The following is a 56,211-nucleotide window of genomic DNA, read 5'->3' as shown; positions in this document are numbered from 1 at the left end:
ACCACCCATGCCCAGGAGCAGAATATCCTTGAAGCCGCGACTGCGGACATCGCGGGCCAGGACTTCCAGCTCCTCGATATGCCACAGGCGGTCCTGCACGACCGTCAGCCAGTTCAGCCATCCGGCTTCCGGACCGTTCGTCCAGACGGACGGGTCCTTCTTCCAGATGCGGCGCAGACCGCCACTGTGGCTCCAGTCCTTTTCAGCCGCGGCAACATCATCTCGCAGATCAGGCGGCAGATCCGCGCTGACCCGCAGCAGACGATCGCCCAGCACGGCCTCGCGCTTGGTGGCAACGGCCGTCAGCAGCGTATCGAACGAGACGCTGAACGCTGCACAGCCATCCTTGACCAGCTTGGCCGTAATCGCGTCCAGACCCAGACCCAGGCGCTCGGCCTCTGCCATGACGTGCCGCGCCTGATCGACGTTTTCCGTCAGACTCGCACGGGATTTGCCGTGATCGCGGAAAGCATCGAATGTTGCGGGCGGGATGGTGTTGACCGTCTCGGGGCCGATCAGCTCCTCGACATACAGGACGTCGGAATAGGCCTTGTCCTTGGTCCCGGTGCTGGCCCAGAGCAGACGCTGCGGGTTCGCACCCTTTTCCGCCAGAGCCTTCCAGCGCGGGCTGTTGCGGACTTCCAGATAGTACTGGTACGCCATCTTGGCATTGGCGATCGCAACCTTGCCGCGAATGGCCTTCAGCGCTTCAGCTTCCGGGTCCCCTGCGGCAACGCGACGGTCGATTTCCGCGTCGATCTTCCCGTCAATACGGCTGACGAAGAACGATGCCACGCTGGAGATGCGCGAGATTTCTTCGCCACGGGCCACACGCGCTTCAAGACCGGAAATATAGGCTTCCAGGACCGCCTTGTACGCATCCAGCGAGAACAGCAGCGTCACGTTAACATTGATGCCGTCCGCGATGGCTTCGCGGATCGCACCCGTGCCTTCAACCGTACCCGGGATCTTGATCATCAGGTTCGGGCGTCCGACTGCCTTCCACAGGCGGCGCGCTTCCGTGATGGTACCGTGCGCATCGAAGGCCAGATAGGGCGAAACCTCGAGGCTGACATAGCCGTCCAGCCCCTTGGTCTTTTCGAACACCGGATCCAGCACCGCACAGGCCGAGCGGATATCGTCAATGGCGAGATGCTCGTACAGCTCGCCGGGGGACAGACCCTCCCCTTCGAGCAGCTTGCGGATCTGCGGATCGTATTCGGTGCCGTGCCCGATGGCCTTCTCGAAGATGGCCGGGTTGGACGTCACACCCCGCAGGCCGTCCTCGTCCACCAGCTTGCGGAGGCTGCCATCCTCCGTGAAGCTGCGCTGGATGAAGTCCAGCCAGGGAGACTGACCGTATTTCTCAAGGTCGCGCAGCACACTGCCGACTTCGTTCAGACCGGTATTGGAGATTGTGTCTGCCACAGGATCTCTCCCTTACTTGCCGCGCAGGGCCTGACGCTTTGCCGCGTCATAGACCGCCTCAGGCGTGAAACCGAATTTCGTAAGCAGTGCGGAAGCCGGAGCCGACGCACCGAACGTGTTCATGGCGATGATCGCACCACCGATGCCGACATAGCGGTCCCAGCCGAAGGCTGCGGCCTGCTCGACCGCAACGCGACCGATGACATCCGGCGGCAGCACGGAATCACGGTATTCCTGGCTCTGCTCTTCGAACAGGTCGAAGCTCGGCATGGACACCACGCGGGCCTTGATGCCCTCTTCCGTCAGCTTCTCGTAAGCCGAGACCACGAGACTGACTTCTGAACCCGAAGCAATCAGGATCACGTCCGGCTTGCCCTCACAGCTCGCCAGCACATAGCCACCCTTCGCCAGACCGGCGGCGGAAGCATATTTCGTACGGTCGATCGTCGGCAGGTTCTGACGGCTCAGTGCGAGCACCGCCGGCTTGTGCGTCATCGGGATCAGCGTGCGCCAGGCTTCCGCCACTTCGTTGGCATCGGACGGACGGATCGTCATGATCCCCGGCGTGGCGCGCAACTGGGCAAACTGTTCGATCGGCTGATGCGTCGGACCGTCCTCACCCACACCGATGGAGTCATGCGTGAAAATGTACAGAACCGGCAGTTCCATGATGGCCGACAGACGGATCGGGGCCTTCATGTAATCGGAGAAGATCAGGAAGCCCGAACCGTAAGCGCGGATCCCCGACAACGCGATGCCGTTGCAGATGGAGCCCATCGCATGTTCGCGCACACCGAAATGGATGTTCCGGCCGCCATAGCTGCCGTTCCATTTTTCCGGCTGGAAGGAGCCACCGCCCTTGATGTCCGTCTTGGTGGAGGGCGTCAGGTCCGCAGAGCCACCGATCATCCAGGGCAGGTTCTTCGCAACCGCGTTCAGCACCTGGCCCGAGCTTGCACGCGAAGCAATGCCCTTCGCATCCGCGTCGAAGGTCGGGATATCCTTGTCCCAGCCTTCCGGCAGACGATGCTCGATGATGCAGTCGATTTCAGCAGCAAGGTCCGGATGTGCCTCGCGATAGGCCGAGAACAGCTCGCGCCATTCCGCATGCGCTTCCGCGCCACGCTTGCCAAGGCCGTCGGCAAAATGCTCCTTCACGCCATCCGGCACGTAGAAGTCCGGAGCGTCTTCCGGCCAGCCATAGGCCTTCTTTGCACCCTTGATTTCATCCGCACCCAGCGGCTCACCATGGGCCGAGGCCGTGCCAGCCTTCTTGGGCGCGCCGTAACCGATGATCGTCTTGAGAACGATAAGGCTCGGACGGTCCGTCACCGCGCGCGCAGCCTTCAGCGCGGCAAGGATGGCATCGACGTCATTGCCGTCCGTCAGCGTCTGGACGTGCCAGCCATAGGCCTCGAAGCGCTTGCCGACATTTTCCGTGAAAGCCAGATCCGTCGAGCCTTCAATGGAAATCTGGTTTGAATCATAGATCCAGGTCAGGTTCCCCAGAGCCAGATGACCGGCGGTAGACGCAGCTTCAGACGCCACGCCCTCCATCATGTCACCGTCTCCACAGAACACCGTCACGTGGTAGTCGAACAGCTTGAAGCCCGGACGGTCGTAACGTGCGGACATCCATTTCTGCGCAATCGCCATACCGACGGAATTGCCGCAACCCTGCCCAAGCGGGCCAGTCGTGGTCTCGACACCAGCGGTAAAGCGGTATTCCGGATGGCCCGGCGTCTTGGAGTTCAGCTGACGGAACTGGGAGAGGTCTTCCACCGTCAGCGACGGGGCATCGACGACCTTGCCGTCCCGGATATCCTTCACACCCGTCAGGAAGAGGGTGGAATACAGGAGCATCGACGCATGGCCGACCGAGAGGACAAAGCGGTCACGCGCCGGCCAGCACGGGTCGGCCGGATCGTATTTCAGATCATGCTGCCACACCGCGTACATCGCGGGAGCAAGGGCCATGGCCGTGCCAGGATGGCCGGAATTGGCGCGTTCAACACCTTCCATCGAAAGGGTACGGATCGTATTGATGGCGAGTTGGGGAAGCGTACTCATCGGAACGGGGTCTCCGGCTTGTGACTGACGGGAAGAAACGCAACGATATCCCCCGCGCATTCTGCTGCCACGGCATGACGCGAAGTCACGCCGGACGCAATGGCTGATTGGTAAACCATATTGTGAAACACGCTCTTGTGCTTGATGACAACCCGTCTCATTTCGACGGTGATCATTACCTTAATCCCGAGGTTTGGCGGCCTGATGAAACACGCACAACCCGCAGGACTTCCCAGCGGATCGGGAACATTTTCCGCTGGCAGATAGGACTGCGCCCCCGCTGGCCGAACGCCCTTCCGCCACAGAAATCCTGGCCACAGGTCATGCCCGCTCCGGGAGAATGCTGCGTTACGTTTATCGGCCATGCGACCGTTCTGCTCCAGTTTGGTCGCGCGGGACGCGCACCTCTGCGGATCATCACTGATCCGGTTTTCTCCGAACGCTGCTCCCCCTTCCGCAGTTTCGGTCCCCGTCGCGTTCGTCCGCCCGGCATCACGCTCGATGTCCTGCCCCACATCGACGTCATCCTCGTCTCGCACTGCCATTACGACCATCTGGACCTGCCCAGCCTGCGCGCGCTGGCCGAACGTGACGATCCGCTGTGCATCTCCCTGCCCGGCAACCGCCGGCATCTGGAAAAGGCCGATCTGCCCCGCATCGCCGAGCTTGACTGGTGGGAAAGCACGACCGATGACGGCGCCCGCATCACGGCCACCCCGGCCCTGCATGGCAGCGCTCGCACACCGTTCGATTCCAACCGTGCGCTGTGGGGCGGGTTCACGATCGAAGCGGATGGCTACACGGTCTTTTTCGCGGGCGACACGGCCTGGGGCAAGCATTTCGACGCGATTCACCGCCGCTGGCCGGACATCGACCTCGCCATCCTGCCCATCGGCGCCTACGACCCGCGCGACCTGATGCGGCGCGTCCATATGTCGCCCGAAGAAGCCCTTATGGCGTTCGATACACTCAGGGCAAAACAGGGGCTGCCCATCCATTTCGGGACCTTCCAGCTCACCGACGAAGCCATTCTGGAGCCCCCCACCCGCCTGGAATTCGCCAGCCGTCCCGGAAGCCGCCCCTTCGCAGCACTGGAGAACGGTGAGAGCCTTACCCTTCCGCCGGCTGACACAAAAAGCTAACCTCTCCTCCGACAACACCCCGCGAGGGGACACCGCCATGTGGAAACCGTCATGAACGCCCAGAACGTCACTTTCACGTCAGACCAGATCACCGCCCTGTTCATCGACGCGGCCCGTGAAGGCGATACCGACCTCCTGACCCAGTTTCTGGACGCCGGCATGGCCATCGATACGCCCGACAGCCGCGGATACACCGCGCTGATCGTCGCCACCTATAACGGCCACGCCGACGCCACGCGCCTGCTGCTGGACCGCGGCGCCGATACGGAAGCAACCGATCTCAAGGGCGCCACGGCGCTCTCCGGCGTCGCCTTCAAGGGCCTGACCGACATCGCAAAGCTTCTGCTCGATCACGGTGCTCAGGTGGATCATGCCAATCATGCCGGTCGCACGCCGCTGATGTTCTCCATCATGTTCAACCGCGAAGAGATGGCCAGAACCCTTCTGGCAGCCGGAGCGAACCCTGACCTGAAAGACGCGGACGGCGTCTCCGCCCGCGTCCTTGCCGAACGCCAGCTCATGAGCAGCCTGTTCACCGGAATACCCGCATGAGCCGTTTCTGGAACCGCCGGGTGCGTGACCTGCACCCTTACGTCCCGGGCGAGCAGCCCAAGGTCGCGGACCTGCTGAAGCTCAATACGAACGAGTCTCCCTACGGCCCGAGCCCGAAGGCGCTGGCAGCCATCCGGGACGCCGCATCGGATGACCTGCGCCTGTATCCGGACCCGACGGCGGCAGTTCTGCGCGACACCATTGCCGCCCGCTTCGGCACAACGGCAGACCGCGTTTTCGTCGGCAATGGCTCGGACGAAGTGCTGGCCCATGCCTTCCGCGCCCTGTTCCACGATGATGCGCCGGTCCTGTTCTCGGATGTGACCTACGGCTTCTATCCGGTCTATTGCGGCCTGTTCGAACAGCCGTTCCGCCACATCCCGCTCAATGACGATTTTGCGATCGACATCGACGCCTATACCGGCGACTGCGGTGGCATCATCGTCGCCAATCCCAATGCGAATACGGGCATCGCCCTGCCGCTGGAGCAGATCGAGATGCTCCTGAAGCGTCATCCGGACCGGACCGTCATCATCGACGAGGCCTATGTCGATTTCGGGGCGCAGTCCGCCATTGAACTGACACACCGGTATGACAATCTTCTGGTGGTCCAGACGCTGTCCAAGTCCTATGCCCTGGCAGGGCTGCGTGTGGGTTTTGCGATCGGCTCCCCGGAGCTGATCGAAGGTCTCATCCGGGTCAAGGACAGCTTCAATTCCTATCCCCTCTCCCGTCCGGCACAGGCCGGGGCCATCGCCGCGATCCAGGATACCGACTGGCTTGCGGATATCACGGCGCGCGTCATCGCCAGCCGTGACAGGCTGGTCCCGGATCTGCAAAATCTTGGCTTCCAAGTCCTGCCATCCTGTGCCAACTTCGTTCTCGTGCACCACCCGGCGCACAAAGCCGGAGCCATCGCCGCCGCCCTGCGCGAGCGGGCGATCCTTGTCCGGCATCTCTCAACCCCGCGCATCCAGGACTGGCTGCGCATCTCGATCGGAACGGACGAAGCCTGCATACGCCTGACAGACGCTTTGCGGGACATCCTTTCTCCCCGATCCTGAATTAACCGGACGGTAATACTCCGTCCCCCATAATCATGAGCCAGACAGGGCCAGCCGGGCACGCTTTTGCGTGTTCCATCCCGCCATCCCCGGATGAGCGGGAGGCCCGTGAATGCTTCATGCGGAAAGACGAACACATGCGTGCATTTCAGGGACAGATGTCCGACAACCAGCCTATTCGCCGTAATCAGGCCGAAAAGGAAAAACAGCTCCGGGACCTCAAGGAAACGATCGCGTCCATGAAGTCCCACACCTCTCCGACGCTGAAGGAGAGCATCCAGCGCCGCATCCGCGAACTGGAAGTCGAACTGCGCACCATCGCGCGTGAAAAGGCTGCCAAGGCCGCCAATCCGGACGCCCAGTCCGACCGCCAGCGCCGCCCGCCGCGTCGCAACACGATCCGCTCCATGTAATTGGCGGCCGAGACGGCCGGTGCAGAGACTTCCTCTGCACCGGCCGTTTTGCATCAGGCGTCCTGAGCGACCGTTTTCCCGGACGCCGCATCCCAGGCCGCCGGCCCTATCAGCCGCAGTCGGGTCGGGTGAAGCCCGTCGGTCTCGGTCAGGACATAATACGCCGTATATTCGCCGGTCGGCCTGCCTGGCCTGTCCTTCAGCAATCTGAAAACATTCCGGTCCGCCGTCATCTGCGTCCTGTCTCCGGCCAGAGGCTGGTTCCACATGTCCAGAGCTTCCGGCACCCGCGTCCGGTCGATCATCAGACAGTTCGGATCGACAAACCCGCCATAGCTTTCCCGGAAAATTCCGCCCCCGATCCCGACGGACTCCCACTGATCTTCGCAGATGGATGTCAGCGTCCTCGGATGCACGAACCAGCGCCCGGCCCAGGCCCAGTCCTGCCCCTCGATCGCCGTCAGCAGGGAAGACAGGTGATCCGGCGCCCACCAGTTGTCGTCGTCGAGGTAAGCAATCCGCGGCGCATTCGAAAGCTGGCTGAGCACACTGCGCAACACGCCCCCATCCTTTGCACGGCCAAACCCGCCATGCCTCTGGGACGTGGAATAGCCGGGCCACAGAACTTCAACAGCCCAGCCCGGCGGCCGTCCCTCGACTGCACGCTGCAGCAGTTCGTCCGCACCTTCTCCTGGCGCCCTATCCAGCCCGATCATGATCTGAACCCGCAATCCACTCTGCTGCGCGAAGATGGACTGGAGTGCCCGGACGATACTCGGTCGCAGCAGGCTCGGCATGACGACCGCAACATCAAACGGCCGCTGGTCTGGCTCGCCGGCATCGGCGAAAATGTGAAGTCCGGGTTCCATGCCGGCGACGATACTGCGCGTCCGCAGACCTGTCACGTCACAGCCTAAGCCCGCGCTGCTCTCTTGCACTTCGGCGCCACAGGGCACACCATGACGGACAGAATGATCACTGCGAAAGAGTCCAACGTGTCCGCTCCTTCCACCTTTTCGCACGAACAACTGCTTGATCGCCTGGGCGAGGTTGCCGTCCGCGTTGGCCTGAACATCGCGCCGGGCCAGCAGCTTCTCATCACAGCACCTTTGGCCGCCGTCCCGCTTGTCCGTCGCGTAACGGAACACGCCTACAAGGCCGGCGCCTCCCTGGTGACGACGCTGTATGCGGATGACGAGACCACGCTGGCCCGCTTCATCCACGCCCCGGACGAAGCCTTCGACGTCGCACCCACATGGTTGGCTGACGGCATGGCCCGCGCTTTCCGTGAAGGCGCAGCCCGCATGGCCATCACGGGCGCCAATCCGACCCTTCTGAAGGGCCAGGACCCCGAGCGCATTTCCCGGGCCAACCGCGCCAATTCCAAGGCCAATCGCCCGGCGATGGAAATCATTACGCAGTTCGCCGTGAACTGGAACATCATCGCCTGCGCCACCCCGGCCTGGGCCGCACAGGTCTTCCCGGAGCTTCCGGCCGATAAGGCACTCACCGCCCTGTGGGACGGAATTTTCAAAGCTTCCCGCGTCGACGTGGCCGACCCCATCGCCGAATGGAAAGCTCATAACGCCGCCCTGCATGTCCGGGCGAAGTTCATGAATGACAGCCGCTTCGAGGCCCTGCATTTCAGCGGCCCCGGCACCGATCTGACAGTCGGCCTTGCTGACGGTCATCTCTGGGCGGGTGGATCGGAAAAATCGGGCAATGGCATTGTCTGCAACCCGAACATTCCCACGGAAGAAATCTTCACGACCCCCCATCGCAGCAAGGTCGATGGCCGGGTCAGCAGCACCAAGCCGCTGTTCCATCAGGGCACGCTGATCGACAACATCTCGGTCCGCTTTGAAAACGGACGGATCGTCGAAGCATCCGCAAGCCATGGCGAAGACGTGCTCAAGCGCATCCTCAGCACCGATGAAGGCGCAGCCCGGATCGGTGAAGTGGCCCTCGTGCCGCACTCCTCGCCCATCTCGGCCAGCAAGATCCTGTATCGCAACACGCTATTCGACGAAAATGCGTCCAGCCACATTGCTCTCGGTCAGGCCTATACGAAGTGCATGGTCGATATCGAAGGCCTGACGCCGGAAGAACTGCTGGAGCGAGGCGTCAACGACTCCCTCATCCACATTGACTGGATGATCGGTTCGGACAAGATCGACCTTGATGGTCTCAAGAATGGCAACCGCGTGCCACTGATGCGCGCTGGCGAATGGGTGCAGGCATGACATTTCCCCGCATGACAGGGCTCTCCGCCCTCCTCGTTTCCGCTGCAATGCTGCCACTGGCAGCCCAGGCACAGTCCTATCCGCCCTCCGCTTATCAGGGTGGCGCCCAAAGCCAGACCCAGGTTGACGGAAGCACGCCCCTTCAGGGCGCGCCGCAGCAAACCCAGCAGATCTCCCCCCAGGTCCGCGCGGATACGGAGCGGGCCATGCATTACCCGCTACCGCCTGACTTCATGACCCGTGCCGCAGCGACGATCGCCGAACTCCAGGCCCGCAATATCCAGCCCCCCAATTCCCATGGCACGAGCCTCTCAGACACGATCCGGCAGATCAGTCAGGTGCCGGGACTGGCCCCCGTCCTGCAAAGCCACGGTTTCACACCCGAGAGCTTTGTCATGGGCATGACCACATTCGGCATGACCCTGGCCGCCAGCAACGGACAGCTCCCGACGGGAATGCCCAGCCCCAACCCGTCCAATGTCGCCCTCTTCAAGGCCCAACCCGAGCAGGTCACGGCCCTGATGCAGGCCATGGGCAACCCGCCGCACTGAAAACGGCACAGAGGCCGCGCCTTCCGTGGAAATAAGCCGGCCTCTCCCACCCGCGAACCAAAGACCCAAATGTCCATCAAACTCGACCCCGCGATTCTCCCTGCCCTGGATATCCTCGGCATGGCCCAGTCCGGCGCCCTCCTGCGCGCCGAGCGCGACACGCCCCCTGACGGCATCCCCGCTTTCGTAACCCGTGCCGGCTGGGATGAACTGATCGCAACCCATGCCGCACAGCATGACGCCCCCCACACAGTGATTCTTCCCGCACTTGAAAAAGCCGTTGCCCACCTTCTCTCCCATGCGGCCGAAGGGGCATCCCGCAACGGCGAAATGACGCCCGTCATCACGCTGCAAAGCGATCTTTTCCCAAGCGATCCCGACCTTGTCCTGGCTTTCGTCCGTGACAGCACCCACCCGGTCGCCTGCGCCCTGATCGGAACCGCAACCCAGATCGAGACGGCCTTACGCGGGTATGGATCGTCTCACGACCTGCCGAACTGACGGACCGCGAGTTCATCGAGGACGTTCTGCTCCTTTCTGAGGTCAGCCTGCCGCTCTTCCTCTTTCTGCTCTTCACGCAATGTCCTGACGGCCTCCATGGCCGCCCGGGCAGCGATCAGGGCTGAACGCACCGCCTCGCGATCCATCGCCGCTTCCCGACAGCGCTCGCGCGCTTCCAGAACCGCCTGCCGCCCGGCAGGCAGCCACCGGCTGAATGCTTCCACAGCCCCGTCATCCGCCGTAGGACTGGATGCGATCCGCTGTTCGCTCAGGATCTCCGCCTGGGCCGTAGCCAGTTTTTCTTCCGCAGCCGTTTCCCGCGCCACGGCCTCTGCGAAGCTGCGTTCCACAAGATCCAGTTCCTGCTCCCGCAGAGTAATCAGTGTTTCGAGAGGTGAGCGTTCCATTATGTGAGCTCCTTTACGATTTATTCGGGGGGACGTTCTGCGGCGGCTGCATGATCTGTGCCAGCTGTTCAAAGGCCTCCGCGCGCGTGGAGCGTTCATTTCGTCCCTGAGACAGGAATGCATTCAGCTTCGGCATCAGGGCAATGGCCTCGTCCACCTCGCGATCCGTTCCGGGCTTGTAGGCCCCCAGCCGGATCATGTCCGCCATCCGCTGATAGGTCGCCATCGCGGCACGCGCACGCTGCGTGAGGGCGTTTTCTTCGGGTGAATTACATCCCGGAACCGCGCGCGACAGAGAGCGCAGAACATCAATGGCAGGATACCGCCCCTGCTCACCAATCTTGCGATCCAAGATAATATGCCCGTCCAGAATACCACGCACGGCATCCGCAACCGGCTCATTCTGGTCGTCCCCTTCCACGAGAACCGTGAAAAGCGCCGTGATCATCCCCTGATCGGCATAGCCAGGGCCTGCCCGCTCCAGAAGACGCGGCAGTTCGGCAAACACCGAAGGCGGATATCCCCGTGTCGCAGGCGGCTCTCCGGCTGACAGACCGATTTCACGCAGCGCCATGCAGAACCGCGTCACGCTGTCCATCAGCAGCAGGACCGATTTGCCCTGGTTCCGGAAATATTCCGCGATGGCCATGGCGGACAGGGCGGCTTCGCGACGCATCAGCGGGGGGGAATCCGAAGTCGCAATCACCAGCACACTCCGCGCCAGCCCTTCCGGTCCGAGATCATCCTCGATGAACTCCCGCACCTCGCGTCCACGCTCACCCACAAGCGAGATCACGGCGACATCACAGTCCGCGCCCCGGGCGAGCATGGACAGCAATGTCGATTTCCCGACACCCGACCCCGCGAAAAGCCCCAGCCTTTGTCCGTGCCGGCACGTCGTGAAAGTATCAAGCGCTCGGACCCCGAGGTCGATACGCTCGCCAAGCCGCGCCCGGCTTGCGGCATTGGGCGGAGGACACTGGACCGGCTGCCGCTCAAACGACGGAAACAGAGGCCCCTTCCCGTCGATCGGCTGTCCCAGCGGATCCAGCACGCGGCCCAGCCAGCTTTCATTGACGCCAAGGCCACCATCATGACGGTTCAGCGGAATCTTGGCCTCACAGCCCGGACCAATTCCGTCCAGAGGCCCGAAGGACATGAGCCGCGCGACATCGCCCTGAAAGCCCACAACCTCGGATTGCACAACTCTTCCGTCACGTGCCTTCACCGCGACTCGGTCCCCAATCGTAATGAAACCTTCGAGTCCGATAACGGTCAGGCAGAGACCGATAACGTCTTTAACGCTTCCTACAACCCAGTCGCAGGTGAGGTTCGAAAGCCTTTCAAGCAGTGCGTCGTAGTCGTCCATAATGGCAGTTTCTGACCGTTTCCTGCGGATTATTCCGATCTTTCAACCCTACAGCCATACCCTTAAGAGAACGCTAACGTTCCCCTCTGACGAGAAAAATAATGACAATTTTACGATTTTTGATCCATATCTATCGACAGTCACAACCTTGAGTAGTAACCATTGCTTCACCAAGCCGGGAGTTGAAAAAATGCGTATCCTTCTTGTCGACAGCGATCAGTCAGCCGCCGCCACACTGTCCCAGATCCTGCGGACCGCGTCTTTCACCGTGGATCACACGCCGTCTGGCGAAGAGGCCATCGAGATGCTTCGCCACTACGACTACGATGTGGTGGTGCTCGAACTGATGCTGAACGATCTTGAAGGCTACGAAGTCATTCGCCGCGCCCGGGCCGCGCGTATCACGACGCCCATTCTTGTCCTGTCCGCCCTGCTGCGGCCCCAGGCAAAAATCCGGGCCTTCTCCATGGGCGCGGACGACTACATGACCAAGCCTTACGACGCCGGCGAACTGGTCGCCCGTCTGCAGGCCGTCATGCGGCGCTCCCGTGGCTTTGCCGAGCCCAAGCTTCGCGTCGGCAATCTGGAACTGGATCTGAACGGCAAGAACGTCACCGTTGACGGCGCTCCGCTGCACCTGACGGGCAAGGAATATGCTATTCTGGAACTGCTGGTGATCCGCAAGGGATCCGTCCTGACCAAGGACGCGTTTCTCAACCACCTTTATGGCGGCATTGACGAGCCGGAAATGAAGATCATCGACGTCTTCATCTGCAAGCTGCGTCGCAAACTCCAGAATGTCGGCGCGGGAAACCTGATCGCGACCGTCTGGGGACGCGGCTACATCCTGCGCGAAGACGACACCGCGGAAATTCCTGCCGCAACTGATGCTATTTCCAGAAACAGCGTTCCCGCAACCGTCGCGGCCATCTGAACCACCCTCCGGGGATCAGACAGCTCCCCGTTCACGATCCGACGGTGTCAAGCGTGCGCGATCGCGCGGATGACATCACAGACATGGTCCACGACTTCATGCACCAGCGCTTCATCCTGCGCTTCGGCCATGACACGGATCAGCGGTTCAGTCCCGCTCGCCCGCAGGACAAGACGACCACTTCCGGCCAGCCGCTCATCCGCCCAGGCCTTGGCCGCAGCGAGATCGGGGCTACTCATCGGGCTGGTCCCTGAATAACGGACATTTTTCAGAAGCTGCGGATAGGGCGTGAAGAAACGGCAGATCTCGCTGGCAGGCCGCTTGGTCTCGACGGACACTGCCAGGACCTGCAATGCCGCAATCAGACCATCGCCCGTGGTGGCATAGTCCGACAGGACCATGTGACCGGACTGCTCGCCGCCCAGATTGGCCCCGATTTCCCGCATCCGTTCCACGACATAGCGATCACCAACCGCCGTGCGCTGAAGTTCGAGACCATTCTCCGCCAGGGCCTTTTCCAGCCCCATATTGGACATGACGGTCGTCACCACCGTATTGCCCCGCAACCGGTCATGCTGCTTCCAGAAGGCTGCAATCAGACCGATGATCTGGTCCCCGTCGACAAGATTGCCGTTCTCATCTGCAATCAGGACACGGTCCGCATCACCATCCAGCGCAATACCGAAATCCGCCCCATGCTCCCTGACGGCTGCACACAGCGTTTCAGGATGCGTTGACCCCACGCCGTCATTGATGTTCAGCCCATCAGGCGAACAGCCGATCTTGATGACTTCCGCACCAAGCTCCCACAGGGCCGTGGGCGCCACGCGATAGGCCGAGCCGTTGGCACAGTCGATGACAATCTTCAAGCCATCCAGCCGCAGACCCCGCGGAAAAGAGGCCTTCGCATTCTCGATATACCGTCCGGCCGCATCCGTCAGACGTGACGCCCGGCCAATCTGCGCCGGTGACGCCAAGCGTGCGGAGAGGTCCTGCGACATCAGGTCCTCGATCTCGCCTTCCACCTCGTCAGAAAGCTTGAAACCGTCCGGTCCGAACAGTTTGATGCCGTTGTCGGTAAAGGGGTTGTGCGATGCCGAGACCATCACCCCCAGATCCGCCCGGAGAGAGCGCGTCAGCATGGCAATGGCAGGCGTGGGTAGCGGTCCGACCAGAATGACGTCCATCCCGGCCGACAGGAAGCCCGCAACCAGGGCACATTCCAGCATATAGCCCGAAAGACGCGTATCCTTGCCGAGCACGACGCTATGCCGGCGGTTCTGGCTGCGCATGAAATACAGGCCGGCCGCCTGCCCCAGTCTCTGTGCGATCTCGACCGTCATGGGCGCGGTATTGGCCGTTCCCCGGATGCCATCAGTACCGAACAGAGACCTTTTGGTGGCCATAATGAAGAATCCTGCCTGTCTGCCAGAAATGAAAAAGGCGCGGCACCGGGAAATATCCCGATGACGCGCCCGTTGGTGCGATTGGCTGCCTGATTACCCCGCCTGAGGCGCCGGATCAAACGCGCCGGGACGCGTGGTCGGAACAGATGCACGACGGTTATCGGGAACCTGTTCATCGTCCGATGTACGCTCGATGGCCTCACCGCGCATGATGCGACCAACATCCTCACCCGTCAGCGTTTCATATTCCAGAAGCGCTGCAGTCAGGCGATGCAGGTCATCGATACGGGTCGTCAGCAGATCGTGGGCCTGCTTGTAAGCCGTATCGATCAGGACCTTGACCTCCTTGTCGATTTCCCGGGCCGTCTCTTCCGAAATGTTCTTGCTCTGGGTCACGGAATGACCAAGGAACACTTCCTGCCCGTTATCGCCATAAGCAATCATGCCAAGCGTGTCGCTCATGCCCCATTCGGTGACCATGCGCCGTGCAAGATCGGTCGCGCTCTTGATGTCGCCCGAAGCACCGGCGCTGACTTCCTCGCGTCCAAAGATGATTTCCTCGGCCACGCGGCCACCCATGGCAATGACCAGACGAGCCAAGCACCATTTGCGGCTGTAGGAAATATTGTCCTTCTCCGGCAGGGTCATAACCAGACCCAGCGCCCGGCCACGCGGCACGATGGTCGCCTTGTGGATCGGATCACTTCCCGGCGTGAAGATCGCGCAGATGGCATGTCCGGATTCGTGATAGGCCGTCGAGCGCTTCTCGTCCTCGGTCATGACCATGGAACGGCGCTCCGCCCCCATCATGACCTTGTCCTTGGCCTCTTCGAACTGCGCCATACCAACAGTCCGCCGTCCCTGACGGGCCGCCATCAGCGCAGCTTCGTTCACGAGATTGGACAGATCCGCACCGGAGAAACCCGGCGTACCCCGTGCAATGACCTTCGGATCAACATCCGACGAGAGCGGCACCTTGCGCATGTGAACGCGCAGGATCTTCTCACGACCGGCCACATCCGGGTTTGGCACGACAACCTGACGGTCGAAACGGCCCGGACGCAGAAGAGCCGGGTCCAGAACATCCGGACGGTTGGTCGCGGCAATCAGGATCACACCCTCATTGCTCTCGAAACCATCCATCTCGACCAGCATCTGGTTGAGGGTCTGCTCGCGCTCGTCGTTACCTCCGCCCAGACCGGCGCCACGATGACGACCAACCGCATCGATTTCGTCGATGAAGATGATGCAGGGCGCGGACTTCTTGCCCTGCTCAAACATGTCACGCACACGGGATGCACCAACACCGACGAACATTTCCACGAAGTCCGAACCGGAAATCGTGAAGAACGGCACATTTGCCTCGCCCGCAATGGCGCGTGCCAGCAGCGTCTTACCGGTCCCAGGAGGTCCGACCAGCAGCGCACCCTTGGGGATCTTGCCGCCCAGACGGGTGAATTTCTGCGGGTCACGCAGGAACTCGACGATTTCCTGAAGCTCGGACTTCGCCTCGTCGATCCCGGCGACGTCTTCAAACGTCACGCGACCGGTCTTCTCTGTCAGCAGCTTGGCGCGAGACTTGCCGAAGCCCATCGCCCGGCCGCCACCGCCCTGCATCTGGCGGAAAACCATGAAGCACAGCCCGAGCAGAAGCAGAACCGGCAGATAGGCGCTCGCATAACGCAGGATCGGGCTTTCGCCGCTTTCCATCGGCTTTGCCGTCACTTCGACATTCGCGGCTGTCAGACGGGCCGGAAGACTCGGATCAAGCGGAGCATAGGTCTCGAAAGACGTTCCGTTCGTCAGTGTCCCGGAGACATTCTGCTCCTGGATCACAACCGAACGGACCTGATGCTGGTCCACATCATGGATGAAATCGGAATAGGCGATCTGCTGGGCTGCATGCTGGCCGCCACCGGGCTGGAAGGCTGTCAGCACTGCCATTCCGACCACGATGATGACCACCCAGATCGCGACGTTACGGCCTAAATTGTTCATCTCGCTCTCTGTCGTCCTTCAGACTGTTCCGTCAGATGCGGTCCGGGAACCCCCGTCACAACTGGCCGACCGGTCACATTCTGCGTTGACTTCATAACATAAGCCTCCGCGTCCACGATCCTACCCCATCGGGGGCAGGAAAACGCATTTCTTGCGTTTTTGAAGCGCTTTTTACGTCCTGAAATGATTTTCCCCCGTCGCAGGAACGCCGGACGACCAGACAAAATCCGCCTCACCGGCAATTTCGCCCTTGGCCCTCTCCCCCAGACGCGGCCCCAAAACCAGTCGCCCCTCATGCCACACGCCCGGAAGACAGCGGGCAGCCGCATAAGGCATGCCCAGCCTGCGCAGATCCAGCGCGTGAACGGCATCCCCCAGCGGCCCGATCAGACTCCCCTGCGGAAGATCGGCGGTCAGAAGACGCCAGCGTCCATCCCAGAGCACTGCGGCCTTCGCAGGAACGGCCGGACCAAGCGCCCTTTCCTCCCGCACCAGAATGATCCCGTCCCCGAAGCGCCCCGCCGGCCGGACCTGAACCCCTGACAGCGTTCCATATCCCTGTGTCATCAGGGTCCGCACAGCCTCACGCGCCGGACGATAGGGATTTCCCGAAACCAGCCGGATCAGAACTGACAGGGCTTCTTCGTCCACTCCCTCCTGCCCGAGAAAAACCCAGCCCTGCGGATACCAGACGGCATGGCGCCCAAGCTGTCCCGCCAGTTCCGCCTCAAGGCGCTGACGTTCCTGTAGGGCATCCTGGTGCAGAGCACGGGCTTCCTGTCTCTGCTCCGGCGTCAGATCCTGCCGCAGACGAACCCGCTCGAAACGCCGGTTGGCGTTCGACGGGTCCTCGATCCAGGGCAGGTTTTCCGCTTGCAGAGTCAGGCGCAGACGCGCTGTGGGAAACGCAAGAAGCGGCCGGATCAGTCGGATACGTCCGCGAACGGAAACAGGCTGGATGCCGCTCAGCCCCAGAGGGCCGCTCGCCCGCAGATGCCGCATCCACACCGTCTCGTCCTGATCGCCGGCATGATGTGCAACCAGCAGATCCAGACAGCCTTCCGAAACACAGGCCGCCTCAAGAGCCTCGAACCGGGCCTGACGCGCGCGCTCCTGCATCCGGCCTTTCGGAAACGGCACAAGCGTCAGAAGCCGGGCCTTCACACTCATCGCGGCAAGACGACAAACCGTCAGCTGCGCTTCGGCAGCAGACTCAGGACGTAAGGCATGATCCACGACGAACGCCACAACATTCCGCCGCCAGCGACGGGCCAGAAACGCGAGCGCCACGGAATCGGCGCCCCCCGAGACAGCCAGCCCGACCGGTGCGTCATCGATATCGGGTGGCCACGGACCAAACCCGGCCATCCGGTCGGCAAACTCCTGCTCCCCGACTGGATGCGCCATCCCCGAACTCAGCAAGACATCGCTCAGTGACAGGCGGCACGGCTCCGGAATGTCGTCTCGGCCGTCTTCACACGCGGCGCGGGCGCAGGGAACTCGGTCTTGAGCTTGTCCAGCGCCTGACAGGCCGATCCTTTATCCCCGAGCGCCAGCATCGATGCCGCTACGCCAAGCAGAGAGTCCTGAGCCTTCAGGGATTTGGGCGCCTTGGTATAGGCATCGTAATAGGCAACGGCGGACTGACGGTACTGCTTCTGCCCTGCCAGGGACTGGGCCAGCAGGAACTGCGCATCCATCTTGCCCGACACGCTATGCGCCGTCTTGATAGCGAAGCGGGCATTGCTTTCCGCATCCGTGTAATTGCCGGAATGCAGGGAGGCGTTACCGGCCTTCAGGGCATCCAGAGCCGTCTTCGGCTGCTCGGCAGCCTCGGCAGCAGGGGCAGAGGCCTTTTCCTCGGTGGCGGCCTTGGCAGGAGCTGGGGCCGGTGATCCGCCCCCGTTCTGGGACGCGAACTGCATGTCCGAAATCTGCTTGGACACGCTGGCCTGATTATCCCGGACGGAATTGCTGAGCTGATCCAACTCCCCCCGCATCTGGCGGTTCTGTTCTTCCAGAGCCGAAACACGCTCCAGAAGCTGCGCCGTCAGATTGCCGTCTGCGGCCGAAACCTGCGGAGCCGCCGTCGCACTTGGCGCAGCGAGACCGCCACCATTCTGAACCTGAGAAAGCTGCTGGCGCAGGGATGCGATCTGGTCCTGCAGGGCAATGGCTTCGCGTGAAGAAATTTCCCCGCTGTCAGGGGCATCCTGAGCCAGCACCGGAACGACGGGCGACAGAACGGAAAGAGCCGTGCCCAGAAAGACGGCACGCAGGGAACGGGACAGCACCATAACGGATCTCCTGAGACAAACTCACGGTCACGGGCACGCAGGCAGGTCTCGCGTGCGACATGGCCCAGTCATAAAACAGAAACGGCCGGGGGATAATCCCCCGGCCGCTCATCATCCCAGTTCGTCAGGCCTGAAACGTCGGTTCAGCGAACAGACGTGATGGCGTTACGGTTCTGGGCCCAGGACTGCTCGTCATCGCCATCGGCGGTCGGACGGTCCTTGCCGTAGGAGATCGTGGTGATGCGCGAAGCGCTCACACCCTTGGCGACCAGGTAGTCGCGGGCTGCGTTTGCACGACGCTGGCCGAGAGCAATGTTGTACTCTTCCGTGCCGCGGTCATCGCAGTTGCCAGCAACCTGGATGCTGACCTGCGGGTACTTGGCAAGCCAGGCAACCTGCTTGTCCAGCGTTGCGCGGGCTTCTTCAGAAAGCTGGGACTGGTTCAGCTCGTAGAAGACGCGATCGCCGACATTGGCGACCAGATCGGCTTCGCTGCCGGGCGTCGGGCCGGCTTCCTGAGCGACGGCGCCAGCGCCATTGCTGTCACCCTTGTTGGTGTTGCCGTTGGAACAGGCTGCGAGAACAAGCGCCAGACCAAGCGCGCCAAATACCTTGAACTTCATGTGTCTCAATCCTGAGAACGGCCCCACATCTGGAACCGAATGCGGAAAATGCCGCGTTATCCCGGACCACTTCTTCCCAGACCGGAACAAGCAGGAGTCGGTTTCGATCCCTGTCTGCCGTGCCTGAAAACCAGTGGCCATAAGCGCCCATACTCATGACTCAAATCATGGGTCAAGTGTCGTCTTAACGCGGGTTAAGGCCGAAAAGTTCGATTCAGTTTCGGAACCACAAAACTCGGCAGAAATGTCACACTAACTCTGACGAATGTGGCAGAATTCCGCCATATTTGTCTCAGCATTGAAGTTTTGCAGTTTGGATACATGCGCTGCCCGCGTGGCAGCCAAGCGCTGCAGGCGTAGCATCGGAAGCTGGTCCACGAGGCCCTGACGGCCACAGACCGAATCAGCACGGCAACGGGACTCTGGGATATGGGGGTTTTCACCCCTGAAAATCCGCGCTTTCCAATCGAAAGCGCGGAGCCTGACCTCAGCCGTTCCGCGGAGACCAGGCCGGGTCGGACGCACCCGTCGAGATCCGGATCGGACGCTCGTTGAAGCCCGTAATATCGATCGTGCCGATGCCAGAGGCAAAACCCGCACCACCCGCACCGGACGCGCTCTGGCGGCAGAACGCCAGCACACGACCATTCGGGCAGAACGTGGCCCCATCCACCGTAAAGCCCTGCGTCAGGATACGCTCACCCGTACCGTCCGGGTTCATGACACCGAGCGAAAACCCTCCGCTGCCGATCCGGGTAAAGGCGATCAGATCCCCACGCGGCGACCAGACTGGCGAACCGTACTGCCCGCTGCCGTAGGAGATCCGCTTTGCTCCACCGCCGGACGCGCTCATGATGTAGAGTTGCGGGCTGCCGCCACGGTCGGAGTTGAACACAATCTGACTGCCATCCGGGCTGAAGCACGGGCTGGTGTCGATCGCACCGTTGGAATTGGTGATCTGCCGTTTCACACGGGACGCCAGATCGACAACGAAGATGTCAGACCCACCCCCACGCGTGGCGGACAGCACGACCGATCCACCCGTCGGCGAGAAGCGCGGCGCAAAGGAAATGCCCGCGAACTCGCCCAGGATCTGCTGCCGACCTGACGCCAGATCGAACAGATACACGCGCGGACGGTTATTGGCGTAAGACATGAACGCAATCTGGTCGCGCACCGGGTTGAAGCGCGGCGTCAGTGTCAGCCACTCGCCACCCGTCAGCATACGCTCGTTCGCGCCATCCTGATCCATCAGGGCCAGACGGGTGATCTGGTGATGGCGCGGACCGGTCCGGGCGATATAGGCGATGCGGGTATCAAAATAGCCCTTCTCGCCCAGCATCCGCTCATAGATCACGTCAGCAATGATATGCGCGATCCGGCGCCAGTTGCTGTTGGACGCCGTATAGGCCGTGCCCTGAAGCTGCTGTCCGGAGAGCACGTCCCACAGACGCATCTCGACGCGCACGCTCCCCGCACCAACGGCCTGACCGGCCACGGCCGCACGGGCGCCCTGGGCCTTGAGAGCACTGAAATCCGGCGTGGAGCCCGGCGGCACACTGCCGCTCATGACCTTGAACAGACCGGTTCCGTTCAGGTCGGACGTAATCACGCCAGAAATCTGCTCACCCAGCCCTGCCCCGAAATTCGGAACAACGATGGGGATCGGCTCCTGACGGGCCTGATCGACGGTGATTTCGGCTTCACCGGGGCCGGAAGCGGCGCCCGACTGGGCAAAGGCCACCAGAGGCGTCGCCAGGAGACCGCCCGCGGCGGTCGCTCCCAGAACGGAGCGGCGCGAGAACAGCGCGCTCAGGGCCTCGGCTTCGGTATCGGGAATGAAGGACATGAGACTTCCTCGTGGATTACGGCCTGAAGACAAAACGCAGTTCATGCGTCTGACCAAGCATCTTGGAGGGAATGGGCAAATGGGCACAGGTGGGGCTCAGCACCGCATCCCGCGCCCGCTCCGCCAGAACGCGATAGGACGGGTCAGACGCCATCTTCGCAGCCGTATCAGGCGCAAATTTGACAATGCGGGCCTCGCCGGTCGCATCAACGGTCACAACCATATGCGCGACAAAGCTCGCATAGTTCCGCGCTTCGGTGTCCTCGGTATAACAGCGGCGCACGGACCCACCGATGGCCTTCTGATCCGCCATGGACAGGGACTTGGTGATGTCACCATTCGGCACCCCGCCCCCGTTCGGCGCACCACCCTGCGGCGGATTGGCTTTCGCGGTCGGCGCGTGGGTCTGCTTCTGGTCTGCCCGGAAATTATCCAGCGTCGCCAGAAGCGAATGACTGTCCGCCTCCGTCTTCTTGGCCGCGTTCGGCTGCGTCATATGCGAGAATTTCGGCATATCCGGCAGCTTGTCGGCCTTCTGCGTCTGCGGGCTCGGTGGTGCAACCATCGTCGATTTCGACGGCGGTGACGGTTTAGGCGGCGACGCTGGCACAGGCTCGGGCGACTCGTCCGTCATCTTCGGCGGCAGCTTGATGTCCGGCAGCTTCTGCGGCGGCGTCTCCGGCGGAGGCGGCACGGGCTGAGGCGGTGGTGGTGGCGGAGGCGGCTCTTCCGTCGGCGCCTTCAACGGCGGCGTCGGTGCAGGAGGCGCCTCGTTCTTTACAGGTGCGGGGGCCGGAGCGGGCGCAGGCGCCGGATGATCGCCCTTGACCGGATGGGTCGGCGGTCCTGCCTGCTCGAACTCCATCTGAACCGTGGGGGGCTCAGGCGGCTCGGGTGGTTTTTCAGGGGGGATCTGCACAAGCAGATACGCGATCAGCCCCAGGTGAACGGCGGCTGATCCGTAAAGCGCATGACGAAAGCGCCTGTTGTCAGAGCGGCGTGGACGCACCACGGCAGCGGCCTCTTACTGGCCGCTCTGGGGCTGCTGCGCGAGAAGCGCAACATGCGTGAAGCCACCCGACGTGATCTGCCCCATGACCTGCATCACCTGTCCGTAGTCGATATGCGCATCGGCACGGACAAAAATGCGATGGGTCGGATCATTCTGCGACTGTGCCTTGAGCTGGTCGATCAGTTGGTCCGACGTCACCTGCTGGTCCCCCAGATAGAGCGACCCATCCGTCTTCAGGGACACGGTAATCGGCTTGGTATCCGAATTGACCGGGCTGGCATCCGTCTTCGGCAGATCCACATTGACGCCACTGGTCAGCATCGGCGCCGTCACCATGAAGATGATGAGCAGCACCAGCATGACGTCCACCAGCGGCGTGACGTTGATTTCCGACGCGGGGCGACGCTTACGGCGTCCGCCACCTCCAGCCCGTCCTCCCGCAGACATTCCCATGGTTCAGGCCTTCCCGCCGGTCGTATCGTCCGCACGTTCCTCGGACTGACGCGACAGGATGGCCGCGAACTCGGTGCCGAAAGCTTCCATGCGATCCGCGAACTTCTCGAAGGAATTGCTCAGACCGTTATAGGAGATATAGGCCGGAATGGCCGTCACGAGGCCGATCGCCGTAGCGAACAGGGCTTCGGAAATACCAGGCGCCACGACCGAAAGGTTCGTGTTGTGCATCTGCGCGATGGACGCGAAGGAATGCATGATGCCCCAGACCGTTCCGAACAGACCGACGAACGGTGCCACCGGGCCGATCGTCGCAAGGAAGATCAGACGGCGCGTCAGACGGTCGTTCTCACGCATGATGGTGATGTCGATCGCGCGGTCCACGCGCTCACGCACGCCACCCCGCGACAGGTCGATCCCGCCAATCCGTGCAGAACGGCGCCACTCACCCATGGCAGCACCGAATACGGCCGCCATCGGATGCGTCGGACGCGCTCCATCGGATTCGTAAAGATCGTCGAGCGATCCGCCCGACCAGAAACGGTCCTCGAACTCGGTCGCCTCACGGTTGACGCGACGGATGAGAATGATTTTTTCCGCAATGATCGCCCATACGCCGGCGCTGCACAGCAGCAGACCCAGCATCACCAGCTTTACAACGATGGAGGCGTGCAGGAACAGGTCCAGAGGCGAAAGACCGGCCGCACCGACCGCCCCAAGCGCACTCGAACTTACCTCATGATCCACTGTTCTCTCCTGTACAGATCCTGTCCCTTGCGGGTCAGGACTCTCCATTGCACTTCATGACGAAACAGGAAAGTGGGTCAGACCTCTCCTGCCTCCAGTTTTCTTACTGCATCACGCCACCGAGGCGGAATTTTGGCAGGTTTCATGTCAGCAGCATTCAGACAGGCCAGTTCAACGTCGATAACCGTAGCCGTTTCGCCACCCCCGGAATAATTCCGGACCGTCTGACAAAGTTTCAGCCGCGTCGGAGTCATGGCCTCCAGCGCCGTCTCGATTTCCATCTCGTCATCGAGTCGGAGCGGCGAGCGGTAGCGGAGTGCGGCCTGACGCACGACGAAGACCAGTCCGAAATCGTTTAGAAGCTCGGTCACGGACGCATCCGCATCCCGCATCGCCTCGCTCCGCGCACGCTCGGCAAAGCCCAGATAGCGCGCGTGATAGACGATACCGCCCGCATCCGTGTCTTCGTAATAAACCCGGAACCTGATCTTGTGCGTGGCCATACTGTTTCTCCAGTCATGGTGCGCCCATACCCCGAACCGTGTTCAGGGCCTTTCAGGGCGCGGAATCGTCCTGCTCCAGCGAGGAGAGCAGATCCACCTGGCTCGCCGGCGGCGTCAGGCCGAGATGACGCCATCCCGCCTCACCCAGCATCCGCCCGCGGGCCGTTCTTAAAACCAGCCCTTCCTGGATCAGGTAGGGCTCGATCACGTCTTCCAGCGTATCGCGCGCTTCGGCAAGCCCCGCCGCCAGCGTTTCCACACCGACCGGCCCGCCATGATGATGCTCGGCAATCCGCTTGAGATAGCGCCGGTCCATCGCATCCAGCCCGCGCTCGTCAACCTCAAGCCGCCCCAGAGCCGCATCTGCCAGCGCCCGGTCCACGACCGCATGCTTCGACACCAGCGCGAAATCCCGCACCCGGCGCAGCAGACGCCCTGCAATACGCGGCGTCCCACGGGACCGGCGGGCAATTTCTTCCGCCCCGTCATCCGTCAGCCGCATCCCGAGCTTCAGAGCCCCGCGCGAGACAATCGCCCGCAGTTCTTCCGGCGTATAGAACACCAGCCGCAGCGGAATCCCGAACCGGTCCCGCAGAGGCGTCGCCAGCAGACCGGCCCGCGTGGTCGCAGCCACAAGCGTAAACGGCGCCAGATCGATCCGCACAGACCGCGCAGCCGGCCCCTCGCCGATGATCAGATCAAGCTGGAAGTCCTCCATCGCCGGATAGAGCACTTCCTCGATCGCCGGCTGGAGACGGTGGATTTCGTCAATGAACAGCACGTCACGCGGCTGGAGATTTGTCAGGATCGCCGCCAGATCGCCTGCACGCTGGATCACCGGCCCGGACGTCGCCCGAAACCCCACACCCAGTTCACGCGCCACGATCTGCGCCAGCGTCGTCTTGCCCAGACCCGGCGGTCCATGCAGCAGAACATGGTCCAGCGCCTCATTCCGAGCCCGGGCGGCTTCAATGAAAATCGCCAGATTTTCACGGCTGGCCTTCTGGCCCGTAAAGTCCGCAAGCGTTTCAGGCCGCAGGCTGCCCTCGCCCGTATCCTCGGGCTGACGGGCCGGATCGGTTTCGCGGTAGTCGTCGCTCATCGCGCGAGATCCTTCAGGCTCAGCCGGATCGCCAGATCAAGCGTCGCATTCTCGTTCTCGGCCAGCACCCTGCTCAGAACAGGCCAGGCCTCGGCCCGACGGAACCCAAGCCCCGCCAGCGCCAGCAGCGCATCATTCTCGACACTCGGCCCCGAGACGATCCCCGGCGCGGACACGGTCCCGCCCCCGCCCGGCATTTTCGCAACCTTGTTGCGCAGCTCGCTCAGGATCCGGTCCGCCAGACGCGGCCCGACACCGGCCGCACGGGTCAGCGAGCCCTTGTCCCCGGCATTGATCGCCAGCAGGATCTCGCCCGGACTGTTCGCCGACAGGATCGCCAGCGCCACTTTCGCACCCACCCCCTGCACGGTCGTCAGCAGCCGGAACCAGTCCCGCTCATCCGTCGTCGCAAAACCGAAAAGCTGGATCGCATCCTCGCGCACGATCGTCTCGATCAGGACGCGCGCCACAGACGGCGGCTGCGGCAGTGCCCCGAGCGTGCGGGTCGAGGCCGAGACCACATACCCCACACCATTGACGTCCACGATGCAGCGTTCGCCTTCGATCTGCCCGACAAGTCCGGTGAGCTGCCCGATCATGCCATGCGCTTTCCAGCCACGACATGCGCGGCACTTGCACGGTGATGGGCATGACAGATCGCAACGGCCAGCGCATCGGACGCGTCAGCCTTGCGGATCTCCGCCCCCGGCAGAAGGCGCTTCACCATCATCGTCACCTGTTCCTTGCTCGCAGACCCGGTCCCGACCACGGATTTCTTGACCGTCATCGCCCCATATTCCGCAACCGGCAGCCCTTCATAGGCGGGCGTCAGCAGAGCCACCCCACGCGCATAGCCGAGCTTGAGCGTCGAGGAGCCGTTGCGGTTGACATAAGTCTCCTCAACAGCCGCCTCGGCCGGCGCATATTCACGGATCAGCTTTTTCAGCGCGCCGTGAAGTTCACACAGACGCAGCGGCACGGATTCGGACCCATCGGTCCCGATCACACCCGAAGCCACATGCTTGAGATGATTGCCGTCCACGTCGATGATGCCCCAGCCCATGAAACGCAGGCCGGGGTCAATGCCCATCAGACGGATCAAGCAGCCAGCGCCTCAGCCACGTCGTCGGGAATATCGAAGTTCGCATAGACAGCCTGGATATCGTCGCTGTCTTCCAGCACGTCGATCAGCTTCATGACCGAACGCGCCTTGTCCTCGTCCAGCGTCACGCTGTTTTCCGGACGCCAGTCGAGCTTGGCCGACTGCGGCTCACCGAAACGGCTCTCAAGCGCATCACGCACGGCGAAGAAATTCTCCATCGCGCAGGTCACTTCATGGCCTTCTTCGGTCGTCTCGGCATTGTCTGCACCGGCCTCGATGGCGGCTTCCAGCATTTCGTCTTCGGAGGCCACATCCAGCGGGTAGCTGATCACGCCCAGGCGCTGGAACATGAACGACACCGAGTTCGTCTCGCCCAGCGATCCGCCATGCTTGGAGAACGCCGCGCGGACTTCACCCGCCGTCCGGTTGCGGTTGTCCGTCAGACCTTCGACGATCAGCGCAACACCGGCCGGGCCATAGCCCTCGTAACGCACTTCCACATAGTCGTCGCCACCCGCAGCACCGGACGCCTTCTTGATGGCGCGCTCGACATTGTCCTTGGGCATGTTGACTTCACGCGCCATGGAAATCGCCGCACGCAGACGCGGGTTGGACGCCGGATCCGGAAGACCCGACCGTGTCGCAACCGTGATCTCCCGCAGGACCTTGGCGAACTGCTTGGCGCGCTTGGCATCCTGCGCACCCTTGCGGTGCATGATGTTCTTGAACTGTGAATGACCGGCCATCGGTCGCTCCTTCCTCTATCTGCGTGTCAGAGGCTCAGGCGAGCCTGCCATGACAGTGTTTGAACTTCAGACCCGATCCGCACGGGCAAAGGGCGTTGCGCGGCGTCTCCGCATACCAGCGCTGAAGCGTGGCCGCATCAGGCTCCGCACCCGTTGGAACGGGCTGCGGACGCGGCGGCATCGGAGCAGCGGACGGGAAACCCGCCATCGGCTGCGGCGCCGGAATGTCGCCCCCCGTCGTTCCCTGCGCGAACAGCCCCGCAGGTTCCTCGGACGGACCGGACGTCTCGGTGTTGATGACCGGGAACGGCGGCGGCTCGGACACGGCCTGGATGCGGCACATCGTTTCCGTCACACGGATACGCATGTCATCCAGCATGGCCGTGAACATCTGGAAGGCTTCCTGCTTGTATTCGTTCAGCGGATCACGCTGCCCGTAAGCCCGCAGACCAATGCCCTGACGGAGCTGATCCAGCCCGTGCAGATGCTCTTTCCACACGGCATCGAACGTCGTCAGCACGACCTGCTTCTCGATCAAACGCATCAGTTCGGGGCCCATATTGGCCGTCCGTGCTGCCTGCGCTTTCGCGGCTTCCCCCTCGATCCGCTCGATGACGCCCTCGGCATCCATCCCGTCTTCCTTCGCCCAGTCCGCAATCGGCAGATCCAGGTTCAGGATGCGAGAGACTTCCTTCGTCAGCCCTTCCGTATCCCAGGCCTCGGCAAAGGATTTTTCGGGAATATGCGCATGCACCAGATCCTCGATCGTGTGCTCGCGCAGTTCGGCGATCACGCCCGACAGGTCATCCGTCGCCATGTATTCCCGGCGCTGGGCGTAAACCTCCTTGCGCTGGTCATTCATGACATCATCATACTTGAGCGTGTTCTTGCGCATGTCGAAGTTGCGCGCCTCGACCCGCTTCTGCGCCTTTTCCAGGGCCTTGTTCAGCCAGGGATGAACGATCGCCTCGCCTTCCTTGAGCCCCATCTTCTGCATCATCGCGCCCATGCGGTCGCTGGCGAAAATGCGGATCAGATCGTCTTCAAGCGACAGGAAGAAGCGCGAATTGCCCGGATCGCCCTGACGCCCCGAACGCCCACGCAGCTGGTTGTCCACACGGCGGCTTTCATGACGTTCCGTGCCGATCACATACAGACCGCCCGCCTTGTGAACTTCCTCGTGATGCTCCTCGACGATCGCGCGAATGTTCTGCTCGACGGACTCACGCTGCGCCTCGTCCTCGACGCCTTCGGTGCTGGCCTTGACCAGCATCTCGATATTGCCGCCGAGTTTGATGTCGGTACCGCGGCCCGCCATGTTCGTGGCGATCGTAATAGCGCCCGGCGCACCCGCCTGCGCCACGATGATCGCTTCTTTCTCATGCTGGCGCGCATTGAGGACGTTATGCGGAATGCCGCGCTGCGTCAGAATATGCGAGAGATACTCGCTCTTCTCGATCGACGTCGTGCCCACGAGAATGGGCTGGCCAGTCTCGTGGATTTCCTTGATCAGATCGGCCACGGCGCTGAACTTCTCGGCCGCCGTCAGATAGACCTCATCATCCGTGTCGATCCGCTGCACCGGCAGGTTCGTCGGGATTTCCACCACATCGAGGTGATAGATTTCCGCGAACTCGTCAGCCTCGGTCATGGCCGTACCAGTCATGCCGGACAGCTTCGGATAGAGACGGAAATAGTTCTGGAACGTGATGGAAGCGAGCGTCTGGTTCTCCTGCTGGATCTCCACATGCTCCTTGGCTTCCAGCGCCTGGTGCAGCCCATCCGAATACCGGCGACCGTCCATCATGCGCCCCGTGAACTCGTCGATGATGACGACCTTGCCGTCACGCACGATATAATCCACGTCCCGGGTGAACAGCGTATGTGCCCGCAGGGACTGCTGGACGTGATGAACGACAGCGACGTTATGGATGTCGTACAACCCGCCTTCCTGAAGCACGCCGGCTTCCGCCAGCAGTTCCTCAACACGGTGCGAACCGTGCTCGGTCAGCGTGACAGACCGCAGCTTCTCGTCCTTGTCGTAGACGTCAGGCTCCTCAACGAGCTTCACGACCACATCATCGACAGAGCGATACAGGTCGGAGCTGTCATCCGCAGGACCGGAGATAATAAGCGGGGTCCGCGCCTCATCGATCAGGATGCTGTCCACCTCATCCACGATCGCGTGATTGAACGGACGCTGCACCATGTCGCCAAGCGAATATTTCATATTGTCGCGCAGGTAGTCGAAGCCGAACTCGTTGTTCGTGCCGTAGGTAATATCTGCGGCATAAGCCTCGCGACGCTCCCCGTCCGACAGGTTCGGCACGATCACACCCGTCGTCAGCCCAAGAAAGCTGTAGAGGATGGACATCTCTTCGGCGTCACGCCGCGCGAGATAATCGTTCACCGTGACGACATGCACGCCCTTGCCACTCAGCGCGTTCAGATAGACCGCAAGAGTCGCCACAAGGGTCTTGCCCTCACCCGTCCGCATCTCGGCAATGCGGCCCGCATGCAGGACCATACCGCCGATCAGCTGCACATCAAAGTGACGCTTGCCCAGAACACGGCGCGACGCCTCGCGGCAGACCGCAAAGGCTTCCGGCAGCAGACCATCAAGGGTTTCGCCCTTTTCCAGCCGTTCCTTGAACTCGGTCGTCCTGTGCCGGAGCTGCACGTCAGACAGGGCCTGGACCGCAGGCTCCAGTGCATTGATCTCGGGCACACGGCGCTGATACGCCTTGAGCGTGCGATCGTTGGCAGAACCGAAAAGGGCGCGGGCGAGGCGTGCGAACATGCTGAACCTTGAGATGCCGAAGGCCCGAAGCGCCAGCTCTTTCCACTACCGGAAAGACCCGCCACACCGTGCCGTCAGGATTTTCACGTCTGCTGGAGATAGGACCCGGGCCGCAAAGGGTCAATGGAGAGCCCGTCCAGAACCCCGATGAAATGTTCCCATTGTCATCACAGGGTCACATCCCCGACCGACCACACGCCTCGCGCGACACCCGCCTGCAGGGTGCGTGAAGGAATGGTAACGGACCGCACCCTTGCAGGGCGGACCAGCCTTTGTCATGGTGCAGGCCATCCTTTTTCCAGGTTACATCCGAGGTAGTCCCCACATGCGGCTTTCCCGCTCCACTTTCGCTCTCGCCGCCCTTCTGGCCGGCACGTCGGTCGCAGCATCGACGGCTTTCGCCGCTCCTGCGGCAGCCCCTGCCGCCGCAGCGCCCGCAGCTGCCCCGACCGGTGCTCCGGCCGCTGCCCCCAACCCCGACATGCTAATCGCCACCGTCAACGGTGCGAAGATCACGCTGGGCGACGTGCAGCGCGCAGCGGGCAACCTCCCGCCGCAGGCCCGCCAGATCCAGCCGTCCGTCCTGGTTCCCCTGATCGTCAACCAGCTCGTTGACCAGAAGGCCGTCCAGATCGCTGCTGACAAGGAAGGCCTGAGCCGTAAGCCGGACGTGAAGGCCGCCATGGACGCTGCCGCCGCGAACGCCCTGCAGAACGCCTATCTCGAAGAGAAAGTCGGCCCGCTGGTCACCGATTCCGCAATGCGTGACTTCTACCAGTCGCATTACGCGAACAAGAAGCCGGAAGAAGAGATCCACGCCCGCCACATCCTCGTGGACAGCGAAGCACAGGCCAAGGACATCATTGCCCAGCTCGGCAAGGGCGCTGATTTCGGCAAGCTTGCTGCCCAGCTTTCCAAGGACAAGGGTTCCGCTGGTGCGAACGGTGGCGATCTCGGCTGGTTCAAGAAGGACGACATGCTGCCGGCCTTCTCCGCAGCCGCTTTCGCCATGAAGCCGAACACGATCTCCCAGACCCCGGTTCACACCCAGTACGGCTGGCACGTGATCCAGGTCCTCGCGACCCGTACGGCCCCGATCCCGACCTTCGACCAGGTCCACGACCAGGTCCGTCAGGAGCTGATCCGCGACAAGGTGCGTGACATCGTTCAGGCCGCTGAATCCCAGGTGAAGGTCGTTCACTACGACGCACAGGGCAAGGCGATCCCGAATGCAGCTCCGGCTGCCGCACCTGCAAAGAAGTAAGTCCATGGCAAAGCCGCTCCCCGTCTCTCCGCTCGCGCGTCCTCTTCCGGACCTTGCAACGATTGCGGGCGTGCGGCTTTCCGCCGTCGCCGCGGGCATCCGCTATCAGGGCCGCACGGACCTGATGCTCGCGGAATTCGTCCCCGGCACGGTCGCCGCGGGCGTCTATACGAAGAACGCCTGCCCCGGCGCCCCGGTCCTATGGTGCCGTGAGGCCCTGACGACCCCCTATGCCCGCGCCCTGCTCGTCAATGCAGGCAACGCGAACGTCTTTACCGGCCGCGCCGGAATCCAGGCCTGCGAAGACTGCGCGGACGCCACCGCACAGCTTCTCGACTGCCCTCCGCAGGACGTCTTTCTCGCTTCCACGGGCGTGATCGGCGAAAAACTGCCTCAGGACCGCATCATCGCCGCCCTTCCCGCCGCTAGGGCCGGACTGGAAGAGAACGGCTGGGCCGATGCCGCCCGCGCCATCATGACGACGGACACCTTCCCCAAGGCCGCCCGTCGCGATGTGAAAATCAACGGTACCCCTGTCCGCATCCAGGGCATCGCCAAGGGATCGGGCATGGTTGCCCCCGACATGGCCACGATGCTGGCCTATGTCGCAACCGACGCCAGACTGCCGCAGAACGTGCTGCAGTCCCTGCTGGCCTCCGGCTGCGCCCAGAGCTTCAATTCCATTACCGTCGATTCGGACACGTCCACTTCGGACATGCTGATGATTTTCGCGACCGGACTGGCCGACAATCCGGAAGTCGACGACGTCAACGACCCCGCTCTCGCCGAGTTTACCCTTGCGCTGAACGATCTCCTGCTGGAGCTCGCGCTGATGGTGGTCCGCGATGGCGAAGGTGCGACAAAGCTTGTCCGTATCGCCGTCACCGGAGCGGATTCCAACCTCTCCGCCCACCGCATCGCGCTGTGCATCGCCAACTCCCCGCTCGTCAAAACCGCCATTGCGGGCGAGGACGCCAACTGGGGCCGCGTGGTCATGGCGGTGGGAAAAAGCGGTGAACCCGCAGACCGCGACCGCCTCTCCGTCGCCATCGGCGGCACGTGGATCGCGAAAGACGGCGGTGTCGTCGAGAATTACGATGAAGCCCCGGTCGTCGCCCACATGAAGGGTCAGGAGATCGAAATTGCCGTTGATCTCGGCCTGGGCGACGGACAGGCCCGCGTCTGGACCTGCGATCTGACGCATGGCTACATCGACATCAACGGCTCCTACCGCAGCTGACCGTCCCAACACGTCAGCGAGAGCGGGGCTTGTGCGTCCCCGCCTCTGCCGTTAGCAAAATCCGGGTGCCGTTTCGCACTTGATATGAGGAAAAATCCATGTCTGCTGGAGCTCGCGTGCTTGTTCTTGGCGGTGGCGTTGGGGGGCTTGAAGCCGCTGCAGCGCTGGGCCGTCGCCAGAACATCTCCCTGACACTCGTTGATCGCAGCCCCGTCCACTACTGGAAGCCGGCCCTGCACGAATTCGCTGCGGGCACCATGCAGCATCAGGGGAACTGCATCCCCTTCAAGGACACGGCCGCAAAGTTCGGCTTCACCTTCGTCCAGGGCAGCCCCGTCGCCGTCAATCGCGAGAACAAGACCGTCTCGCTCGATACCGGCGCGACACTGCCTTACGATTATCTGGTGGTCGCTCTCGGCTCACGCGCGAATGACTTCGGCATTCCCGGCATCGTCGATCACTGCATGTTCATCGACAGCCTGAACGACGCCGACGCACTCTTCGCCACTTTCCGCGAAGCCGTGCAGAAGGCCCGTGCCGCTGGCGAGAAGCTCTCGGTTGGCATCGTCGGCGGTGGCGCAACCGGCGTCCAGCTGATTGCCGAACTGTGCAAGTCCATCGATGACGCCCGCGGTCTGGGACCGGCCGTTCGCAAGTCCCTGCTGAACGCCGTCCTGATCGAGACCGGCCCGCGCATCCTCCCGGCCTTTCCCGAAGCCGTCTCCACCGCTGCCACGCAGCAGCTCGAAAAGCTCGGAATTTCCGTGCGCACCGAAGCCATGGTGGTCGGCGCGGACGAGACCGGTTTCAGCCTCAAATCCGGCGAGCACATCCCCGCCAGCCTCCGCGTCTGGGCCGCTGGCGTGCGCGCCTCGGATGCCACGAACCTTCTCGAAGGTCTGGAACGCGGACGCTCGGGCCAGCTCGGCGTAACCACCACGCTTCAGACCACGCAGGACCCGACCGTTTTCGCCATCGGCGACTGCGCCCGCATCGACGCAGCCCCGATCGCGCCGACAGCTCAGGCCGCACGCCAGGAAGGCCAGTATCTCGGCCGTGCCCTGCCGGAAATCATCGCCGGCAGGACCCCTGCCCCGTTCGCCTATAACGACCGCGGCGCTGTCGTGGCCCTGGGGGACTACAACGGCTGGGGCATGCTGGACGCCAAGCGCAGCTTCGGCGGGGGTCTGCTGTCGGGTCTGGCCGCGCGTCTGATCCATGAGGGACTGTACCGCCAGCACCTCGCAGGCATCCTCGGCGTGGCCCCCACGGCCTGCAGCACGCTCCGCGAACATCTTTCGCCGGTCAAACCTGATCTGGGCGCCTGAAATCCCTTTTCAGAAGCCCGTCAAAGAGGGAATGTGGGACGCAGCCTCATCCAACCCTGCGTCCCCTGGTCCGAGAACTCATGAGCCCAACCGATCTCTCCCCGCCCTTTGACAAGGCTCTGATCCGCATCGAAGACGTGCTGCTGGAAAAAGGGTTTTCCTTCCTGCAGGCCGACGTCACGCGTCCTCTGCTGGAGCATGAAGGCCTGACGGACTGGCAGGGTTTTGCCGAGAGCTGGAATCATCTGGGTCTTGACCGCTACATGGCGGATGGCGGCCGTTACCGCCGCCGCCGTTATGCGACCTTCGCCGTCTCGGGCGACACCATCACCCGCAAGAAACACCAGCCCCATTACCAGAGCCGGGATTACAACCTGCTCAATGGCGGCATCGAGCGCTGGTTTCCGGCCGTAACGGACGCCATCGCCACCCATCCCGCCATGACCGCCGCCATCCGCACCGTCAGCCGGATCGCGGATGCCCTGACGCCGCCGAAGGAAAAACCCCCGGTCTGGCATGTCGAGGTGCATCAGTTCCGCATCGAGGCTCGTCCGGGCAATGAAGGCCACCCCACGCCGGAAGGCCTGCATCGCGATGGCGTGGACTGGGTTCTCGTGCTGATGGTCGCCCGCCACAACGTCGAACAGGGCGTCACCACAATCCACGGCATGCGCAAGGACCCGCTCGGCTCCTTCACGCTCACCAACCCACTGGATGCCGCGATCGTGGACGATCACCGCGTCTATCACGGCGTCACGGCCGTCCAGCCGGTCGATCCGTCACAACCCGCCTATCGGGACGTGCTGGTGGTGACGCTGCGTCACGAATGACACCCGAAGCTTCACAGATGTTCTTCTTCAATTTCGTGTTATGACAGGTCTCATGTCGATCCAGCAGATTCTTTCCCGCCCCGCGGCGGTTCTGGCCCTGTCCTTCATGCTCCCCGGAGCCCTGTCCTGTGCGGATGCCGCGACAGGCAAGACCCGCCATCACACGCGGCATACAACGCAGTCGGCCAATGCCGGTGCGGCTCCCGTCATCCTCACGGCCCATCCGGGCACGAAGCTGGATGAAGACGCCCGCAAACTGAACGAAGACGATCTTCAGGACGCCGCCAAGCACCATGACCAGCCAGTCGTGCTCGTCGGCTCTGCTCCGCTGTCCTCGGGCAAGAATGACGAAGCCCTGTTCGTACAGCTCCAGTCCGCACGCCTCTGCGGTTCCGCAGGCTGCACGACATCCGTCTATCTGAAGCACAATGACACCTGGAACACGGTTCTGGACTCCGTGAACGGCGATATTTCCGTCCTGCCTACGCGCCACAAGGGTATGCATGACCTGCTGGTCAGCCCGAACGACCGCTGGGTCTGGAACGGCAAGGAATATCAGGACACGCTCAGCGCACCGCCGATGCCCAAATAACCACTATTTTTCAGGAAGTCTGGAGCGGGCGAGGGGAATCGAACCCCCGTATGCAGCTTGGGAAGCTGCCGTTCTACCATTGAACTACGCCCGCTTACGGCCCCGATCATAACCGGTCTGCGGTCCCTCCGCAATCCGCCTTCAAGGTGTTGACGCAAAACCGAAATACGGCTCATAGTCCTGCCTGTCAGAAACGTCATGGCGTGCCTGACCCTCGTGATTTGAGCGGCCGGCTTGCGGCGAGGTTAAAGAACTGCGCTAAAGAGGCCCTGCGTCGTTATCGAACGATTTCCAGGACTTCCACGGCCCGCCACATGCGCCCTGCACAACAGGACGTTTTATGGAGGGACACATCATGTCTTCAGAAAACTGGCGCACAGCCACCCGTCTCCTGCACGAAGCCCCAAACCGCACCGAGTTCGGCGAAACGTCCGAGGCACTCTTCCTGACATCCGGCTTCGTCTATGACAGCGCCGAACAGGCCGCCGCCACCTTCACGGGCGACGTCCAGCACTTCCAGTATTCCCGCTTCGGCAACCCGACCGTGGACACGCTTCAGGAGCGCCTCGCCCTTCTCGAAGGTGCCGAAGCCTGCGTTGCCACAGCGACCGGCATGGGCGCCGTCTCCTCGGCCATCCTGTCGACTGTAAAGGCCGGCGACCGCGTCGTCGCCTCCCGCGCTATTTTCGGCTCCTGCTACTGGATCGTGACCAACCTCCTACCCCGCTACGGCATCGAGACCGAACTGGTGGATGGCACGGATTACGACGCCTGGGAGCGCGCTCTCTCCAAACCGACGGCTGCCGTGCTGATCGAAAGCCCGTCCAATCCGATGCTCGATGTCCTCGACATCGCTCGCGTTGCCGAGCTGACGCACAAGGCCGGCGGCCTGCTGATCGTGGACAACGTCTTCGCAACGCCGCTCGGCCAGTCCCCGCTCAAACTCGGCGCGGACGTGATCGTCTATTCCTGTACGAAACATATCGACGGTCAGGGCCGCGTCCTCGGCGGTGCGGTGCTCGGCTCCAGCAAATGGATCAGCGAGACGCTCCAGCCCTTCACCCGCAACACCGGCAACGCCCTGTCGCCATTCAACGCCTGGGTCCTGCTCAAGGGTCTGGAAACGCTCCAGCTCCGCACGGATGCCATGGCCCGCAACGCCGCCGCCGTAGCCGATGCACTGGCCGAACTGCCGGGAATCGTTCAGGTCCGCTATCCGGGCCGCGCTGACCATCCGCAGCATGAACTGGCCAAAACCCAGATGAACAATGGCGGTTCCATGGTCGCGTTCGTCGTGGACAAGGGCCGTGAGGGCGCATTCGCCTTCATGAACGCTTTCAAAATCATCGCGATTTCCAACAATCTCGGCGATGCCCGCAGCCTGGCCACCCACCCCGCCACGACAACGCATATGCGCGTCAGCGCGGAGGAGCGTGCCCGTCTCGGCATCACGGACGGCGCCATCCGCCTCTCCGTCGGTCTGGAAGATCCGGCAGACCTGATCGATGATCTCAAGCGTGGTGCGGCGGCCGTCGCGGCCCTCGCATAAGTTTTCCTGACAAATCCCCGGGATGGCTTTACAATGGCGTCATGCCTGACAAGTCATCCCACCCCCATCTGCACGCCGATCCCGAGACGGCACTCGCCGAAGCCATGGAAAGTGCACCCCGCTTCAGCGAAACCACGGACGACGTGACGGTCACGGTCCGGACCTTCTGGCTGGACGACCAGTCCCATCCCGAAGACCATCAATACGCCTGGGCCTACCACATCAGCATCGAGAACGAGCGGAAAGACACGTTCCAGCTCCTCTCCCGCAGCTGGGAAATCGTGGACGGGCTTGGACGCAAAGAACATGTCCACGGCGATGGCGTGGTTGGCGAACAGCCCGTGATCGGCCCGCAGGAACAGTTCGACTATACGTCCGGCGCCATGCTCACGACACCGACCGGCTTCATGCGCGGCACCTACCACATGGTCGAGCCCCGCTCGGGCCACCGCTTCGACGTCAGCATCCCCGTTTTCAGCCTCGATAGCCCCCACGACAGCACGCTGGTGCACTGACCTGCCGTGGGAGGGCCGCACGGACAGGCAGAGGAACAGTCACACAAGCTTGACGTTCCCGCCGTCCCGGCCCATTCCTCCCCCATGCGTATCGCTGCCCTCCTTCTTGCTGCCGGTCGTGGCCGGCGCTTTGACGCCTCCTCGCAGAGCGGGGAAAATTCTTCCAAGCAGTTCCGGATGCTGCGGGGCAAACCCGTCATCCGCAGAGCCGCCGAAGCCCTCCTGCCGCATGTGGACGTGCTCCTGCCCGTCGGGGACGATCCCCTGCTGGCCGACAGCCTCGAAGGCCTGGACATCCTGCCGCCCGTCAGCGGTGGCGCGGAACGCCATGACAGCGTGCGCAACGGCCTCGAAGCCCTCGCCCAACTGCCGGAACCTCCCGATCTGGTGCTGGTCCATGACGGCGCCCGCCCCTGCGTCCCGGCAGAAGTCGTGCAGAACGTCATTGACGCCCTGAAAACCCATGAGGGCGTGATCCCGGCCGTCGCCGTCATCGACACGATCAAGAAAGCCGCCAACGGCATCATCGTCGATACCGTCCCGCGTGACGGGCTGTGGCGCGCCCAGACCCCGCAGGGTTTCCGCTTCGGCACCCTGCTCGAACTTCACCGCACTCTTCGCGATGCCCGCACCGACGATGCCGCCCTGCTTGAACAGGCTGGCCATCCTGTGGCGATCGTCGAAGGGTCGGAAGACAATATCAAACTGACTGTTGCGGAGGACCTGATGCGTCTTGAAGGTGTGATTGACCGGAACCTGCTGCCCCGCGTTGGACTGGGCTATGACGTCCATGCCTTCGAGGAAGGCCGCAAGCTGATCCTGTGCGGCATCGACGTGCCCCATACGAAGGGCCTCGCCGGGCATTCCGACGCCGATGTCGGCATCCACACGCTGTGCGATGCCATTTACGGTGCTTTGGCCGAGGGCGACATCGGCCGCCATTTCCCGCCGTCCGACAATGAATGGAAGGACATGGATTCGGCCCGCTTCCTGATCCATGCCGGCGAACGTATCCGCGAGCGCGGCGGCTTCCTCGTGAATGCCGACGTCACGCTGATCTGCGAACGTCCCAAGATCGGCCCACACGCCGAAGCCATGCGTAACCGCCTTGCCGAGCTTCTCAAGGTCAGCGTCAGCCGTATCTCGGTCAAGGCCACGACCTCCGAGCGTCTGGGCTTCACCGGCCGCGAAGAAGGCATCGCCGCTACCGCAACTGTCAGCATCATGGTCCCGGATAACGGAGAAGCCTGACCTGCGCCCACGGCACGAAAAAGCCCGGTCCTCCCCATGGAGACCGGGCTTTTTTCTTAGCTATGATCCGCCATATCAAGTCATCCACGAGAACTAGACAGGGCGCGACAAGTTATCCCAATCAGCGCAACAATCCCGAAAAGTAGCCCGGATTGTCCGCTTGATTCAAAACGGGGAGTTTGACAGCCCCGCTATGGACCCCAGATCTGCTAATCCTGCCTGTTGTACGCAGCCACGAAACTCTGCAAGCACCCGAGTGCTACCAGATAGTGTTTGACGGCAAGTTCTATTTTTCGTCAGTAAAACGCAGTTCGATGTCATTTCCGTCAACTCGAAGACCTAGCCCGCCATCCACAGCAAGGGCAACGCACACACCGGTTGTTATTCCGCCATCAACGGTATGATGCATTGACAACCAGTTTCCTTGCGCCATCGCTGGCGCGGCAGGAAAAAAGCACAGGGTCGCAAGCAACCTTCCAATAGACAGCTTCATTGCTGGTCTTCCTCTATTCACACTCCGTAACATGACGCAGTTTGGAGTGGAGGAAGAGTCTTATTGATTATCCAATGCGACTTTGCGCCTGACTTATAGAGAAGTACGCTTCAGGGCAGATCGGGCTTCCGAGAAATCAGCCGTGAATGGCGCAGACCACCACGATCAGCGGTGTCGCGGCCAGAAAGAGCCATGCTCCGATGGAGCAGGTTTTCACGACACGGGTACCCATGTGGCGCAGCAGGGGCCTACGAACGGATACGGACATATCTTCCTCGAATCTCACAGTGTTCGACATATCCGGAGATAGCGCCCGATCCCCGGCCGGGGCGAGTCACCAATCATCTCGTTCTGTCTCATGGCTGGAGCTTCAATGATCCCCGAATATGGCAAGATCATGCCCCATTCAGGGCATTTTCCTCTCAGATCGAAACCTGCCGCCCGAGTGTCAGGAACATGCCCGCGTCGAGAATGTCCTTCTCGCGGTTTTCCATGGTGCGGACGAGTTCATCGTCCTGCCCCCAGGTCACAAGCTGGGATTTTTCATCATTATTGGCCCACAGCACCGCATCCACGAGGCTGACAGCGCCTCCCACGACAGCCAGCGACAGAAGCAGACTGCCCGTCGCCTGCGCCAGAACGCCCAGAACCGCAAGCTCCAGATCATCCCGTGCCGCCAGAAGCCCCGCCAGAGCCTCCCGGTACCCTTCAGGCTGCACAACCGGCATGAGACCATCGGTTACATTCGGGTGGACCCCGTAACCCGAAAGCCAGGCGAAAACCTGTGCCGCAACAGGCCCGATCCCCTCTGCGCAGTAGCAGAGCCCGTCATCCACCCCGAGTCCGAGGAGCATGTCCCGCGCCGCCTGCGGATCGGGCGCAATCCGTTCGATCATCGTCCCGGCCATCCGCGTCAGAGGCAGGGAATCCGGCGTGAAGGACGCGCCTTCCGCAATCTGCCCCCACTCCCCCGCAATAGCCTCGGCCAGCGCAGAGGAACGTACAGCCAAAACATGGCCCTGCGGCAGACGGATCGGCCGGCCATCCAGACGCGGCTGGAACAGCCCGTCCTCCGATACGACCGAAACCGCTTTCCAGAAACGCTTGTGCCCGCTCAATGCAGAACTCCCAGAGCCCGCAGGATATCCCCGGCCTTCGAATGATGCGCCTTGACCGCCGAAGGAGCCGGACCAGCCTGCCCTTCCCGCGCCGCAGCCAGCGGTGCCGTGCAGGGATCGGCCGTATTGCTGTCCCCGCCGATCGTCACATGGAAATTACCCCCCGCATCACGATCCTGCTCGACATGCGGCGCCCCCAGTGTGCCCGTCAGCACAACCGGCGTAGATGCGCCCGCCCCTTCAAAATCCACCACCGGCAGAAGGCGAAGATCCAGCGCCTGCGTCCCAAGCCCGACAGTCCCGCTGCCCGACGTCGAGAACCGCCCGGACTGAAGCCCCAGCGTGTCGATATGGGCGACGTCGTTCGCAATGCTCATGTGCAGCCCCAGACAGCGGAGGGACCGCCCCCCTTTCCCGAGTACCACGCTGGCCGCAGACCCTGCCATCTGGCCGAGCAGTTCGCTCTGCACCTGGCCATCCACCATGGAAATGCCCAGATGCCCGTCCAGCGACTGCCGCAGTTCCTGCGAACTGTTGCCCTTCGCCGAAAGCTGCCCCACGACCTGCACCGGCCCCTGAAGCAGAAGCGGCATACCAAGCTGCGTCTCCAGCAGACCGGCCGGAAGCATCAGCGGCTGGAACGTCACGCTGCCCGTCACCGGAAGCGCACTGGCATCCAGTTCCGCCATGCCCGACAGCGGCAATCCCTGCGCCTGACCGGAAATCGGATCCAGACGCAGATGGCCGCCCGACAGCGTCAGGCGCGTCGCCAGATCGGTATAGTCCCGCCCCGCAAACACGACATGATCCGCGGTCAGATGCAGGTTCACATCCTGCGCCCGCAACCTCTTCACCCAGGACGGTGTCGGGTCCGCAGCGACCGTCTCAACCGAAGGATGATCGCTCACAGCCGGAACCGGGCCGTCATTCTGCGGCGCCACAGGCTTCGGTGCGGGCACACCCGGAACAGCAGGCGCAACAGCCGGAGCAGCCGGTTGCGCAGGCTGGAGCCACAGCCCCTTGAGCACATCCAGATCCATTTTCGCGGCATGCAGATTTCCGCTCACGACCGGCGGAACGTCATGCCCCAGAACCAGCTTGAGCGCCCCATCCACGGAAAGTTCCTGACTGCCGAAGGTCAGCCCGTCGAGCGACAGGTTCTCGCGGTCCTGCGCGTCCAGCGTACCATGCAGACTGACGTCATGCAGAACCGCACCCGGCAGATGGAGCGTCTTGCTGCTTCCTTCCGTCACGAGATGCCCGTTCTCCGCACCGATCGTCCCCGAAAGAGCAAAACGGGCGCTGTCCTGCGCATTGAGCGCAGGCGCACCGGACAGAAGCGTCGTCTGGCTCCGCAGTTGCACCGTCAGCGGAACAGCCGTCTTCAACCCGTCGCGCCAGGCCGCAAGCGCCTGCTGCATCGTCCCGGCCCCGCCTTCGACGTGCCAGGCCGTATCCCGCCACTGCGTATCTGCCGTAACGGTCAGCGCCGCATCCGGCCCGGCGGAGTCGACATGCAGGTTGCGCAACACGCCCTGGCGCAACGCGACATAACCGGCATGCAGATGCACCCGCATCGGATTCATGCTGCCCAGGACCTGATGCAGCAGCGCATCCCCATCCAGATCCGTCAGCGGACCGGGACTGCCCTGAACCGCAACATCGCCTCCAAGGGCCGGCACATTCGGAAGATTGGCATGCGGGAACAGACGATGCGCGTCCTGAAGATTGGGCCACTCGCCCTGCGCCGTCAGAACCACGTTTTCCATCCGCGACGGATTGCCAATCCGCCCGTCCAGATTCAGCCAGTCGCGCTTTTCCCCATCGCCCAGCGTCGTCCCGATGCTGAACGCCCAAGGCTGGGTGCCCCGGATCTGCGACAGGTTGCCCACATGTCCCTTGAGCGTAAACGGCGTACCCGCGTGATGGCCCTGAAGGCTGATCCACGGGCTGGAACTGCGCAGCCCCGCCAGATCCAGCGTATCGAGACCGAACGAACCGCTCGTGCGGGTCAGACGGTCGTTCCAGATCACCGCAGCCTGCGCGACATGCAGCCCGTCCAGCGACAGATCCCAGTGCGCCTGAATCCGCTGCCCGCTCTGACCATGCACCGGCAGGGACGCATCCTCGTTCTCACGATCCGGCGTCAGGGACCAGTTCGCCTGCCCGTCCAGACCGCGAACAAGATTGACCGTCGCCCCCTCGACCACGAAATCCTGAAACCGGACCTCACGGTGCAGCAGGGCAAAAACGGCGATCCCGGCATGGATCGTATGAGCCTTGAGAACCGGCGTCTGCCCATCGCGTGTCAGCACGACGTCGGAGGCCTCGAACGCCGGCCAGGGCAGAAGCTGCACCGACGAATGACGGACCTGCATCGTAAGCCCCGTCTGGTGCTTCAGCGCCACAGCCACACGCTCGCGCAGCGCGTCCTGATCAATCAGGACATGCGTGGCTACACTCACACCCACAATGGCAACGATGACGGCAATCAGAACGCCGGTCAGCTTCTTCATTTTGCAGGCCCCCGACCCTTGCTGCTGCTCCCACCCCGGACACGCTTGGGCGCCGGCGTCTCACCCGGCACGAAGCCCAGCGTGCGGAACGTTTCGCGCATGTGCGGCGGCAGAGGTGCCGTCACGATCAGACGTCCACCAGCGGGATGCGGAATATCAAGCTGGCGCGCATGCAGATGCAGACGGTCGATGAACCCTTCCGGATGCGCCGCCTTCCCGCCATAGCGCGGATCACCGACGATCGGCGTCCCGATGGATTCGGTATGCACACGCAGCTGATGCGTCCGCCCGGTCAGCGGAGACAGCTTCAGCCAGCTCAGCTTCTTGCCGGCCGCATCGAGCGTCTCATATTCCGTCTTGGCCGAAGCCGCATCTTCCTCATCGCGCGACGCCGCAATCACCAGCGCCGCACCACCCGCACCGATCTTCGCCAGAGGCTGATCGATAATGCCGGATTCCGGCGAAGGCCGCCCGACAACCACGGCCCAGTACGTCTTCTCCACATCGCGCCCACGGAACGCCGCCGCCAGCTTGGCCGCCACACCCGGCGTGCGCGCAATCAGCAGAATGCCCGACGTGTCACGGTCAATGCGATGCACCAGACGCGGCCGGTCCCCGCCCTCAGTCCGCAGACCATCGAGCATCATGTCCACATGCTTGGTAATGCCCGGGCCACCCTGCGTCGCAAGGCCCGATGGCTTGTCGAGAACCAGCAGATGCTCGTCCTCGTAAATCACCATCTTCCTGATCTCACGCGCCAGCATCGGATCCGGCGGCGGCAGGGGTGCGGGCTTGTCCACATCCGGCAGCGGCGGGATGCGAACGCTCTGTCCGGGGATCAGGCGCGTATTGGTCTGAACACGCCCTCCCTCCACGCGGATCTGTCCCTTGCGGCACAGTTTCTGGAGCGCGCCCTGCGTCAGATTGGGGTAGTGACGTCTGAACCAGCGGTCGAGGCGAATATCGGCCTCATCCTCGGTCACGATGCGGTTGGTAACTGTCATGGTTCGCGGGATGCCCTCTTGGCGGCCCGCATGTCCAGAAGTTTTCTGATACGCCCCTCATGTCCGCGGTCCGTGGGATGATAAAGGGACGCTCTGGGCATCCCGTCCGGAAAGTAGTTCTGACCCGAAAACGCATCCTCGCTGTCATGGTCATATTCATAGCCCTTGCCGTACCCGATATCCTTCATCAGGCTCGTCGGCGCGTTCAGGATATGCGATGGCGGCATCAGACTGCCGGTATCGCGCGCCAGAGCCCGGGCCGCTTTATAGGCCGTATAGACCGCATTGGATTTCGGCGCAGTCGCCAGATGCACCACGACCTGAGCCAGCGCCAGCTCCCCTTCCGGAGAGCCCAGACGCTCATAGGTCTGCCATCCCGCCACCGCCATCGGCAGCGCAGAAGGATCGGCCTGCCCCACATCCTCGGCCGCAAACCGCGTCAGGCGCCGGGCGATATAGCGCGGGTCCTCCCCGCCCTCCAGCATCCGCGCGAACCAGTACAATGCCGCATCCGGATCACTGCCCCGCAGCGATTTGTGCAGCGCGGAAATGAGATTGTAGTGCTCTTCCCGGTCCCGGTCATACAGGATCGCCCGGCGCGACAGGATCGCCGCCAGATCACGCGGCGTCAGCATTTTTGATGGATCAAGCGCCACAAGCTGCTCGACCATATTCAGCAGATAGCGTCCGTCCCCATCCGCCATAGCCCGTAGACTGGCCCGCGCTTCCGGATCGAGCGGGAGAGGACGACCGACCTCCTCTTCCGCATGCACCAGCAGGCTCTCAAGGCTCGCATCATCCAGCCGGTTCAGCACCAGAACCTGACACCGCGACAGCAACGCCGCGTTCAGCGCAAAGGACGGGTTCTCCGTGGTCGCGCCCACCAGAACCACCGTCCCGCGCTCCACATAGGGCAGAAATCCGTCCTGCTGTGCGCGGTTGAAGCGATGGATTTCGTCCACGAACAGCAGCGTCCCCTTGCCCGTCGCCACCTGCTTCTTGTCCGCTTCCTCAAACGCCCGCCGCAGATCTGCAACGCCGGAAAAAACAGCCGAAATCTGCGAATAGAACAGCCCGGCCCGCCCAGCCAGAAGCCGCGCGATCGTTGTCTTGCCACATCCCGGACCGCCCCACAGAATCAGGCTGGACAGCGTGCCCCGCTCCAGCATCCGCGTGAGTGTTCCCTCAGGTCCGAGCAGATGATCCTGCCCCCGCACGTCTTCCAGCCGCTTCGGCCGCAAACGGTCCGCCAGAGGCTGCGTCCGGGAAGGCGGCCGGCGCTGCACCTGAGGTGCTTCGATCGGGCGCTGCTGCCGCATGTTCTCCGGCGCACGGGACGGCCCACGGCCTGAAGCCTGCGCACGGTTCGCTTCCGGAGCGCCGCCGAAAAGATCTGTCATGTCGGTCACTGGCATCTCCCGCTCCCCGAAGCCCCGTCAGAAGGTCTGCTCCCCGGATATGGGAAGCCTGGCCGGTCAGGAAAATCCCCGGCCTCACGTTACCGGAGCATAACCCCGGCCGCCGACTTAATGAAGGATGCGCCGCATCACGCCCGGCAGCAGCATCGACAGCGGATTGACCGACAGATCCGGCTTCTCGACCGTCCCGTGCAGATCAAACGTCGCCGCCAGCAGGCCACCCCCCTTCTCGGGAGACAGCAGATGCCCCAGCACCGGCAGCCGCCCTGGCAGCGCATTGAGCCCGAACAGCGGGACGATCGTCCCGTTCAGGTTCAACTTAGACGTCGTCAGGTCGATCGGCCCTTCCATCGTGGCCCCAAGCGCCTGATTGCCGATCACCCCGTCATGCAGCACCAGCAGGTTCCCCGCCAGGCTCAGACGCGTCGCCAGATGACTGATCTCGAACCGGTCCAGATGATTGGTCAGCCAGTGCAGCGGGGACAGATCCGACACCGCCGTCAGCGTCAGAGGCGGCCGCAGGAACTGCGACGGCCCCATTTCCACATGCCCGCGGAACGGCGGCAACCCGCCCCACAACCCGGCTGATTTCGTGTTCCGACCTTCCGGTACCTTCCGCACGGTCGTCTCGTCCGGCGTGAACACCCCGTCCAGATGCGTCTGCCCGCCCCGGATACGGTCATACAGACCCAGACCTTCAAGCAGCGTCCCCAGATTATCGATATCCAGAACGAAAGGATGCTCACGCCCTGTATCGGCCAGAACCGCCCGGACCCGCGTGGGCGCATCAAGTGCAAACCGCCCCGAAGCCAGATGCCCGTTCCGCAGTTCGATCTGGGAGACGACACCGCCGACCTGTGCCTTGGGCCCATAATAGACATGCGGCGCATTCAGGCTGATGGACCAGCTGTCCCCCATGGACACGCTCTTCTCGCCTGAACCACCCCGCGGCGCAGCAGCGGGCGCCGTCGGCGGATGGGGTGCGAACATCGGTGCCAGATCCAGCGGATCCGCATCGACCGTCACGCCAATCGGCTGATCCACGGCCTGCGGCAGGGCAATGCGCGCATCGCCCTCCGTCCGGCCGATCCGGAAGCCCTCAAGCACGATCCCCGTCAGCTTGCCCGCACGGGTCACACCGCGCCCCGCCACGGAAAGCCCGGTCCCATGCGCCTGCAATCCATCCAGAACCGACATCCGCCCTTTCTGGAACCCGATATGCACCATGGCCGTCGCAGGCTCTCCCAGCGGCTTGGCCCAGATCGGCACCGTCAGCGCCGCCTGCGCCATGTCCAGCGACAGCTTCAGATCGGACATCTCATTGGCCTGCTGCACGAAATGCGCATTCAGAACCGCATGCCCGTCAAACAGCCCGCCCGGCGCAATCCGGGCCTTCGCGGTGGACTGCGGGTCCAGAACCGAACGCGCATCGATCGTCTGCAACACCCGCGAGGGCGCCCCGCCCTGAAAATTCTCATGCAGCACGACATGCGTGGGAATCCCCGCAAGCCGCCCGTCCCCCGTCAGGTCCAGCCCATCCTCGGTCGCGGACATCTTCCCCGACGCCCCGTCCACCGGCTGCCCCATCAACACATTACCCAGATGAACGCCGGAGAACGTGGTCTGCGTCCAGACATGAAGCGCCCCGTCCGGAATATGCGCAACAAGCGGCAGCGTCAGACGCACATGCGCATCCACCATCCCGTCCGGATGCGTGAACGGCAGCGGATGCCGCGCCAGAAGATGCAGCCTCGGATGCGCCAGCGCGGACATGAACCCCGCCAGAGGCCCCGTCAGATGCGTGGAAATATCGCCGGTCTGATCCTTGGCATACAGATCGCCAATCCGGATCTCCCCGTCCGGAAGAAGCACATTCTCCTTCACGCCCGTGGGCTGGACACCCCGGCTCAGATCAATCACGAGCGTTTCCGGCCCGTCGAAATGCAGGGACGCATCCAGACCCGTCGCGGGTGGAACCGGCCGCAGCCAGTTCACCGTCAGCCCGCGCCCTGTCAGCTGCCCCTGAACCGAGACCGGCAGAATGCTGTCCGGCCCATGATCGCCATGCAGATGGGCTTTGACCTCAAGATCGCGCCCCGTGCCGTCGGTGATGTTCCTGGAAATCCAGCGCCGGCCGCCCTTGATGATGCTGGCCGGCCAGATGGAGCCCAGCGTCGCAAAGCGCACCCCGTCCAGCCCGGCTTCGGCGTCCCCGTCCATCACCTTTGGCTGGCGCAGACTGTCCAGCCTCAGACTGGCCGAGGCATGCACATGCGTCAGCGCACCCGCATTATCCGCCACATCCAGCCCGGCAGACGGCACCGAAACCGTGGCACCCCCGTCCAGACCCGGGCGATCCATCCGCAGATGCACGCTCGCCTGCCCGGCGTGAAGATGAATCGGATCGGCCGTTTTCTGGAAAACCTCTCCGTCGCCCAGCGACAGGTTCAGCGTCAGCTCCGAGGGCTGCTCGTCCATGCCATGCGGCACAAAAACCGCATCAGCACTGATTGACACCGGAACATGCCAGTCCGCCGCCAGCGGGCTGAAAACGCCAAGCTCCGCAGGTTCGAACGGCGTGCTGCCCAGATGCAGCCTGCCCGTATTCCCGACCTGCCTGGCCTGCGCCGTCAGGGTCGTGCGGAACCCGTCGAGCATAACCATCGTCCGCGCCGTTCCCGTCCAGACGAAATCCGGCGAATGCGGCGCCACCCGGATGCGGCGCGCCTGCATCTCGACCGGCCCGATCACGGCGGTCCGGTCCTGCGGCAGTCCGGCAAGCGTGATGGAAACGTTATGCACATCGATCGCCCGCAGCCGGTCGAGCCGTGTGGGCACACCCCGGCCGCCCCGCTTCTGGTTGGGCAGGTCCATGTCCACATCGCCATCGGGCAGACGGCGCAGGGCCAGCGTGGCATTCTCAAGCCGCAGGGTCCGGGGCGCGATTACGCCGTCGAACAGCGCGCTCAGCGACAGAACGGCATCGGCCTCTTCGGCACGTTCGGCGATCAGATTATCGAAGCGGGTGACTTTGAGCCCGCGCGCCATCAGCACCAGCCCGGCGGGAACACCGCCCGCAGCAGGCTGCCACTGGATGCGCAGCGTATCCCAGCTCAGACGGCCGGCCGGATGTCCGGGACGCTTGCCCGCCGCGATGGAAACAGGCTCCACGAGATGCGAGACGCGCGTGATGTCCACCGGACCATGCGCCAGCTCCCACAGGAAAACGCTTCCAGCAGCAGCGACGAGCGCAATGGGCGTGACGCAGACCAGCGCCGCCCAGCGTGCGATATGCAGATGGCGGGGAAACTGTGGTCCCGGGCAGAAAGGACGGAAACGCCTGCGGGGAGGGCGCGGGAAGTCGGGGACGGCCATAGACGGTCATCGGCGCGTTTCCGGCCTGTCTCCCTCGTAAAAGTTTGTGGAGGAAGCCCTCAGGCCCCCGAAGAGAGATCCCGGAACGCTTCAGCCACCAGGGCCGCATGGGTCGCAGGCTTCACCTTGCGCCACACATTCCGGATGATGCCCTGCCCGTCCACCAGGAAGGAACTGCGCTCCATTCCCATATAGGTCCGGCCATACATGGATTTCTCAACCCATGTTCCGTAAGCCTCGGCGACGGCATGGTGCTCGTCCGAGGCCAGCGGAAACTGAAGCCCGTATTTGGTGGCGAATTTTTCAATTTTCGCCACCGGATCGGGACTGACGCCAATGATGGTCAGACCATCAGCCTCGAACTTCGGCAGGACTTCCTGAAGGCCACAGGCCTGTGTGGTGCAGCCCGGTGTATCGGCCTTCGGATAGAAATAGAGCAGATAGGGCTTCCCCTTCAGCTCCGCACTGCTGACCGTACGTCCGCCCGAGGCGGAAAGCGTGAAGTCCGGCGCCCGGTCACCCGGCTGAAGGTCCGTTCTGGGGGAAGAAGCTGTCATGACGGGCATGATTGCCTCACCCTTCCAGTCCGATCAAGGCAAAGCGGACACAAAGCGTTCAGTTTGCCGAGATCAGTAACCCCGATACATCCCGGGATAGGCCGGACCTGGCGGCGGTCCGTATACAACCTGCGGCTGCGGGGCATAGACGACTGCCGGCGGAGCATAGACCACCTGTGGCGGGGGCGGCGGAGGGGCATAAGGCTGCGCCAGAAGCGCGCCACCCACGGCACCCAGAGCCAGACCGCCAAGGATCCCGCCTACAATGGCGCCGGAATGATCACGGTAGCCTCCATGCCAGCCGCCACGCGGCCCGCCATATCCATAACCGGGGCCGCGACCACCGCCATGCCAGTGAGCCTGGGCCTGTGGCACCAGAACATTCGGAACGATGGCAGAACCAATCAGCAGGGGAGCGGCCATAAGAACTGCACGTGTGATGCGACGCATGGCATCTTTCTCCTCGAAACACGTGGACCGGAAATCCCCGGATGAAAGGGGTCTTTTCCGTCCATGAGAAAGATCATGCCCGCTGAAAATGGCAGCAAGAGGCGCCAATCATGGCAGGAGACGGACAAATTGTAACAGCGCCTGCTCCTGCTCTCACCCCACGGCTTCAGCGCGGCGGATCAACGCGGTGATAACCCGGCGGCGGGTCGAAAATCTCGACAGGCTGCGGGGCATGGCTGACAGAAACAGCCTCCACGACCGGCTTTCCATCATGGACCGCCCCAAGCATGAGACCATCATCCGTGTAACAGAATGTGGTCGGGTGACTGTCGCTGTCCGCGCTTTCCCAGATCGTGCAGGCTTCCCCCGCGATCCTGCCCTGCCCCAGCCTGCGCCAGAAGCCGGCAGCCGGCGTCCCTGGGGCGGAAAATCCTGCGCCCGGCGCAGCCATGACAGTCGCCGTGCGGTTCGTACCATCCAGCACCATGAGCGTATGTGTGCGGTAATCCGTCAGCATGACCGTTGCCGAGCCCTCCGGCTCGACCCGCTGCCGCCACAGCGCGGCTGTCCAGCGCATGCGCTGGTGCAGACGCTGCCCGGACGGACCGGTCAGGACGTAATCGATGTCGGTGTCATGCAGCGGCGTCACCAGCGGCGCCGAACCTGGCTCCGGCGCGGGTCCCGGAACCGGAGCGGACGGCACATCCGCCCTCGCCGGAAAAGCGTAAACAGCCACCATCAGAACACAGGCCGCCCCACCTGCGCCGCGCAGAAACGTCATTCTCATTTGTGGTTTCCATCAGCAGGACCGCTGGGCGGCTGGTCCGGAGCAGACACCGAGCCATCCCCCGAAGAATCATTGGAGACGGAAGGCTGCGTCGTATCGGTCTGGGAAGACTGACCCGGCAAGGGCGTCGCGGGGCCAGGCGTTGTCGTCGCCGGAGCCGGAGTATCCCGGCTCCCGATCACAGGACTATCGGAATCGGACGTCTCGGAAGAAGCCGTCTCGGGCATTGTCGTCTTCGTGTCGCTGCCCGACGTTTCCGGCACGGGAGACGGCGTCGCACTTCCCGCCTGACTCTGATGGGCCGGCCGGGCCTTCGGCTCCAGAACATGGAAGCCCGCCGGCGGCTCGAACGTCGAGGACGGAATATCCTGATAGGACACCGAAAGTGCCTTGATCGATCCTTCCACCCCATCCGCATCCACGCCATTCTCAGCCAGAATGACGCCGTCTTCCGTCACGCAGGCACTGGCCTTGCCATGGCTGCTCTGGATATCCCAGCGCTCACAGGCCACGCCCGCCACGGTTTCATGCCCCGCCGGCGTGTACTGCATGTCCAGATCGAGCATGAACGGATTATGCAGGCCGTGGCTGGGATGCAGGCGCGTATAAACCTGCTGCTTCATCATCACGAGCGTCACCTGCTGCCCCGGCCGGTCGAGAATCGTGACGCCATTGCCGTCCTGCGAATCAATCCGCAGCAGATCGCCCGCCCCCGAGAACGCCACCTTGACGGTGTTGGGCCCCGCCTTGGGCGGCGCGGATGGCGTGGTGAGTTCATAAACAACCGTGACATCGCGCGTCGGCGTCAGGCGGGGATGATCTTCCGCACGGGCCGGCGTCACCAGACACAGCCCGACGGCCAGCAGCCCCAATGGCGCGACAGACAGGAGGGCGGGGCGCGTGAAAACAGTCATGGCGGATCTCCGGCAGGCGCGCGCCCGGCAGGCACACGCAGGGACGCAATGGATTCCCGCAGGGCCTGAAGGCTGAAATCGTCAGGCCAGACCGCGCGCACGGTCAGCGCCTGATGAAGCAGGGACTGATAATCCGCCGCCGGAATCCCGATACCGCCAAGCCCCGTCAGATGAGGCGTGGTGTATTGCGTATCCAGCAGCGTGAACCGCCCCTTTCGCAACCCTGCGACAAGATGAACCAGAGCCACCTTAGAAGCATCACGTTCGCGCGAAAACATGCTCTCGCCGAAAAAAGCCCCGCGCAGCGACACGCCATACAGGCCGCCCACCAGCTTTTTGCCGTCCCAGACCTCGATGGAATGGGCGTTTCCCTGCCGGTGCAGCGCACCGTAAAGAGTGCGGATGCGGCCGCTGATCCAGGTCGTCTCCCGCCCCGGAGCAGGCTCCGCGCAGGCCAGCATGACCTCATCGAAAGCCCGGTCCGCCGTCACCATCATTCTGCCGGACATCACCAGCCGCATGAGCTTCTTTGGAACATGCATCCCGTTCAGCGGCATGATCCCGCGCTCTTCGGGCAGGTACCACGAGAGTTCCGTACTCCCGGCGTCGGGCGCCATGGGAAAGATCCCCGAGGCATAGGCCCGCAGCAGAAGATCCGGCGTTATGTCGTCCATGAGGGTACAGTCTTTGCTCGTGTCATGATCCGGGGTGGCACGGGAAAACATGGCCGTGCCGACAGCGGGCATGGTAAGGGTGATCCATCGTCAGGGAGACCGCCAGTGCCGCTTGCCTTCGTCTATGCCATCATTCTCGTCATTCTCGGCGCACTGCGTCTCGCAATGCCCGAAGCGCATGGCCTGCTGATGACCCTGGCCAAGGTCAGCGCCGTCTGCCTGGTCATCTCCGCACTCGTGGATCTGTGGATGATGCGCGAAGGCGTCGAACCCCCGTCCATGACCGAGGCGTCCTTCACAGCAGACTGATCAGCACCAGGATCAGACCGGCCATCGAGATCCCCCAGATCAGACTGCGCACCGGCCCCCAGCCAAACGCGTAGGCCGGCACATAGAGTGTCCGCGCCAGGAAATAGATCCCCGCACCCCAGCCCGTCAGCGGGCTGTACCGGCCCGAGACCCAGCTCAGCAGGACCGCCCCGATAAAGATCGGCAGCGTTTCCGCCAGATTGGCCTGCGCCCGCTTCAGCCGTGCCGCCATCCCTGTATAGCGGGGCGGGTCACCGTCGCGGTTGCTGCTCGCCCATTGCAGACCGTCCTGCTGGCGGCACGCGGCGGCGGTGAGGAAAAGCTGGACGACTGCCAGCACCAGTGTCCATCCAAGCCAGACAAGACCGATCGGCATGGGCTTTTCCCCGGAAGCTCCTGAAAATCAGGAGAATGTTTCAGATGTGCCCGTTCCCCCTGCGCGCAGGTCGGCAGCCGCTTCCTTAACGGCCAGCCCATGCGTGCGTTCCAGACGGCGGATCGTGAAATGGGCCCGGGCCAGCGCGCGGTAATGCGCGAGGAACGCCGCATTGAGCGACGCACCACACAGCGCACCTGCCACCGGCACCATCTGCAACGCGAATTTGCGCGACAGGCCAATTCCGTAATGCGACGCCACTTCCGCCATCAGCATGACGATCGGACGTCCGCGCAGCAGTGCCCGCGCCGAGAAAAACCCGAGCTCGCTCTCATCTTCGCTCTGCCGTGCAGGGAAGCTGCGCAGCGCAAAGACTTCCAGACAGGCCCGGCGCGTGTCTTCGTTACGCAGGTCTTCGCCTTCCTCGCGGGCAATGCGTGCGATCTCGCGCATGATGGTCAGCGTCGTGAAGCCCACATCCGGCGCCAGACCGAAGATTCCGCCGAAACCACCCAGCGCGCCCGAAACGGCCACGGCGGCCTGCCCCACATTCTCACGCCAGGGCTCACGGACGGCGGGCGCGTCGTTGTCGATCCCCAGTATGGCGACTTTGAACGCCCGCTCGATGGCAATCTCAGCCGCGTTGTGGAACTTCTCCTGCACCGCCGGCGCCAGGCCGAGTCCCTGCATACCGAGTCGCGTAGCCTGTCCGACCGCACCCCCCATCAGGTCTGCAAGACGCACGAGAACCCCGCGGCCCTGTTCCACCTTTTCGAGAACCGACTGAAGCTGGGCAAGGGAATCCCCGTCCAGCGCCATCGAGGCGAATTCGCTGGTTGGAAGCTGCGTGTCATTCACTGCGGTCATGACGATCAAAACTCCTGTTCGTAAGACCCGAAACCGTTTACCGGATAGCAGGTTTCATATCCTAACATGGCGCCATCATGGGGATATCGGCTCTGTGACGCTACCCGGGACGCCCCCGGCGGGGTGAGGAGAATTACAACAATGACCGTATTATCGCGCTGGATCCTGTCTGCTCCGCTGGCAGCCAGCCTCCTCATCCCGGCCGGTTTTTCGGCCCATGCCGCCTCCAGCTCTTCTCCTTCGGGCCACACCCGTCACCGTGCCGCACACGGCACGGCCAATCTTCCGCAGATGGGCCCGACAGCGGGCCAGATCGTCGGCGCCCCCGCCAAGCCCCTGACGCCGGCCCAGCAGTCCGCCCTGCCCGACGAAGGCGCACCGCCCCCGCCGCATGGCTATACGGAAGTGGAAGACTCGGAGACCGCCCTCGCCAGCTACAGTGACCGCGTCCGCACGCATCTTCCGGTCGGCATGCCCGGTACGAACGCCCAGCAGAAGACCAACGGAACCAACAACCTGCCGTCCCATTTCTCGCTGTTCGGCATGCCCGTGAAGTTCAACGCCCCCGTTCAGTCACCGTATGAAGACGAAGACTCCCCGACGAGCTACGCCGGCCATCCGGTCAACGGCCAGACGAACATGCTCGTGAACGGCGACTCCTCCGCCATTCACTAAGACGGCGTCTCTCAGGGGCGCGTCCAGCCCCCGATCTGCGTCAGGTGGCGGAACTCCCCGTCTGTCACCGGGGCCACGGACAGTCTGGACTGCTTCAACAACGCCATTTCCGCCAGATCCGGATCAGCCTTGATGCCGGCCAGGCTCACGGGATGGGCAAACGCCCCCATCGCCTTCACATCCACACAGACCCAGCGCGGATCATCCGCCGTCGGGTCCGGATAGGCTTCCCGCACCACTTCAACCACGCCGACAATGCGTTTTTCGCTGACGGAGTGGTAAAAAAGCGCCAGATCGCCATTTTTCATGGCCGAGAGGTTGTTGCGCGCCTGATAGTTGCGCACCCCCGTCCACGGCTCGACACCATGATCGACCTGCTGTGTCCACGAGAAGGCCTCGGGTTCCGATTTCACCAGCCAGAAAGCCACATTTCACTCCCGCCCCAAGGGCATTTACAGAGGCATTTACCGCTCATTTCCGTGAAACGTGATAACAGTGATCGGAACAATGGGACAACGCGCCTCTTCCGAATATGATTGCTTCGGACTATTTCAAAGGGGAACCAATCGCCGAGTTGCCAATCTGCCGAGGTCCGTGTCCCTGTGCGCCCTACCCCCAACCTGCTCCATCGCTATGCCAATCCGGGGCAGTTCCTGCGTCTGGCGCATGCGCTCCTGCCCTGGCTGAGCAGTGGCGCCATCCTTTTCCTAGTCGTTGGCGTCATCTGGGGCCTGTTCATCGCCCCGGCTGACTGGCAGCAGGGCGACACCGTCCGCATCATGTATGTGCATGTCCCGATGGCCTGGCTGGCCTCGTCCTGCTACCTCGGGCTTGCGATCTGCGGCGTACTCTCGCTGGTCTGGCGCCATCCGCTGGCGGATCTCGCCGCCATCGAAATCGGCCCCGTTGGTGCCTGCGCCGCTGCCCTGTGCCTGATTACGGGCTCGCTCTGGGGCGAGCCGATGTGGGGCACATGGTGGGTGTGGGACGCCCGCCTGACGTCGATGCTGGTGCTGTTCTTCCTGTATCTGGGCCATATCGCCCTGATCCGCGCTTTCGATGAACCGGCCCGGGGCCAGCGCGCCGCGGCGATCCTCGCCCTGGCCGGCGTGATCGACCTGCCGATCATCAAGTTCAGCGTCCAGTGGTGGAACACCCTGCACCAGCCCGACAGCATTACCCTGACCGGCGCCCCCACCATGTCCATGATGATGCTCTGGCCGCTGCTGATCACCACGATCGGCTTTACGCTCGGTGTCGCGGCCGTCATCTTCACCCGGCTCAGCGCCGCCATCCATGAAAGCCGCGCGCGCCAGCTTCTGGCCCGTTCGCGCCTCGACCGCAGGGACAGTCAAGTCGCATGATGCATCTCCCGAACCACTGGCCCTATATCGCGGCATCCTATGCCCTGACGCTGGGCTGCTCGGTCGTCCTCGGTCTCGGCGCCGCCCTGCGCCTGCGGAAATCCAAGGCCCGTCTGGCCGCCGTTGAAGGCCATGCCCGCCGTCGTGAAAGGTCAGCATCATGACCCGCAAGACCCGTCGCCTCTGGATCGTCATCGCCTGCCTGGCCTGTGTCGGCTCTGCCGCCGCCCTGACCCTGCGGGCGTTCTCGTCCAATATCGTGTTTTTCATGGCGCCGTCGCAGGTGAAGGCCAACCCACCTTCGCCAGACCGCACCATCCGCCTCGGCGGCATGGTCATGGCCGGCAGCCTGCACCGCATCAACGAGAACGGCACCCCCGTGAACGCCTTTCAGGTGACGGACGGACAGGCCGCGGTCGAGGTCCATTACACCGGCATCCTCCCCGACCTGTTCCGCGAAGGGCAGAGCGTCGTGGCCCTCGGCACCGTCCAGAAGAACGGCGGCTTCACGGCCAGCGAAGTCCTCGCCAAGCATGACGAGACCTACATGCCCAAGGAAGTCGCGGACGAACTCAAGCGCACCGGCAAGTGGGACCCGCGCTTCGGCAAGGCGCCGGACGCGTCGAGCTGGGACACCATGACCGCAAAGAAAGCAGGGGGCTGACCGCCTGATGTTCGGACCTGAACAGGGCCATTTCGCCCTGGCCCTCGCCTGCGTGCTCGCCCTCGTGCAGTTCGCCGTCCCGCTCTGGGGCGCAAACCGCCGCGATGCCCGTCTCGTGGGGCTAGCCCCCTATCTCGCGGTCTCGCAGCTCATCGCGCTGGGCTATTCGTTCCTGTGCCTTATCATGTGCGCCGTCAGCGACGACTTCTCGGTCCAGAACGTCGCGGCGAACTCCGCCGTCTCCAAGCCGCTGCTGTATAAGATCACCGGCGTCTGGGGAAACCACGAAGGCTCCGTTCTGCTCTGGACGCTGATCCTCGCTGTCTGCGGCGGTGCGGTTTCGCTGTTTGGCCGTAACCTGCCAGACATCCTGCGCGGACGCGTTCTGGCCATTCTCGGCGGCGTCTCCGCCGGGTTCCAGATGTTCTGCCTTCTGACATCCGACCCGTTCGACCGCGTTTTCCCCGCACCGATGGACGGTCAGGGCATGAACCCGCTCCTTCAGGACCCGGGCCTCGCCTTCCATCCCCCTATTCTCTACACCGGCTATGTCGGTTTCGCCGTCCCCTTCGCGTTTGCCGTCGCCGCCCTGATCGAAGGCCGCGTCGATGCCGCATGGGGCCGCTGGGTCCGTCCCTGGGCCGTTGCGGCCTGGTGCTTCCTGACCTGTGGTATCGCGCTCGGTTCCTGGTGGTCCTATTACGTGCTGGGCTGGGGCGGATACTGGTTCTGGGATCCGGTGGAAAACGCCTCCCTTATCCCCTGGCTG

Annotated in this window: 57 protein-coding genes, 1 tRNA gene and 1 riboswitch (2 of these 59 running past the window's edge); of the genes, 22 read left to right on the top strand and 36 right to left on the bottom strand. The window is 63.0% G+C overall.

Annotation, left to right across the window (positions count from 1 at the left end; genetic code table 11):
• Together HKD31_RS05690 and tkt are read right to left on the bottom strand one after the other, a co-directional pair.
• Positions 1-1,428: the start of a bifunctional transaldolase/phosoglucose isomerase gene (locus tag HKD31_RS05690; RefSeq protein ID WP_194264220.1), read on the bottom strand. It extends 1,446 nt beyond the left edge of the window; the window shows 1,428 of its 2,874 coding nt (coding positions 1-1,428); its start codon is at positions 1,426-1,428; its stop codon lies off the left edge, out of view.
• A gap of 12 nt (positions 1,429-1,440) precedes the next feature.
• Entirely contained in the window at positions 1,441-3,498 is a 2,058-nt protein-coding gene (gene tkt, locus HKD31_RS05685; protein ID WP_194264221.1) for a transketolase, read from the bottom strand.
• Positions 3,499-3,635: 137 nt separating this feature from the next.
• Between tkt and HKD31_RS05680 the strand changes: the two genes are divergently transcribed.
• From HKD31_RS05680 to HKD31_RS05665, 4 genes are all read left to right on the top strand, one after another.
• On the top strand, positions 3,636-4,640 hold the full coding sequence (locus HKD31_RS05680) for an MBL fold metallo-hydrolase (protein ID WP_194264470.1): 1,005 nt from the start codon (positions 3,636-3,638) through the stop codon (positions 4,638-4,640).
• A 51-nt stretch (positions 4,641-4,691) separates the two neighbouring features.
• Complete coding sequence (locus tag HKD31_RS05675; protein WP_194264222.1) at positions 4,692-5,192, top strand: ankyrin repeat domain-containing protein; 501 nt, start codon at positions 4,692-4,694, stop codon at positions 5,190-5,192.
• Positions 5,189-6,256, top strand: a complete 1,068-nt coding sequence (hisC, locus tag HKD31_RS05670; RefSeq protein ID WP_194264223.1) for a histidinol-phosphate transaminase — start codon at positions 5,189-5,191, stop codon at positions 6,254-6,256. The genes HKD31_RS05675 and hisC overlap by 4 nt, the downstream gene beginning before the upstream one ends.
• Positions 6,257-6,393: 137 nt before the next feature.
• Positions 6,394-6,669: a hypothetical protein gene (locus HKD31_RS05665; protein WP_024716948.1), complete on the top strand. Its 276-nt coding sequence runs from the start codon at positions 6,394-6,396 to the stop codon at positions 6,667-6,669.
• A 53-nt stretch (positions 6,670-6,722) separates the two neighbouring features.
• Here HKD31_RS05665 and HKD31_RS05660 read toward each other — a convergent pair whose 3' ends face one another.
• Positions 6,723-7,574 carry a glycosyltransferase family 2 protein gene (locus HKD31_RS05660; protein WP_338085539.1) on the bottom strand — a complete coding sequence of 284 codons (852 nt, stop codon included), beginning with the start codon at positions 7,572-7,574 and terminating at the stop codon, positions 6,723-6,725.
• 54 nt (positions 7,575-7,628) lie between these two features.
• On the opposite strand from HKD31_RS05660, the gene HKD31_RS05655 reads away from it, so the two are divergent.
• The 3 genes from HKD31_RS05655 to HKD31_RS05645 all read left to right on the top strand — a co-directional run bounded on the left by HKD31_RS05655 (position 7,629) and on the right by HKD31_RS05645 (position 9,964).
• Positions 7,629-8,912, top strand: a complete 1,284-nt coding sequence (locus HKD31_RS05655; protein ID WP_194264224.1) for an aminopeptidase — start codon at positions 7,629-7,631, stop codon at positions 8,910-8,912.
• Positions 8,909-9,463 carry a hypothetical protein gene (locus tag HKD31_RS05650; protein ID WP_194264225.1) on the top strand — a complete coding sequence of 185 codons (555 nt, stop codon included), beginning with the start codon at positions 8,909-8,911 and terminating at the stop codon, positions 9,461-9,463. The genes HKD31_RS05655 and HKD31_RS05650 overlap by 4 nt, the downstream gene beginning before the upstream one ends.
• 69 nt (positions 9,464-9,532) lie before the next feature.
• Positions 9,533-9,964, top strand: coding sequence for a hypothetical protein (locus HKD31_RS05645; RefSeq protein ID WP_194264226.1), 432 nt, complete (start codon positions 9,533-9,535; stop codon positions 9,962-9,964).
• Here the strand turns inward: HKD31_RS05645 and fliJ are convergent.
• Together fliJ and fliI are read right to left on the bottom strand one after the other, a co-directional pair.
• Positions 9,946-10,371, bottom strand: coding sequence for a flagellar export protein FliJ (gene fliJ, locus HKD31_RS05640; RefSeq protein ID WP_194264227.1), 426 nt, complete (start codon positions 10,369-10,371; stop codon positions 9,946-9,948). The two genes, HKD31_RS05645 and fliJ, sit on opposite strands and share 19 nt — an antisense overlap.
• Before the next feature lie 13 nt (positions 10,372-10,384).
• Entirely contained in the window at positions 10,385-11,740 is a 1,356-nt protein-coding gene (gene fliI / locus HKD31_RS05635; RefSeq protein WP_194264228.1) for a flagellar protein export ATPase FliI, read from the bottom strand.
• 190 nt (positions 11,741-11,930) lie between these two features.
• Between fliI and HKD31_RS05630 the strand changes: the two genes are divergently transcribed.
• Positions 11,931-12,674, top strand: coding sequence for a response regulator transcription factor (locus HKD31_RS05630; RefSeq protein ID WP_194264229.1), 744 nt, complete (start codon positions 11,931-11,933; stop codon positions 12,672-12,674).
• 47 nt (positions 12,675-12,721) lie between these two features.
• Here HKD31_RS05630 and glmM read toward each other — a convergent pair whose 3' ends face one another.
• The 15 genes from glmM to secA all read right to left on the bottom strand — a co-directional run bounded on the left by glmM (position 12,722) and on the right by secA (position 29,312).
• A complete protein-coding gene (gene glmM / locus HKD31_RS05625; protein ID WP_011253214.1) occupies positions 12,722-14,080 on the bottom strand; it encodes a phosphoglucosamine mutase in 1,359 nt (452 codons plus the stop codon).
• Positions 14,081-14,173: 93 nt separating this feature from the next.
• A complete protein-coding gene (ftsH, locus tag HKD31_RS05620; RefSeq protein ID WP_011253213.1) occupies positions 14,174-16,078 on the bottom strand; it encodes an ATP-dependent zinc metalloprotease FtsH in 1,905 nt (634 codons plus the stop codon).
• Between the two features lie 171 nt (positions 16,079-16,249).
• The gene (tilS, locus tag HKD31_RS05615) at positions 16,250-17,485 is read right to left on the bottom strand and encodes a tRNA lysidine(34) synthetase TilS (RefSeq protein ID WP_228120247.1); all 1,236 of its coding nucleotides are present in this window, start codon (positions 17,483-17,485) and stop codon (positions 16,250-16,252) included.
• Positions 17,486-17,508: 23 nt separating this feature from the next.
• Entirely contained in the window at positions 17,509-18,375 is an 867-nt protein-coding gene (locus tag HKD31_RS05610) for a tetratricopeptide repeat protein (protein ID WP_194264230.1), read from the bottom strand.
• A gap of 143 nt (positions 18,376-18,518) precedes the next feature.
• Entirely contained in the window at positions 18,519-18,998 is a 480-nt protein-coding gene (gene pal, locus HKD31_RS05605; RefSeq protein ID WP_062497498.1) for a peptidoglycan-associated lipoprotein Pal, read from the bottom strand.
• Between the two features lie 487 nt (positions 18,999-19,485).
• The gene (tolB, locus tag HKD31_RS05600) at positions 19,486-20,847 is read right to left on the bottom strand and encodes a Tol-Pal system beta propeller repeat protein TolB (protein WP_194264231.1); all 1,362 of its coding nucleotides are present in this window, start codon (positions 20,845-20,847) and stop codon (positions 19,486-19,488) included.
• Positions 20,848-20,863: 16 nt separating this feature from the next.
• A complete protein-coding gene (locus HKD31_RS05595) occupies positions 20,864-21,859 on the bottom strand; it encodes an energy transducer TonB (protein WP_194264232.1) in 996 nt (331 codons plus the stop codon).
• Positions 21,860-21,871: 12 nt separating this feature from the next.
• Positions 21,872-22,312 (bottom strand): protein TolR, encoded by a 441-nt coding sequence (gene tolR, locus HKD31_RS05590; RefSeq protein ID WP_024716946.1) that lies wholly within the window; start codon positions 22,310-22,312, stop codon positions 21,872-21,874.
• Between the two features lie 3 nt (positions 22,313-22,315).
• Positions 22,316-23,107 carry a protein TolQ gene (gene tolQ / locus HKD31_RS05585; RefSeq protein WP_194264233.1) on the bottom strand — a complete coding sequence of 264 codons (792 nt, stop codon included), beginning with the start codon at positions 23,105-23,107 and terminating at the stop codon, positions 22,316-22,318.
• Between the two features lie 29 nt (positions 23,108-23,136).
• The gene (ybgC, locus tag HKD31_RS05580; RefSeq protein ID WP_041111982.1) at positions 23,137-23,562 is read right to left on the bottom strand and encodes a tol-pal system-associated acyl-CoA thioesterase; all 426 of its coding nucleotides are present in this window, start codon (positions 23,560-23,562) and stop codon (positions 23,137-23,139) included.
• Positions 23,563-23,614: 52 nt separating this feature from the next.
• Entirely contained in the window at positions 23,615-24,664 is a 1,050-nt protein-coding gene (ruvB, locus tag HKD31_RS05575) for a Holliday junction branch migration DNA helicase RuvB (RefSeq protein WP_194264234.1), read from the bottom strand.
• Positions 24,661-25,263, bottom strand: coding sequence for a Holliday junction branch migration protein RuvA (gene ruvA, locus HKD31_RS05570; protein ID WP_194264235.1), 603 nt, complete (start codon positions 25,261-25,263; stop codon positions 24,661-24,663). Before ruvA ends, ruvB begins: the two co-directional genes overlap by 4 nt.
• Positions 25,260-25,766, bottom strand: a complete 507-nt coding sequence (ruvC, locus tag HKD31_RS05565; protein WP_011253202.1) for a crossover junction endodeoxyribonuclease RuvC — start codon at positions 25,764-25,766, stop codon at positions 25,260-25,262. Before ruvC ends, ruvA begins: the two co-directional genes overlap by 4 nt.
• Complete coding sequence (locus HKD31_RS05560; RefSeq protein WP_062501367.1) at positions 25,763-26,512, bottom strand: YebC/PmpR family DNA-binding transcriptional regulator; 750 nt, start codon at positions 26,510-26,512, stop codon at positions 25,763-25,765. The genes ruvC and HKD31_RS05560 overlap by 4 nt, the downstream gene beginning before the upstream one ends.
• A 34-nt stretch (positions 26,513-26,546) precedes the next feature.
• A complete protein-coding gene (secA, locus tag HKD31_RS05555) occupies positions 26,547-29,312 on the bottom strand; it encodes a preprotein translocase subunit SecA (RefSeq protein WP_194264236.1) in 2,766 nt (921 codons plus the stop codon).
• A 325-nt stretch (positions 29,313-29,637) separates the two neighbouring features.
• On the opposite strand from secA, the gene HKD31_RS05550 reads away from it, so the two are divergent.
• From HKD31_RS05550 to HKD31_RS05530, 5 genes are all read left to right on the top strand, one after another.
• A complete protein-coding gene (locus tag HKD31_RS05550; protein WP_194264237.1) occupies positions 29,638-30,576 on the top strand; it encodes a peptidylprolyl isomerase in 939 nt (312 codons plus the stop codon).
• Positions 30,577-30,580: 4 nt separating this feature from the next.
• Entirely contained in the window at positions 30,581-31,816 is a 1,236-nt protein-coding gene (argJ, locus tag HKD31_RS05545; RefSeq protein WP_062497502.1) for a bifunctional glutamate N-acetyltransferase/amino-acid acetyltransferase ArgJ, read from the top strand.
• A gap of 98 nt (positions 31,817-31,914) precedes the next feature.
• Positions 31,915-33,144 (top strand): NAD(P)/FAD-dependent oxidoreductase, encoded by a 1,230-nt coding sequence (locus tag HKD31_RS05540; protein WP_194264238.1) that lies wholly within the window; start codon positions 31,915-31,917, stop codon positions 33,142-33,144.
• 80 nt (positions 33,145-33,224) lie between these two features.
• On the top strand, positions 33,225-33,974 hold the full coding sequence (locus HKD31_RS05535; RefSeq protein WP_041111974.1) for a 2OG-Fe dioxygenase family protein: 750 nt from the start codon (positions 33,225-33,227) through the stop codon (positions 33,972-33,974).
• 52 nt (positions 33,975-34,026) lie between these two features.
• On the top strand, positions 34,027-34,566 hold the full coding sequence (locus HKD31_RS05530) for a hypothetical protein (RefSeq protein ID WP_052327648.1): 540 nt from the start codon (positions 34,027-34,029) through the stop codon (positions 34,564-34,566).
• A gap of 20 nt (positions 34,567-34,586) precedes the next feature.
• Here HKD31_RS05530 and HKD31_RS05525 read toward each other — a convergent pair.
• Positions 34,587-34,660 (bottom strand) — tRNA-Gly (locus HKD31_RS05525).
• 109 nt (positions 34,661-34,769) lie between these two features.
• A riboswitch (SAM riboswitch) is annotated at positions 34,770-34,849 on the top strand.
• A 72-nt stretch (positions 34,850-34,921) separates the two neighbouring features.
• On the opposite strand from HKD31_RS05525, the gene metZ reads away from it, so the two are divergent.
• The 3 genes from metZ (at position 34,922) to HKD31_RS05510 (ending at position 37,881) form a co-directional block, all read left to right on the top strand.
• Entirely contained in the window at positions 34,922-36,115 is a 1,194-nt protein-coding gene (gene metZ / locus HKD31_RS05520; protein WP_194264239.1) for an O-succinylhomoserine sulfhydrylase, read from the top strand.
• Positions 36,116-36,156: 41 nt separating this feature from the next.
• Entirely contained in the window at positions 36,157-36,630 is a 474-nt protein-coding gene (gene apaG / locus HKD31_RS05515; protein ID WP_041111971.1) for a Co2+/Mg2+ efflux protein ApaG, read from the top strand.
• Between the two features lie 84 nt (positions 36,631-36,714).
• Positions 36,715-37,881, top strand: a complete 1,167-nt coding sequence (locus tag HKD31_RS05510) for a bifunctional 2-C-methyl-D-erythritol 4-phosphate cytidylyltransferase/2-C-methyl-D-erythritol 2,4-cyclodiphosphate synthase (RefSeq protein ID WP_194264240.1) — start codon at positions 36,715-36,717, stop codon at positions 37,879-37,881.
• Positions 37,882-38,167: 286 nt separating this feature from the next.
• Here HKD31_RS05510 and HKD31_RS05505 read toward each other — a convergent pair whose 3' ends face one another.
• The 12 genes from HKD31_RS05505 to aat all read right to left on the bottom strand — a co-directional run bounded on the left by HKD31_RS05505 (position 38,168) and on the right by aat (position 51,187).
• Complete coding sequence (locus tag HKD31_RS05505) at positions 38,168-38,374, bottom strand: hypothetical protein (RefSeq protein ID WP_194264241.1); 207 nt, start codon at positions 38,372-38,374, stop codon at positions 38,168-38,170.
• A gap of 136 nt (positions 38,375-38,510) precedes the next feature.
• Positions 38,511-38,642: a hypothetical protein gene (locus HKD31_RS16245; RefSeq protein ID WP_255314061.1), complete on the bottom strand. Its 132-nt coding sequence runs from the start codon at positions 38,640-38,642 to the stop codon at positions 38,511-38,513.
• Positions 38,643-38,796: 154 nt separating this feature from the next.
• On the bottom strand, positions 38,797-39,492 hold the full coding sequence (locus HKD31_RS05500) for an ATP12 family protein (protein ID WP_194264242.1): 696 nt from the start codon (positions 39,490-39,492) through the stop codon (positions 38,797-38,799).
• Positions 39,489-42,008 (bottom strand): AsmA family protein, encoded by a 2,520-nt coding sequence (locus tag HKD31_RS05495; protein ID WP_194264243.1) that lies wholly within the window; start codon positions 42,006-42,008, stop codon positions 39,489-39,491. Before HKD31_RS05495 ends, HKD31_RS05500 begins: the two co-directional genes overlap by 4 nt.
• The gene (locus HKD31_RS05490; protein WP_062497510.1) at positions 42,005-43,012 is read right to left on the bottom strand and encodes an RluA family pseudouridine synthase; all 1,008 of its coding nucleotides are present in this window, start codon (positions 43,010-43,012) and stop codon (positions 42,005-42,007) included. Before HKD31_RS05490 ends, HKD31_RS05495 begins: the two co-directional genes overlap by 4 nt.
• On the bottom strand, positions 43,009-44,427 hold the full coding sequence (locus HKD31_RS05485) for a replication-associated recombination protein A (protein ID WP_194264244.1): 1,419 nt from the start codon (positions 44,425-44,427) through the stop codon (positions 43,009-43,011). Before HKD31_RS05485 ends, HKD31_RS05490 begins: the two co-directional genes overlap by 4 nt.
• A gap of 111 nt (positions 44,428-44,538) precedes the next feature.
• Positions 44,539-47,805, bottom strand: coding sequence for a YhdP family protein (locus HKD31_RS05480; RefSeq protein WP_194264245.1), 3,267 nt, complete (start codon positions 47,803-47,805; stop codon positions 44,539-44,541).
• Positions 47,806-47,864: 59 nt separating this feature from the next.
• Positions 47,865-48,371 carry a thioredoxin-dependent thiol peroxidase gene (gene bcp / locus HKD31_RS05475; RefSeq protein WP_194264246.1) on the bottom strand — a complete coding sequence of 169 codons (507 nt, stop codon included), beginning with the start codon at positions 48,369-48,371 and terminating at the stop codon, positions 47,865-47,867.
• Positions 48,372-48,434: 63 nt separating this feature from the next.
• Entirely contained in the window at positions 48,435-48,812 is a 378-nt protein-coding gene (locus HKD31_RS05470) for a hypothetical protein (protein ID WP_194264247.1), read from the bottom strand.
• A 166-nt stretch (positions 48,813-48,978) separates the two neighbouring features.
• Entirely contained in the window at positions 48,979-49,593 is a 615-nt protein-coding gene (locus HKD31_RS05465; RefSeq protein WP_228120245.1) for a hypothetical protein, read from the bottom strand.
• A 2-nt stretch (positions 49,594-49,595) separates the two neighbouring features.
• On the bottom strand, positions 49,596-50,513 hold the full coding sequence (locus HKD31_RS05460) for a hypothetical protein (protein ID WP_194264249.1): 918 nt from the start codon (positions 50,511-50,513) through the stop codon (positions 49,596-49,598).
• Entirely contained in the window at positions 50,510-51,187 is a 678-nt protein-coding gene (gene aat, locus HKD31_RS05455; protein WP_194264473.1) for a leucyl/phenylalanyl-tRNA--protein transferase, read from the bottom strand. The genes HKD31_RS05460 and aat overlap by 4 nt, the downstream gene beginning before the upstream one ends.
• A 105-nt stretch (positions 51,188-51,292) precedes the next feature.
• Here aat and HKD31_RS05450 point away from each other — a divergent pair, with 105 nt between their 5' ends.
• Complete coding sequence (locus HKD31_RS05450) at positions 51,293-51,496, top strand: hypothetical protein (RefSeq protein ID WP_034954040.1); 204 nt, start codon at positions 51,293-51,295, stop codon at positions 51,494-51,496.
• Here HKD31_RS05450 and HKD31_RS05445 read toward each other — a convergent pair.
• Together HKD31_RS05445 and HKD31_RS05440 are read right to left on the bottom strand one after the other, a co-directional pair.
• On the bottom strand, positions 51,483-51,872 hold the full coding sequence (locus tag HKD31_RS05445) for an MAPEG family protein (protein ID WP_194264250.1): 390 nt from the start codon (positions 51,870-51,872) through the stop codon (positions 51,483-51,485). The genes HKD31_RS05450 and HKD31_RS05445 overlap by 14 nt on opposite strands.
• Positions 51,873-51,899: 27 nt before the next feature.
• On the bottom strand, positions 51,900-52,739 hold the full coding sequence (locus tag HKD31_RS05440) for an EcsC family protein (protein ID WP_194264251.1): 840 nt from the start codon (positions 52,737-52,739) through the stop codon (positions 51,900-51,902).
• A 141-nt stretch (positions 52,740-52,880) separates the two neighbouring features.
• Between HKD31_RS05440 and HKD31_RS05435 the strand changes: the two genes are divergently transcribed.
• Complete coding sequence (locus HKD31_RS05435) at positions 52,881-53,414, top strand: hypothetical protein (protein ID WP_194264252.1); 534 nt, start codon at positions 52,881-52,883, stop codon at positions 53,412-53,414.
• Positions 53,415-53,425: 11 nt separating this feature from the next.
• On the opposite strand, the gene HKD31_RS05430 is transcribed toward HKD31_RS05435, so the two are convergent.
• Positions 53,426-53,842, bottom strand: coding sequence for an EVE domain-containing protein (locus HKD31_RS05430; protein ID WP_194264253.1), 417 nt, complete (start codon positions 53,840-53,842; stop codon positions 53,426-53,428).
• Between the two features lie 174 nt (positions 53,843-54,016).
• On the opposite strand from HKD31_RS05430, the gene HKD31_RS05425 reads away from it, so the two are divergent.
• The 4 genes in view from HKD31_RS05425 to HKD31_RS05410 are tightly spaced (at most 7 nt apart) and all read left to right on the top strand, a layout consistent with a single transcriptional unit that may run on beyond the window.
• A complete protein-coding gene (locus HKD31_RS05425; RefSeq protein WP_194264254.1) occupies positions 54,017-54,778 on the top strand; it encodes a heme ABC transporter permease CcmC in 762 nt (253 codons plus the stop codon).
• Entirely contained in the window at positions 54,775-54,942 is a 168-nt protein-coding gene (locus HKD31_RS05420) for a hypothetical protein (RefSeq protein ID WP_194264255.1), read from the top strand. The genes HKD31_RS05425 and HKD31_RS05420 overlap by 4 nt, the downstream gene beginning before the upstream one ends.
• Positions 54,939-55,442, top strand: coding sequence for a cytochrome c maturation protein CcmE (gene ccmE, locus HKD31_RS05415; protein ID WP_062497518.1), 504 nt, complete (start codon positions 54,939-54,941; stop codon positions 55,440-55,442). Before HKD31_RS05420 ends, ccmE begins: the two co-directional genes overlap by 4 nt.
• A 7-nt stretch (positions 55,443-55,449) precedes the next feature.
• On the top strand, positions 55,450-56,211 hold the 5' portion of the coding sequence (locus HKD31_RS05410; protein ID WP_194264256.1) for a heme lyase CcmF/NrfE family subunit. 1,218 nt of this gene lie beyond the right edge of the window; the window shows 762 of its 1,980 coding nt (coding positions 1-762); its start codon is at positions 55,450-55,452; the stop codon falls past the right edge of the window.

The sequence above is a fragment of the Gluconobacter potus genome (assembly GCF_015244705.1).
Lineage (GTDB): Bacteria > Pseudomonadota > Alphaproteobacteria > Acetobacterales > Acetobacteraceae > Gluconobacter > Gluconobacter potus.
The sequence above is the reverse complement of the archived record's forward strand: the minus strand, read 5'-3'. Positions and strand labels throughout refer to the sequence as shown.

Excerpts from the sequence above, each read along its gene's own strand:
- HKD31_RS05505 (WP_194264241.1), bottom strand. The coding sequence starts at position 38,374 with ATGAAGCTGTCTATTGGAAGGTTGCTTGCGACCCTGTGCTTTTTTCCT.
- bcp (WP_194264246.1), bottom strand. The coding sequence starts at position 48,371 with ATGCCCGTCATGACAGCTTCTTCCCCCAGAACGGACCTTCAGCCGGGT.
- ccmE (WP_062497518.1), top strand. The coding sequence starts at position 54,939 with ATGACCCGCAAGACCCGTCGCCTCTGGATCGTCATCGCCTGCCTGGCC.
- HKD31_RS05445 (WP_194264250.1), bottom strand. The coding sequence starts at position 51,872 with ATGCCGATCGGTCTTGTCTGGCTTGGATGGACACTGGTGCTGGCAGTC.
- aat (WP_194264473.1), bottom strand. The coding sequence starts at position 51,187 with ATGGACGACATAACGCCGGATCTTCTGCTGCGGGCCTATGCCTCGGGG.
- tkt (WP_194264221.1), bottom strand. The coding sequence starts at position 3,498 with ATGAGTACGCTTCCCCAACTCGCCATCAATACGATCCGTACCCTTTCG.
- HKD31_RS05655 (WP_194264224.1), top strand. The coding sequence starts at position 7,629 with ATGACGGACAGAATGATCACTGCGAAAGAGTCCAACGTGTCCGCTCCT.
- HKD31_RS05440 (WP_194264251.1), bottom strand. The coding sequence starts at position 52,739 with ATGACCGCAGTGAATGACACGCAGCTTCCAACCAGCGAATTCGCCTCG.
- fliJ (WP_194264227.1), bottom strand. The coding sequence starts at position 10,371 with ATGGAACGCTCACCTCTCGAAACACTGATTACTCTGCGGGAGCAGGAA.
- HKD31_RS05550 (WP_194264237.1), top strand. The coding sequence starts at position 29,638 with ATGCGGCTTTCCCGCTCCACTTTCGCTCTCGCCGCCCTTCTGGCCGGC.
- apaG (WP_041111971.1), top strand. The coding sequence starts at position 36,157 with ATGCCTGACAAGTCATCCCACCCCCATCTGCACGCCGATCCCGAGACG.
- glmM (WP_011253214.1), bottom strand. The coding sequence starts at position 14,080 with ATGGCCACCAAAAGGTCTCTGTTCGGTACTGATGGCATCCGGGGAACG.
- ruvB (WP_194264234.1), bottom strand. The coding sequence starts at position 24,664 with ATGAGCGACGACTACCGCGAAACCGATCCGGCCCGTCAGCCCGAGGAT.
- ruvA (WP_194264235.1), bottom strand. The coding sequence starts at position 25,263 with ATGATCGGGCAGCTCACCGGACTTGTCGGGCAGATCGAAGGCGAACGC.
- HKD31_RS05650 (WP_194264225.1), top strand. The coding sequence starts at position 8,909 with ATGACATTTCCCCGCATGACAGGGCTCTCCGCCCTCCTCGTTTCCGCT.
- HKD31_RS05645 (WP_194264226.1), top strand. The coding sequence starts at position 9,533 with ATGTCCATCAAACTCGACCCCGCGATTCTCCCTGCCCTGGATATCCTC.
- tilS (WP_228120247.1), bottom strand. The coding sequence starts at position 17,485 with ATGGCGCATCCAGTCGGGGAGCAGGAGTTTGCCGACCGGATGGCCGGG.
- tolR (WP_024716946.1), bottom strand. The coding sequence starts at position 22,312 with ATGGGAATGTCTGCGGGAGGACGGGCTGGAGGTGGCGGACGCCGTAAG.
- HKD31_RS05540 (WP_194264238.1), top strand. The coding sequence starts at position 31,915 with ATGTCTGCTGGAGCTCGCGTGCTTGTTCTTGGCGGTGGCGTTGGGGGG.
- HKD31_RS05470 (WP_194264247.1), bottom strand. The coding sequence starts at position 48,812 with ATGCGTCGCATCACACGTGCAGTTCTTATGGCCGCTCCCCTGCTGATT.
- HKD31_RS05485 (WP_194264244.1), bottom strand. The coding sequence starts at position 44,427 with ATGCCAGTGACCGACATGACAGATCTTTTCGGCGGCGCTCCGGAAGCG.
- HKD31_RS05510 (WP_194264240.1), top strand. The coding sequence starts at position 36,715 with ATGCGTATCGCTGCCCTCCTTCTTGCTGCCGGTCGTGGCCGGCGCTTT.
- pal (WP_062497498.1), bottom strand. The coding sequence starts at position 18,998 with ATGAAGTTCAAGGTATTTGGCGCGCTTGGTCTGGCGCTTGTTCTCGCA.
- fliI (WP_194264228.1), bottom strand. The coding sequence starts at position 11,740 with ATGGACGACTACGACGCACTGCTTGAAAGGCTTTCGAACCTCACCTGC.
- HKD31_RS05610 (WP_194264230.1), bottom strand. The coding sequence starts at position 18,375 with ATGGTGCTGTCCCGTTCCCTGCGTGCCGTCTTTCTGGGCACGGCTCTT.
- HKD31_RS05530 (WP_052327648.1), top strand. The coding sequence starts at position 34,027 with ATGTCGATCCAGCAGATTCTTTCCCGCCCCGCGGCGGTTCTGGCCCTG.
- HKD31_RS05465 (WP_228120245.1), bottom strand. The coding sequence starts at position 49,593 with ATGACGTTTCTGCGCGGCGCAGGTGGGGCGGCCTGTGTTCTGATGGTG.
- HKD31_RS05535 (WP_041111974.1), top strand. The coding sequence starts at position 33,225 with ATGAGCCCAACCGATCTCTCCCCGCCCTTTGACAAGGCTCTGATCCGC.
- metZ (WP_194264239.1), top strand. The coding sequence starts at position 34,922 with ATGTCTTCAGAAAACTGGCGCACAGCCACCCGTCTCCTGCACGAAGCC.
- ftsH (WP_011253213.1), bottom strand. The coding sequence starts at position 16,078 with ATGAACAATTTAGGCCGTAACGTCGCGATCTGGGTGGTCATCATCGTG.
- HKD31_RS05495 (WP_194264243.1), bottom strand. The coding sequence starts at position 42,008 with ATGAAGAAGCTGACCGGCGTTCTGATTGCCGTCATCGTTGCCATTGTG.
- HKD31_RS05560 (WP_062501367.1), bottom strand. The coding sequence starts at position 26,512 with ATGGCCGGTCATTCACAGTTCAAGAACATCATGCACCGCAAGGGTGCG.
- hisC (WP_194264223.1), top strand. The coding sequence starts at position 5,189 with ATGAGCCGTTTCTGGAACCGCCGGGTGCGTGACCTGCACCCTTACGTC.
- HKD31_RS05630 (WP_194264229.1), top strand. The coding sequence starts at position 11,931 with ATGCGTATCCTTCTTGTCGACAGCGATCAGTCAGCCGCCGCCACACTG.
- HKD31_RS05675 (WP_194264222.1), top strand. The coding sequence starts at position 4,692 with ATGAACGCCCAGAACGTCACTTTCACGTCAGACCAGATCACCGCCCTG.
- HKD31_RS05460 (WP_194264249.1), bottom strand. The coding sequence starts at position 50,513 with ATGACTGTTTTCACGCGCCCCGCCCTCCTGTCTGTCGCGCCATTGGGG.
- HKD31_RS16245 (WP_255314061.1), bottom strand. The coding sequence starts at position 38,642 with ATGTCCGTATCCGTTCGTAGGCCCCTGCTGCGCCACATGGGTACCCGT.
- HKD31_RS05435 (WP_194264252.1), top strand. The coding sequence starts at position 52,881 with ATGACCGTATTATCGCGCTGGATCCTGTCTGCTCCGCTGGCAGCCAGC.
- tolB (WP_194264231.1), bottom strand. The coding sequence starts at position 20,847 with ATGTCCTTCATTCCCGATACCGAAGCCGAGGCCCTGAGCGCGCTGTTC.
- ybgC (WP_041111982.1), bottom strand. The coding sequence starts at position 23,562 with ATGGCCACGCACAAGATCAGGTTCCGGGTTTATTACGAAGACACGGAT.
- tolQ (WP_194264233.1), bottom strand. The coding sequence starts at position 23,107 with ATGGAGAGTCCTGACCCGCAAGGGACAGGATCTGTACAGGAGAGAACA.
- secA (WP_194264236.1), bottom strand. The coding sequence starts at position 29,312 with ATGTTCGCACGCCTCGCCCGCGCCCTTTTCGGTTCTGCCAACGATCGC.
- HKD31_RS05420 (WP_194264255.1), top strand. The coding sequence starts at position 54,775 with ATGATGCATCTCCCGAACCACTGGCCCTATATCGCGGCATCCTATGCC.
- argJ (WP_062497502.1), top strand. The coding sequence starts at position 30,581 with ATGGCAAAGCCGCTCCCCGTCTCTCCGCTCGCGCGTCCTCTTCCGGAC.
- HKD31_RS05480 (WP_194264245.1), bottom strand. The coding sequence starts at position 47,805 with ATGGCCGTCCCCGACTTCCCGCGCCCTCCCCGCAGGCGTTTCCGTCCT.
- HKD31_RS05665 (WP_024716948.1), top strand. The coding sequence starts at position 6,394 with ATGCGTGCATTTCAGGGACAGATGTCCGACAACCAGCCTATTCGCCGT.
- HKD31_RS05490 (WP_062497510.1), bottom strand. The coding sequence starts at position 43,012 with ATGACAGTTACCAACCGCATCGTGACCGAGGATGAGGCCGATATTCGC.